Source organism: Hymenobacter cellulosilyticus, from assembly GCF_022919215.1.
GTDB classification, from domain to species: domain Bacteria; phylum Bacteroidota; class Bacteroidia; order Cytophagales; family Hymenobacteraceae; genus Hymenobacter; species Hymenobacter cellulosilyticus.
Genome location: NZ_CP095046.1, coordinates 4,503,565 through 4,558,743, shown reverse-complemented (window position 1 = coordinate 4,558,743; position 55,179 = coordinate 4,503,565). Strand labels below are relative to the sequence as shown.

Sequence of the window (55,179 nt, the reverse complement as noted above, 5' to 3'; positions counted from 1 at the left end):
CAGTGGGCGGGAGCCACCGGCCACCAGAATGTCGTTGACGGAGTAAGTCAAACCCAGCCGCTCGGTGGTAAACTGGGCCACGGCCGTGCGCAAGTCGGCCATGCCGTTGGCGGGCGGGTAGTTGGTATGACCGGCGGAGTAGGCGGCCGAAATTTCGGTTTGCAGGCCTTCCGGGATGGGGTAAATCTTGGGGTCAAAGTCGCCGATGGTGAGGTTGCAGATTTCCTCGCCCTTGCGGATCATGTCATTGACCTCGTTACCAATCTTGATAATCTCGGAGCCAATCAGGCTGCCGGCCATTTTAGAAACCATCATTACGTCGTTTTTTGCCAAATATAGGGGCGCGGCATTTTGTGCGGCGGATTTTATTGCCGCCTTTATGATTTCTAACGGATGATTTGGCTTATTCCCACAGAAAACCAACACCAAGAGGGTAGGGCCCAAAAGCCAAAAGGCCCGGACTGCTTGCGGAGCCCGGGCCTTGTGGCAAAGAAGCTAGTCCTAAATGGCTTAGGCAGCTATAGCGGCTTGTTTCTGCTGCTTTTTCTTGCCTTTGCGCAGGCGGTTGAGCCACATAATCACGCCCGTGATGGGGAAGGTGAAGCCCAGCAAACACACCACTACCGCTACGATCTTCGACGGGGTGCCGAAGATGGCGCCGGTATGGACCGGCTTGAAGGTGCGGCGCACGCGCTGGCCCAGGTTGCGGTCCTCAAAGTTGAGCTTGCCCAGGGGCTGGCCGGTGTACTGGTCGAGGTAGAGCTCGTCGGTGGCGCCCTCGTAGGCGGCGGTGGCCGAAGTCGTATTCACCCGCACGGCTTCCGTAGAGTCTTTGGGCAGGGAAATAGCGTACGACAGGGCCTGAGGCACCTGCTGCCGGGCTGCAGTGTAGGCCTGGTCGAAGCTGAGCTTGCCGCCGGTCAGATTCAGGGTCGACTTGGGTGCTTCGGGGCCTTTGGGGTCGGAGTTGGTTACGGCAAAGATGCCGTTGTTGAACCACTCAAACGACCAGGCCAGGCCGGTGAAGGCAAACACGAACAGAAACAGGGCGCTGTAGAAACCCAGCACAATGTGCAAGTCGTGGTTGAGGCGCTTGAAGCTGGCGTCCCACTTAATGGTCAGGCGCTGCTTCACGATTTTGCGCGAAGCCGGCCACCACAGCACGATGCCCGTGCCAATGATGAAGAGGAACATGAGCGTGCTCACGCCCACGATGAGCTTGCCGATGGGGCCGCCCACCATGCCGCGGTGCAGGGCCATCATGGTGAAGAAGAACGTGTCGCGGTAGTTGACTTTGTCGAGCACCGCGCCGGTGTAGGGGTTCACGTAGAGCACCGGGCCGCGGCCACCTTCGCCACCGCCTTTAGCCTTCTCGCCCTTGCCCTTTTCGCCTTTGCCGCCATGCTCACCGCTCGCGGCTGCGCCCTGCTCGGCGCGGGCTTTGCCGCCCTCCGCTTTGCCTTCGCGGCCGCCTTCGGGCTTACCGCCTGGGCCACCGGGACCACCAGCCAGGCTGATTTCCACGGTGCGGGTTGGGTCGGCATACACTTTCACTCCCCGATTTTCGCCTTGGGGTCGGTGGCTTTCACGCCTTCCAACAGCTGAGCCAGGGGCAGGGGCTGCTGATTGGCGGGCGGCGTCACGAAGAACCGCTCGGGGTGCCAGGCCTGGTCCAGCTCTTTCTCGAACACCAGCACGCCGCCCGTGAAGCAGACGATGGCAATGACGAGGCCCGAGGCCAGACTCAGGTAGAGGTGAATGTTGCGAAACAGGATTTTCATAAAAATGGTCGGTCAAGTCGGAGAGACAAAGATCGGGACAAAGGGTTTATTGGCAGTAAACCCGGAAGGTTGCCAGTTGCAGCTGGAACCTCCCGGGCTTACTTTACCTATTCACTTACTCTAGAAAGACACCTTACAACCGGTAGCTGGCCGTGGCCGAGAAGTTGCGGGGCGCAATGGGGTTCACGCTGTTGTCGTCGTGCATGTTGTAGCTCAGTTCGTTGAGCAGGTTGGCCAGCTTCACCCGCACCGAAACCCGGTCGTAGGAATAACCCAGCGAGGCATCGAACTGCGTGTAGTTGGGAATGCTGATCATCTTGTTGGCATCAGCCGTGGTCCAGGGCTTGCCGGTGTTGGGGTCTACCAGGCGGGGGTTGCGGCCGGCCAGCTTGTCGCCCACGTAGTAGGTGGTGAAACCGGCGCTCAGGCCACGCAGGAAGGTATTGTTGCCGAAGGCGCTGCTGAAGTTGTAGAACAGGCTCAGATTAGCCGTGTGGGCCGGGTTGTAGCGCAGGCGGCTGCCGTCTTCGTAGATGTTGCTGTTGGTGTAGGCCGTGTTGTTGTAGCTGTAGCCGGTAATCACCGACCAGCCGTTCATAGGCTTGCTCTGTACGTCTACTTCCACCCCTTGCTGGTTACTTCGCCGGCCAGTTCCTGGGGGCTGGGCGTGCGGGAAGTAGCAAAGCGCGGGTCATTGGGCAGTACGCTCTGCGACTGGTTGCTGTTCACAATGCGGTAGGCCGTTACGTTGGCCGACAAAGCGCCTTTGAACAGGTCGTTCTTGATGCCGATTTCGTACTGGTCGATAAGGGAGGGAGCCAGGCTCTTGCCTTCCAGATCGAAGCCCGTGTTGGGAGTAAACGAGTTGGAGTAGGAAGCAAACAGGGCCGTGGTTTTAACGGGCAGGAATACCACGCCCAGCCGGGGCGAGAAGGCGTTGTCGAAGCGGCGGTTGTCGGCCAGGGTGCCGGCTACCGGGGCCGGCTTCGTGTTGCGGTTGACGAACGTGTTGTAGTAGTACACGTCGCTGGGGGTTTCCTGGTAGCTCCAGCGCAGGCCGGCCAGCACCTTTACTTTCTCCGAAACGCTGAGCAGGTCCTGGGCATAGAAGCCGGCACGCCGCGTGTTGCCTTTCGTGTAGGTGTTGCGCACCAGGTCCTGGAAGCCGGCCAGACGCTCTTTGGGCTGAGCAATTACCTTGCTGCGGTCCAGAATGTTGATGATGTCGAAAGCGGTAATGGCCGCGTTAGAGGACAGCTTCGAATCGGGGTTGGTGTAGGCAATGGCCGTGGTTTGGTACTGGTCGGCATCGGCGCCCAGCAGCAGGGTGTGCTCTAGGAAGCCGGTGCGGAACTTACCGGTCAGGTCGAGCTGGGCCAGGAAGTAGTTTTCCTGGGTTTCGGACCGCTGCAGGCCGCGGGTCAGGTCGCCGTAGGTAGCAGGAGCAAAGCTGGCTACGGGGCGGGAGGCACTCTGCTGCTCGTTGGTGTAGCCCTGGAAGCCGGCCACCCCGCGAATCTGCCAGGCGTCGTTCAGGCGGCTGCTCAGCGTAGCCGTGGTGCTGGTCTGGCTCGTGGCGTTTTTGGCGCCGTCCACGTTCAGGAAGCGGGTGCGCGACTCCTGAATCTGGTAATCAATGGCACCGATACCGTAGTCGGGCGTGCGGTTGTCGCGCAGGTAGTCGCCTTCTACCACCAGGGTCGTTTTGGGCGTCAGCTCAAACAGCAGGGAGGGGTTTACATACACCCGGTCCGACTCCACATTGTCGCGGAAGCTGTTGGCCTTTTCAAACGTGCCATTCAGGCGGAAGGCTACTTTGTCGCTGTTGCCCACGGCGCCGTACACGTCCACAATGGGCTTCCAAAAACCGAAGGAGCCCACGCGCAGGCCCACCGAGCCGCCGCGCTCAAACTGGGGCTTCTTGGTCACCAGGTTCAGTACGCCGCCGGCGGCCACGTTGCCGTAGAGAATAGCGGCGCTGCCTTTCAGCACTTCCATGCGCTCCAGGGAGCTGGCTTCGGGCATCACGCCGTTGTTGAAGCGCACGCCGTTTTTAAAGGTATTGTTGGAGCCGTAGGCAAAGCCCCGGCTGCCCAGCTCTTCCTGGGTGCCGCCGGTGGTGCTGGTCACGTACAGGCCGCTCACGTTGGCCAGCGCGTCGCTCAGGCGCAGTACCTGCTGCTGCTCCAGCACCTGCCGGTCTACCGTCACGGCAGCCTGGGGCAAATCGAGCGGGGCAATGGGCATCTTGCTGATGCTGGCCGGGCGCTGGTTCAGCCCGCGCTGCTCCATGATTTTCACTTCGGCCAGCTCGTGCTTATTGATGAGCAGGGTGATGGTGGGCAGGGTGGTGGTTTTGCCGGCCACTACTTCCACCGAGGTTTCCTGGGTTACGTAGCCCAGGCCACTGATGTGCAGCAGGTGGGTGCCGGCGTCGGCCTTGAGCTTAAAGCTGCCATCCGTAGTGGTATTTACCCCGGTGCCAGCCTTTTTCAGGCTCACCGAAATGTTCTCCAAAGGGGCGCCATCCGTGCCTACCAGCTTGCCGACAATCAAGCCACCCACTGCCTGAGCCCAGCTTGTGGCGGGTAGAAGAAGGGTGAGTAGCAGAATCGAAAGGAGTAGGGAACGACGCATAGCGCTATTTAGAATGATTAAACTTAAGACAAAGATGGGGCTGTTTAGAATGCATCCAAATAAAATAGAGGTTTTTTAGAATAAGTCTAGTTTAACCGGTTGGGTAGGGTCTGCTTAACCGTAGGAACAGGCGTAAGGCTCTAATTCCGCAAAAGCGTTTAAGCAATGGCGGCCGGCTGTTTCTTTGCCGATACGGCCGTACACTTGCCTTTCCGCCGCTTCTTCACTCGTACTAGTATGCTCGACTACCTGCGCACGTATCTGCAAGCCAAGCTGCCCCTGACCGACGAGCAGTTTGCCGCCCTGGCCCGGCTGTTGCTGCCCCGGGAGCTGCCCCGGCAGCAGGTGTTGGTGCAGCAGGGCGAGGTAAGCCGCTACGGGGCCTTCGTGGTGCAGGGCTGTTTGCGCAGCTTCGTCGTCGATAAGAAGGGCAAGGAGCACGTGTTGCAGTTTGCTCCCGAAAACTGGTGGATATCCGACCAGCACGGGCTGATTCACCACGAGCCGGCCCTGTTTTCCATCGATGCCGTGGAAGACTCGCGGGTGCTGCTTTTCGGGCCTGACTTCTACGAGCAGCTGCCGCAGCTGGGTCCCGGCCTGCAGACCCTGTTCTACGACCTGCAGAAAAACAGCATGAAGGCCATGCAGAAGCGCCTGATTGCCACACTCAGCGCCACGGCCGAGGAGCGCTACCTGGACTTTATCCGAACCTACCCCTCCCTGACCCGGCGCCTGCCCCAACGCCTGATTGCGGCCTACCTGGGCATTACGCCCGAGTCGCTGAGCCGCATCCGCAAGGAACTAGCCCGCGCCTAACTATTCCTTAGTCTATCTTCTTGTTGTCATTGCGAGCAAGGCGAAGCAATCCGTCCTCTGAAATGTGCTGAGCATCCTTCCCTGATAAGCCCTAGGTGCGGCAACAAGAAAGGGCTTTCTGGTGAGGGCGCGTTGGTCACTTCGTAGAGGACGGATTGCCACGGCTGCGCCTCGCAATGACCAGTGGTAAACCCGTCCTGCGCCATTTCTTATCCTACATCAAGGCGCGGGGCTAAGCGGGGCGGTAATTTTGACGTGTAATCCTGGAAGCAGTATGCACCGCACCACTTTTCTGAAAACGCTGGCCCTGCTTCCCTTTGCCTCCGCTATGAACCTTCACGACATTCATAAAACCGCCACTTCCTTCGCCAAAACCGAGCGGATGCCCGTACTCTTCGTGGGCCACGGCTCCCCGATGAACGCCCTGGAAGACAACGCCTTTACCCGGCGCATGAAGCAGCTGGGCCGCGAAATCCGGCAGCGGCAAGTGCCCAACGCCATTCTGGTGGTATCGGCCCACTGGCTGACCCGCGGCACGTTTGCCGGCCTCAATGAGCAGCCCGAGACGATTCACGACTTTGGCGGCTTTCCGCAGGAGCTCTTCGCCATGCAGTATCCGGCCCCCGGCGCGCCGGCCTTTGCCCAGTCCATCATCGAGCACGTGCAGGACGTGCACGGCTCCCACGACTGGGGCCTTGACCACGGCACCTGGACCATTCTGCACCACCTGTTTCCCGAGGCTACCATTCCCGTGTTTCAGCTCAGCCTGGATGCCACCAAGTCTATGCAGCAGCACTTCGATTTGGCCCGGCAGCTGCGGTTTCTGCGCGACCGGGGCGTGCTCATTATCGGGAGCGGCAACATCGTGCACAACCTGCGCCAGAGCATGCCCAAGCTGATGATGGGCGACGCGACGCCCTACGACTGGGCCACCGAGTTTGACGAGTGGGTGAAAGCCAAAATTGACCAGCGCGACTTTGCCAGCCTGGTCAACTACCAGAAACTGGCCGGTGGCAGCGGGCAACTCTCGGTGCCTACTACCGACCACTACCTGCCGGTACTGTACAGCCTGGGCCTGGCTGACCCGGACGAAAACATCGCCCACACCTTCGAGGAAGTCAGCTACGGCGGCCTGAGCATGCGCACGTTTATGGCTGGTTAGCAGCGTTGAGAAAGCCTGCTGGTTAATCTGTTACGCCCCGTATCCCGGCTGGAATGCGGGGCGTTGTGGTGTTGGGGCTCGGAAATAGAGCCGCTGGTTCTGGGGCTGGGAAATTTTCGCACCACCGGCAATTTGCCCAGATTGCCGCCATGAAAGACCTGCTGCACCCCGACCTGACCTTTCGCCTGAACGGCCGCCTGTGGCTGGAAGGCCCCACCGACCGGATGATGGGCATCGGGCGGCTGGAGCTGCTGGAAAAGATTCACCGCCTGGGCTCGATTTCCAAGGCGGCTCAGGAAATGGAAATGTCCTACAAGCGGGCCTGGGACCTGGTAGGATCCATGAACCAGCAGGCCCGCCAGCCGCTGGTGAGTACCCAAACGGGCGGCAAGCGGGGCGGCGGGGCCGTGGTGACGGAAGCCGGGCTGCAGATGATTCAGGAGTTTGAAGCCCTGCAGGCGCGGTTTCAGGCGTTTTTGGCGGCCGAAACTGCCCGTTTGGTGGAGTAGCCCCGCCGCTGCCGGCTGGCCGCCGAAAACTATTCGGCGTCGCAGGCGTTATATTTGGGAAAATATAACGCCTGGTTTCAGCCTTTACTCCACTTTATGCGGCTTTTTACGCGGTGGCAACCCAACTGCCGGGCTGCCGGCCTCTGCCTGTTGGTAGCCTTCGGCGCGGGTAGCCCACACGCGTGGGGCCAAACGACAAAGCCGACGAACAACCCGGCCGACACCTTGCGGCCCGTGGCCCTGGGCGAGGTAGTAGTGGCAGCTTCGCGGGTGGAGGAAAGCTTTCTACAGTCGCCGGTGACGGTGGAGAAGCTGACGGCCCGGGCCCTGCGCCTGACGCCCGCCCCACGTTTTTCGACGCGCTGGAAGGAGTGAAGGGCGTGCAGGTACTGACGCCCAGCCTGGGTTTCAAGGTGCTCAACGCCCGGGGCTTCGCCAATACCACCAACGTACGCTTCGTGCAGCTCGTGGACGGCATCGACAACCAGGCGCCCCATATCGGCGGGCCCATTGGCAATGCGTTGGGGCCAAGCGACCTGGACATCAGCGGCGTGGAAATCGTGCCGGGCACGGTGGCGGCGCTCTACGGGCTTAACTCCATCAACGGACTGGCCAATTTCAGCACCCGCAACCCCTTCACATCCGAAGGTCTGAGCGTACAGCAGAAGACGGGCCTCAACCACGTCGGTGACCCGCTAATCGGGGCCAGGCTCTACTCCGAAACCAGTGTGCGCTACGCCAACGTGTTGCGGCCCCGGCTGGCCTTGAAACTGAATGGCACCTACAGCCGCGGCTACGACTGGATTGCCCATGACCACACCGAGCTGAACCCCAACGGCAACGCCACCGTCGGCCTGCTCGGTGCCGACAACCCCGCCCGGGACCCGGTGAACAGCTACGGCAACGAGTCGTCGAACCGGATAACGTTTCGGCGCGGGGGCAAAACCTACTCGGTGGCCCGCACCGGCTACGATGAACGGGACGTGGTTGATTACCGCTTGCAAACCATCAAGGCCGATGCGGCCCTGCACTACAAGCTGGGCCGGGCCGCAGAGCTGGCCTATACCTACCGCCTGGCCCTGCTCGACAACGTGTACCAGCGCTCCAACCGGTTTCGGCTTCAGGACTACCGCCTGCAGCAGCACGCCCTGCAGCTGACGGGCCCCGTGGTGCAGGCCCGCGCCTACGTGACGAGCGAAAACACGGGCCGTAGCTACAACCTGCGCTCCATGGCCGAAAACCTGGACCGCACCTATAAGTCCGACAATGCGTGGATCAACGACTACGGGCTGGGCTACGACCAGGCCCTGACTGCTAGTCAAACCGTGGCCCAGTCCCACGCCGCCGGCCGCGCCCTGGCCGACGCGGGCCGCTACCAGCCCGGCACCGCGGAGTTCAACCAGAAGCTGACGGAGCTGCGGGACATTAACAACTGGGACCAGGGGGCGGCTTTGCACGTGCAGGCCAGCCTGGTGCACGCCGAAGCCCAGCTGAACGTGGCCGAAGCCCTGCGCCGGGGTGGCCAAACCTGGCTGCCTGCTACCATAGACCTGCTGGCCGGAGCCGACCACCGCACCTACGTCATCGTGCCCGACGGCAACTACTTCATTAATCCGGCACCGGATAAGGACCCGCTGCGCGACAACCTGATCTACGGCAAAATCGGGGCTTTCTACAAGGCGGGGTGCGAATTTGGGAGCAGAAGGTGCGGCTCACGGCCACGCTGCGCGCCGACAAGAACGACTACTTTAGCTTGCGCCTGAACCCGCGCTTCACGGCCGTGTACTCGCCCACCCAGCGCCACAACTTCCGGGTGAGCTACCAGAGCGGCTACCGGTTTCCGAGCTTGTTTGAGGCCTTTTCCAACGTAAACAGCGGGCAGGTCAAGCGCATCGGCGGGCTGCGGGTGATGTCCGATGGGGTGTTTGAGAACAGCTACCTGCGCAGTAGCATCGACGCCTTTAACGCCGCCGTAACGGCCAGCGTCAACGCTAATACTTCCGCTACGCTCACGCCGGCGCAGAAGCAGAGCCTGGCCGTTGAGCAGAATAAAGGCCTGCTGCAGCGCAACCCTTACACGTATCTGCGGCCCGAGCAGATTCGGTCCTTGGAGCTGGGCTACAAGGCGGCCCTGCTGCCCGGCGGCCGCCTGGTGCTGGACGTGGACGCCTACTACAACGCCTACCGCGACTTTATTGCCCAAGTGGAAGCCTACGTCCCTAAAACCCCAAACTCGGACTCGGCGGCCATCTACCTTAACAACCGCGCTACCCAGAGCCGCTACCGCCTCTGGACTAACGCCCAAACCCGGGTCTACAACTACGGCGGCTCGGTGGGGCTGCGCTACGAGCTGCCCGGCGGCCTGCTGGCCGGCGCCAACGCCACCTACGCCCGCCTGGCCCGCACCGAGTCGGGCGACGGGCTGGAAGACGGCTTCAATACCCCGCGCTGGCTGCTGAACCTGAGTTTGGGGCACGAAAAGCTGTACCGCCGCCTGGGCGGGGGCCTGAGCTACCACTGGCAGCAGCACTACTATTCCCAGACCTTTTTGGTCAGTGGGGAAGTGCCGGCTTACCACAGCCTCGACGCCCAGCTTACCTATACCGTGCCCCAGCCGCAGCTGCGGCTGAAGCTGGGCGCAACCAACGTGCTGAACCACTACTACACCTCCTTCCTGGGCGGGCCCAGCGTGGGCGGACTGTATTATCTGGCTCTGACCTACACGGTGAAGTAGGCCGTTGTTTCGCCTGTCATCCTGAGTATTCTGCGCATAAAGCAGAGACGAAGCGGAACGAAGGACCTACCTCCATGTTCTGACAAGCGTCATTCAACGTGCAAAAGCCCTTTACCGCGGCGGCAGTAAAGGGCTTTTGTGCGTTGGTATTGGCTGCAATGGGGTAGGCGAGGAAGGTCCTTCGCAAAGCTCAGGATGACAGCTTAAACAGCGTCTGGCTAGGGCTGGGAGCTTCGCCTGTGCCGCTCACTGGAACAGGGTGTGCAACTGCGGCGGCATTTCGGTGTTATTGCGGGCCTAGAGCCCGCGCCAGTCAGGCGGAGTTCTGGCTTTCGTGCTACTTTTGTGGTTTCGGCCCCGGCCACCTTCTTCCTTTCACCAGACCTTAGTCGTCTATCCGTTTCCTGATTTATGCTGAAAAAGTGCGTTGCCCTGCTGTGTCTGACTATGCTGCCCGTGAGCCTAATGGCCTGGGGCGCCCAGGGCCACCGGGTCGTTGGTAAGATTGCTGAAAACCACCTCTCCAAAAAGGCCAAAGACCAGGTAGCCCAGTTGCTGGGCGCTGAGCGGCTGCCGCTGGTAACCATCTGGGCCGATGAAGTGCGCTACTCCCCGAGTACACTGCCACTGCCCCTGGCACTTTATTAACACGGCCCTGGGGCTGCCCTTCGCCCAGTACACCGGCGTGGTAACGGCCATGCAGGAACCCAACGCCTACCTGGCCCTGAACCAGAATATAGCCGTGCTCAAAGATGCCAAGGCTACCAAGGAGCAGAAGGTAGTAGCTCTCAAGTTTGTGGTGCACATTGTGGGCGACGTGCACCAGCCCATGCACGTGAGCCGGGCCGAGGACAAGGGCGGCAACGCCATAACCGTGAAGTACCAGGGCAAGGACACCAACCTGCACAGCCTCTGGGACAGCGGCCTGCTCGATTACGAAGGCATGACCTACTCCGAGCTGGCCACCTTGCTCGACAAGCCCACGCCCACCCAGGTGCAGCAGTGGCAGAAGGACGGCATCACGCAGTGGCTCTGGGAGTCGTACACCATCAGCCAGCAGCTCTACGCCGAAACCGAGAAAAGCGCCACTTTCGACTATAAGTACGTACCGGCCCACCTGCCCACGGTGGAAGACCGCCTGCTGCAGGCCGGGATTCGTCTGGCCGGGGTCCTCAACAGTGTGCTCGGGTAAGCCCTGCTACTGGTTCAGATACACCGCCGAAGCCGCTCCGTCATTGGGGCGGCTTCGTTGTTTTTAAAGGCGGCGGGCCGGGGCGGGCAACGGTAGGAAGCCGGCGCGCATCTACTAGGTCATCCCCGAAGTTGTAGTGCGTATGCCTGTTGCTACCCGATTCGTGAAACCTTACTTGGCTCTGCTACCTCTGCTGCTGGCAGCAGCCTGCAAAACGACTAAAACCCCGGTGGCGGCCGGCCAGAACACCTACCGCTACAGCGTAGACCTGCGGCGCCCGGACCACGACCGGCTGCGGGTGGAGGTGCAGGTGCCCCGCACCCGGCAGCGGCAGGCAGTATTCGTCATTCCTAAGATTGTGCCCGGCATTTACGGGGCTATGAACTTCGGACGCTACGTAACGAGCTTCACGGCCCTGGGCCCCGACAACCAGCCCTGCCCGTGACGCGCCAGGATACCAACAGCTGGGTTATTGCCGATGCCCGCCGCCTGCGCCGCCTCACTTACACCGTGGCCGACACCTGGGACCAGTTTCACCACGTGGATGGGGAGCCGGGCAACCTCTACCGCTCGGCCGGCAGCGCCTACCAGCCCGACAGCGCCTACGTGCTCAACTACAACACCTTTGTAGGCTACCTTGAAGGCCATGCCCGGCCCTACGAAGTGCGCTTTACCCGGCCCGCCGGCTACTACGGGGCCTCACACCGTGCCCCCCAGCCCCTGAACGACTCCGTGGACGTGGTGCGGGCGCCCAGCTACCGGGCCCTGGTCGATGCCCCGGTGCTGTATGCCCGCCCCGATACGGCCTGGCTGCAGCTGGGCCGCACCAAGGTGCTGGTGGCCCTGTACGCTACCACGGCGCGCCACTATGCGCCCACGCTGGCCCGGACGCTGAAGCCCTTGCTCGAAGCCCAGCAAGCCTACCTGGGCGGCCGCCTGCCCGTCGATTCCTACGCCTTTCTGGTGTACCATGCCAAGGGCCGGCTGGGCAGCTACATGGGCGACGGGCTGGAACATAGCCAGTCGACGCTGTGTCTGCTGGAGTCGCCGGGGCTGGCCGACCTCGACCAGTTCCTGCGCCGCCTGACCACCCACGAGTTTTTTCACGTGGTAACGCCGCTCAACATTCACTCCCGCGAAATCGAGAACTACGACTTCCGCAATCCGACCTTTTCGGCCCACCTCTGGCTCTACGAGGGCCTGACCGAGTACGCTACCATTCACATGGCCATCAAGCAGAAGCTGCAAACCCTACCTGAGTTTGTGCAGGTGCTGGAAGGCAAGGCCCGGGAGATGCGGCAGTTCGACAATACCTTGTCGATGACGGAGCTGAGCCGGCAGGCCATGACGCGCCAGGACCAGTACTACAACTTCTACCTGAAAGGGGCCCTGTTCAACCTCTGCCTCGACGTGCGCCTGCGGGAGCTGTCGGGGGCGCGATGGGCACGCAGGAGCTACTGCAGCAGCTGGCGCGGCGCTACGGCCCCAGCCGGCCCTTTATTGACGACCAGCTTTTCGACGTGATGACTGAGCTGACCCACCCCGCGATGCGCGGCTTTTTCCGCGACTACCTGGAGCAGGGCCAGCCGCTGCCCCTGGCCGAAACCCTGACTAAAGTGGGTCTGCAGTACGATGAGAAAACGGCGGTCATCACCCCGGTAGCCCAGCCTACGCCGGCCCAGCTGGCTTTGCGCCGCGCCTGGATTGGGCAGTAGGGGCGGCGCGGGTGGCAGCCAGACTGCTTAGGCGGGCAACGGGTGCCCGAAGTAGCTGTGCAGCACCTCGTGAATCTTGTCCTTGGTCAGGGGCTTGGTCAGGAAGCCGGCAATGGGCAGGTCCTGCATGCGCACCACGTCCAGGGGTTGAGCGAGGTGGTAAGCATGATGATAACCGACTCGCGCTGTTCATCGGGCAGCTGCACGTAGGCTTCCAGAAACTCGAAGCCGTCCATGACGGGCATTTTCATGTCCAGCAGAATCAGGCTGGGGAAGGCCGGGCCGCCGGGGCGGCGCAGGCCTGGAGCTGGTCGAGGGCGTCCTGGCCGTTGAGGGCCACGAGCAGGGTTTCGGTTACGTCGAGGCGGCTGAAGAGCAGCTTGTTGAGGTAGTTGGTAGTGTCGTCGTCGTCCACGAGCAGGACGCAGGGGAGTTTGTGCATGGGGTAGGGTAAGGGGCAAGGAAAGGGGAGGGCGGGGCTAGGCGGGCGAGGAATACAGCCGGAAGTACACGAAGAAGCTGGTGCCCTGGCCCGGCTGGCTGCTCACCTCGATGCGGCCCCCGGCATTTTCCACCATCTTCTTGACCATGTAGAGCCCGATGCCGGAGCCCTCCACATGGTCGTGGATGCGCTGGAACATGGCAAACAGCTTGGACTGCTGAGCCTCCTCGATGCCCAGGCCGTTGTCGCGCACTTCCATAATCATGTATTGGGCAGTAGAGCGGCAGTGGAGCTCCACCCGGGGCAGCCGGTTGGGGCTGTGGTACTTCAGGGCGTTGCTGAGCAGGTTATACACCACCGAGCGCAGGTTCTTCTCCGGAAACAGGATGGGCGGGCAGTTGGCCACGTCCACCACGAGCTCGGCGCCGGTAGCGCGCACCAGGGGCTCCAAATCCAGGCGCACGTCATTCACCACGGAGGCCAGATCGACGGGCTCGGTGGCGGGGTGTGCTCTTTCTGGAGCTTGGAAACCTCCGTCAGGTGGCTGATGGTGCGCTTGAAGCGGTTGACCGAGTCCAGCATCCGGCTCAGGATGGGACTCACGTTGCCGGTGCTGCTCACCTGGGGGGGCAGCTCCTCGTTGAGGGCGTAGAGCAGGCCCTCGATGTTGGAGATGGGCGCCTTCAGGTCGTGGGAGGCGGTATAGATGAAGTTGTCCAGGTCTACGTTGCTGCGGGTGAGCTGGCGGTTGGTGTCGAGCAGCTCCTCGTTGGAGGACTGCAGCTCCTCGTTGATGGCGGCCAGCTCCTCATTCAGCTCCTGCACCCGCTCCCGGGCCAGCACCTGCTCGGTGATGTCGGTTATCAGGGTGTAGAAGCCCGCTACCTGCCCGTCCTGCACGTCGGGCACGTAGCTGGTGTGAATGTGCTTGACGAAGTTTTCCCGGTAGGGCATGCGGACGTCGAAGTTGACCTGCTCCCCGGCCAGGGCCCGTTCCATGTAGGGAAGAACCTGGGCATAGGCCGCCAGCCCCACGATGCTTTCCACGCGCTGCCCCAGCAGGGCGGCCGGCTCCTGGTTAAACCAGGCCTTGTAGGCCAGGTTGGCAAACTGGTAGCGGTGCTCCCGGTCGACGTAGCTAATGAGCACCGGCAGGGCATCGGTGAGCAGGCGCAGGCGGTGGCTACTGGCCTCGCTGAGCTTCCGGGCCACTACCTGCTCGGTGACCTCGAAGGCGAAAACCAGCATCCCGTCGATGCGGCCGTGCTCGTCGTAGCGGGCCTGCTGGATGTAGTTGAAGTAGCGGTCTTCGAGCTGCCCGTCCTCGGGGCGGGCTATGGGAATCAGCAGCGACTCTTCCTGGTGGGTAATGCCGGTTTCAAATACGGTGCGGAAGGTTTGGTACACCTGGTGACCGGCTATTTCGGGCAGGCCCTGGAGCAGGGGCAAGCCCAGCAGATGCCGACCGGGAAACAGCGCCTGGTAGGCCGGGTTGACCAGCTCAAAAACTAAATCGGGCCCGTCCAGGATGCAGATGGCGGCCGGGGCCTGCATAAAGAACCGCTCCAGGCGAATGCGCAGCCGCTGCTCTTCGAGCTGGGCCCGCCGCAGTTCCCGGGTGCGGGCGGTCACGCGGGCTTCCAGCTCGGCGTTGAGCACCTTCAGCTCCTGCTGGGCCAGTACCAGGGCCTCGTTGTTGGCCAGCACTTCCTCGTTGGAGGCGTAGAGCTCCTCGTTGGTAGAAGCCAGCTCCTCGTTCAGCACGTTGGTTTGCTGCTCCTGCACCTCTACCCGGCGGCGGCTGAGCACCTGCTCGCTCACGTCGTAGGCAAAGATGAAGACGCCCGTGATGGTGCCGGCCCCGTCGCGGGCGGCCTGGTAGATGAAGTTGAAGTACACCGGCTCGGTGCGGCCGGTATTATGGCGGTCAATGTAGGCGGGCTGCTCGTTGCCGTAGTAGGTTTCGCCGGTGCGGTACACGCCTTCGAGCAGCTCGAAGAAGCCCTGTCCTTCCAGCTCGGGCCAGGCCTGGCGCAGGGGCAGGCCCTGGAGCTGCCGGGAGCCTACCAACTGCTGGTAGAAGGGGTTGACGAGGGTAAACACCAGCTCGGGGCCTTCCAGGCTGGCAATGCAGGCGGGGGCCTGCATCAGCAGGGAATGCAGCTGGTAGCGCTGGGCCTCGGCCTCGGCGCGGGCGGCCTGCTCACGGGCCTGGCTTTCGCGCAGGGCTTCCTCCACCGGGCTGCGGGGCTGGTCGGCCGTGTCGGTAAAGCTTACCAGCAGGCCCGGCCCGGCTCGGCGGGCCACCAGATGGTAGAAGTTGTCGTAGCCGTCGGCCTGGTAATTAATGCTGTACTCGCGGGGCTGCCCGCTCACGTAGGCATCCACGTGAAAGTCGAAGGTGCCGTGCTCCCGGCTGTGGGGCCACTGCTCGTTGTGGGTGAGGGTGGGGTGCTCGGGCATGCGCATCATGCGCTGGGCAGCGGCGTTGAGCTGCTCGAAGCGAAAGTCAACGATGGTAGTACCGTCGGCCGGGTCGTAGATAGGCGTATAGAAAATCAGGCCGGTCACGGACATATCCACCACGATGCGCAACATCTCGTCGGGGGGAGCCAAGCGGGTACAGCCGGTGGAAGGGTAGAGGAAGCAGACATTAACGAACGTATAGAAGCAGCGCCGGCCAGCGCCGGCCCGGCAAAGTAACGGCTAAAGGATACGGATTTTCACTGACGGGGATTTGCCGTTGGGGGTTGCGCCTGGGTAAAACAAGCGAGAGGAAGCGAGGCCGGGGTGAGAAGGAAGCTGGGGGAAGCGCCAAAAAAGCCCTTGCCGCCCGAAGGCAGCAAGGGCGTAACGGCCACAGAAATAATACTTTTCGGGGTGGCCTCGGGGAAGATGGCGGGGAGATGGCTAGAAGGTCTCAGGTAGCCGGCCGCGTCGGAAAAAATGAAATAGGATCTTACCGTGGAAGCCAGTCTCAGAGCTCGGCTTCCTTCAGCGTACGGTTGCCGGGCCGGTCGGCAGCGGTAACCGTGATTTTGTCGCCCTCCAGGGAAGTATTACTGGCCTTGGCCGTAAAGCGGAAGGTAAAGCCGTCGGGGTCGGGCAGGGCGGGGCCTTCCTCCACCAGGGTACCATCGGGGTTCTGGATGCGGACCCGTACCTCGGTCACGGCGAAGTTGTCGGTGGCCTGCACCGTAATAACGTCGCCGGGTTTGCCGTGGTAGGCAGAGAAATCGACGTTACGGATGCTGGGGGCGCTGAGGTAGTCGGCCACGGCTACTACGTAGCTGCTGGTGGTGTTCACATCGACGCCGGTTTCGTAGGCGGCCTTTAGGGCAGGGTCCTGCTGCACGGCCCGGCCGTAGAAGGCAGCCTGCTGGAAGCGCTGACGCTGGGCGGTGGCTTCTTCGGTGGGTGCTTTAGAAGAGGGCGGGGGCGTCGCCCACGCTTACGGTGCCGTTGGCATTGCGGCGGAATACGAGGCCCGATACCTTACCGGACAGGCCCTGGGTAAGGGCGTTAGTGGCTTTAGCCATAAATAAGAGAGAATAAAAAGGGTAGAGGGAATGAAACCGGCACTTTTGACGGAAAAAAGCCCGGGGACTATAGCAATAGGGTAGCGTAGGAATACAGATAGGGCAGATAAGACTAGTAAGGTAGCAAGAACGGTGGAGCTTGCAAGCGGGCCGAGCGGCTGAATATCAGGCTGCTTACGGGGCGCGGGGCAGATCTACGTATTTGCTCAGCGCAAAATCAGTACTCAGACCAGTGCACTGCGGAAAATCGATTCCGACCTTTGTGCAAATCGTTTCTACAACTGAGTTGGTATGGCGCAGAAAGCTACTCCTGATCCCCGGTTTGGACCCAGTGCCCAGACGCCCCAACAGCGGGCCCACGTGCTGCGCCAGATGCAGGCTGCCAACCCGACGCTGTATGCGCGGGCCTCGGCCTACGTGCAACGCCTCTACGGACGCTACGTGGCCGGGGAGCTGAGCTGGCCTGACGTGTGCGCCCTGCGCGACGCGCCCATGCACCTGCCCAGCTACCAACGCTAAAGAAGGAGCCGCCGGGCCTCGAAGCTGAGCCTGAAGAGCCCCCGACCACGAAAACAGTGCCCGCCCCGCAAGGGAGGCCGGCCCCGGCCAGGCCGGCTAGGTTAGCGGACTACAGAAAGGGGGAGCGGAGCAGCATGGCGCCGGTGGGGAGTAGGCTTCCTGCCGGGTTGGAAGTGGGAGTGGCGGCTGAAGATACGGGCCCGAAGCTCGGTCAGGGGCTGGTCTTGGCAGTCGGCTATGGTGAGTGTAGCCAGGGCCGGGCACTGCCGGCCGGTGCGGAAGTCGGCCCGGAACAGCCGCCAGTGCCCGGGCAGCAGCAGCAGGCCAAAGAGGAAGATGGTCACGCTGGGTAGGGTCCAGTTGCCGTTGCCGAGCATAAAGGCCTGGAGGCGGATTTCTCCCAGCGGCTCCATTGCGTAGTCGAGCACCACGTGCTTGAGGTCGTGGCTTTCGAAGCCCGGCACCAGCGTGAGGCGGCGGGCCAGCAGGCCCTGGGCCAGCTCCCGGCCCACGGTACCGGGCGGCAGCTGGCCCAGGGCCTGCACCTGCTGGTGGTAGCGGGTCATGTCGCGGCCCTGCTCCAGGCACCACACGGACAGGAAAAAGGCGCAGCAAATAAGCCGCTCGGGAACGGAATACTTCATGGGCGGGGCCGGAAAGGGGCGCTAAGTACCGTAATTCGGCCCACAACCGGCCGGGCTTAACCTGCACCGTAGCAACCCTCGCCCCGAAAAACCAGTACGGCAGAACTTCATTCGTCCGGCCGGCCGCCGGCGGCCTTCGGGCCCGGCCCACCACTACGGTGCCAATGCGGCGGCCGGGTGTATATTGACGGGGCCCTACACGAGAGTATGACGCAGGAACAACTACGCTTAGCTGAACAACACACACACACCATTGCCTGGAAGAAGTTTGGCCCCTACCTCACCGAGCGCCAATGGGGCACGGTGCGCGAAGACTACAGTGCCGACGGCAATGCCTGGGAGTATATCACCCACGAAATGGCCCGCAGCAAGGCCTACCGCTGGGGCGAGGAAGGAATAGGGGGCCTCAGCGACGACCAGCAGCTGCTGTGCTTTTCGGTGGCCCTCTGGAACGGGCAGGACCGGATTCTCAAAGAGCGCCTCTACGGGCTGACCAACGGGCAGGGCAACCACGGCGAGGACGTGAAGGAGCTGTACTACTACCTGGACAGCACCCCCACGCACTCCTACATGAAGATGCTGTATAAGTACCCGCAGCAGAAGTTTCCCTATGTGAAGCTGGTGAGGGAGAATGCCAAGCGCACCCGGCAGGACGCCGAGTACGAGCTGCTCGATACCGGCATCTTCAAGAAGAACCGCTACTTCGACGTGTTTATCGAGTACGCCAAGGCCGGGCCCGACGACGTGCTGGTGCAGGTGACGGTGCACAACCGCGGCCCGAAAAGGGCGCCCCTGACGGTGCTGCCCCAGCTCTGGTTCCGCAATACCTGGAGCTGGGGCTACGACGACGCCCGCCCCGTGCTGCGCCAGATTGGTCCCGGCGTGGTGCAGGCCGAGCACCCGGCTTTGGGGGCGTATCACCTCTACTGCGAGCAGGCGCCCGAGCTGCTATTCTGCGAGAATGAAACCAACGGCCCCCGCCTCTACGACTTGCCCGCCGAGGGCCGGCACTTCAAGGACGGCATCAACGACTACGTGGTCGACGGCGAGCAGAAGGCCATCAACGCCGAGCAGCAGGGCACCAAGGTAGCGGCCCGCTATGAGCTGACGGTGGAAGCGGGGCAGGCGGCTACGGTGCGGCTGCGCCTGAGCCAGCACGCCCAGGAAGCGCCGTTCGGGGACTTTGAGCAGGTGTTTGCCGCCCGGCAGCGCGAGGCCGACGAGTTCTACGACTGTATCCAGGAAACCCTGCCCCGGACCCCGACGCCCGCAACGTGCAGCGGCAGGCCTTTGCCGGCATGCTCTGGAGCAAGCAGTTCTACTACTACGACGTGACGCAGTGGCTCGACGGCGACCCGGCCGTGCTGACCCCGCCCGTGGAGCGCACCAAGGGCCGCAACCGGCACTGGCGCCACCTGCACAACGCCGACATCATCAGCATGCCCGACAAGTGGGAATACCCCTGGTACGCGGCCTGGGATTTGGCTTTCCACTGCATTCCGCTGGCTATGGTGGATGCGGGCTTTGCCAAAGACCAGCTGCGCCTGCTCACCAAGGACTGGTACATGCACCCCAACGGGCAGCTGCCGGCCTACGAGTGGAACCTCTCCGACGTGAACCCGCCGGTACACGCCTGGGCCTCCTGGCGGGTGTACAAGATGGACAAGAAGCTGCGGGGCGGGCAGGGCGACCGGGACTTTCTGGAAGCCGTGTTTCACAAGCTAGCCCTGAACTTTACCTGGTGGGTAAACCGCAAGGACAAGAGTGAGCGGAACATCTTCGAGGGCGGCTTTCTGGGGCTGGACAACATCGGCGTGTTTGACCGCAGTGCGCCCCTGCCCACCGGGGGCTTTATCGAGCAGAGCGACGGCACGAGCTGGATGGCCATGTTTGCCTTGAACATGATGCGCATGGCGCTGGAGCTGGCCGAAGTCAACCCCGTGTACCAGGAAATGGCCGGCAAGTTCTTCGAGCACTTCCTCTACATCGCCGACGCCATGACCCGGGGCGGCGACGGGCTCTTCAACCTCTGGGACGAGGAAGACGGCTTCTACTACGACGTGCTCCACACCCCGGACGAGGAGCGGACCAAGCTCAAGGTGCGCTCCATCGTGGGGTTGATTCCGCTCTTTGCCGTGGAGGTGCTCGATGAGGAGCTGCTCAACAAAATGCCCGAATTTACGGCCCGGGCCACCTGGCTGCTCCAAAACCGGCCCCACCTGGCCAAGCTGGTCAGCCGCTGGGAAGAGCCCGGCAAGGGGGCCCGCCACCTGCTGGGCCTGCTGCGCCGCTCCCGCCTCAAGAAGCTGCTCAGCCGCATGCTCGACGAGACGGAGTTCTTGTCCGAGTACGGCATCCGGGCCATGTCGCGCCACCACCTCGAAACGCCCTACGTGTTCAGCACCGAGGAAGCTGACTTCTCGGTGCAGTACGTGCCGGGCGAAGCCGAGTCGGGCATGTTCGGGGGCAACTCCAACTGGCGGGGCCCCATCTGGTTTCCGATTAACTACCTGATTATCGAGTCTCTGCAGCGGTTTCACTTCTACTACGGCGACAATTTTCAGGTGGAGTATCCCACCGGCTCGGGCACGCTGCTCAACCTGCAGCAGGTGGCCGCCGCCCTGGCCGACCGCCTCACCAAGCTGCTGCTACGCGACGAAGCTGGCCGCCGCCCCGCCTTTGGCGACGACGAGATGCTGCAGACCGACCCCCACTTCAAGGACTACCTGCTCTTCCACGAGTACTTCCACGGCGACAATGGCCGGGGCATGGGCGCCAACCACCAAACCGGCTGGACCGGCCTGATTGTGCGCCTGCTACAGCTGCGGGGGTGAGGCTGTTAAATGAAAGAGTGCCCGGCAGAGCTGCTGAGCACTTTTTCATTTATACCTATTGGCCTAGATGACTACCTGGAATTAAGAATTTTGCCGCATCCGAGGCCTCAGGTGTAAAATTGTTTTTTTCCTATCAAAGCTTGCCTATATTGCCGGCACTTACTGCTCCCGGCCTAACTACACCTATTGCCCTTTTCACAGGTATCCAGCGACTCGCTAGTCGTGCTGGCCTGTATGAAAAGGGCTTTTTTGTGCCCAAAATTTCCTCGAAGGCTAGTCGCAGCCTAGCTGTAGAATAAGCTTTACGCTGGTTATGGGCCTATGTGCCAGACCAAGGCACTATTTACATCGTCCCATTTTTATTCACCTTTTACTAAACCCATTATGAAGAAGAATTCCCGCTTACTGCTTTTATTTCTGCTGCTGGGTATGAATCAAGGCATGGCCCAGCAAAAGAAGGATGCTTACTCGTTTCCCGTGACGCCCGGCACCGAAGCCTGGAAAGAGTTTAAGACCCAACAGGCCATGTTGGACGCCACCCAAATTCCGGCGGAGACTCTGCGCACCATGAGCACAAAAGGGCTAGTCACCACCTGCCTCAATTACCCGATGCTGCCTTCTATGCATGCGTATGGCAGCCTGCAAGAGGGGTTTCAGGCCGTAGCCAGTAATTTCAACGGCTTGCAGGAGCTCCTTCGCCGGCCCGATGCGGGCCGGGAAATATTCAAGATCTATCGGCTGATGGACCCCAAGGCTATTACTAAAATTGAAAGTAAAAAGCAGGGAGCATTCACCTTTGATTTTACCTATGTGGAAATGCTCTTAGCTCAGCCTACCATCATTGAAAAGTTGACACCGGCGGAACGGAAAGAGGTTGTAAGAGAGAGTTTTGCCAAGTTTAAGGCCAAGGATGAGCACCTGGCTATATTTGGCGGATATGGTGAGATTACCTCGGCGCTGGTTATCGGACGGGTGCTGAAAAGGGAAAATGCTTCGGCCGCCTACAAATCAAGCCAGCCCACCGGGGCCGATGCTATGCAGGTGTTTCTGGCGACCGGTAAAGTGCTGGATACCCAGGTTATCAACCGCATTGTAGCCGACGCGCAGGCTTTTGCCAAGTAGAGACTCCTGTCTGGGGTACTTTTTCCCGTGCACGCCGCTCAAAAGTGTATGTCATTACTTTCAAATGAATTAAATATCAACGGCTTATGAAAAATTCTTTCTTTGCCCAAACCTCTTTTTATCTGGGGGTTATGTTACTTCTGTCATCCAAGGCACAAGCTCAGTCAACGACCACAATATACACGCCCAAAGGAACAGCGGTATCGGCCTATATTCTTGAAGAATGGTCGCCTCAGCAAATAGAACAGGGAAATGCCTACGTTGCCACAAACTATCCCAACGCTCAGCCGCTAACCAGCTCTTCTAACCGCTACAACTGTCATGCCTACGCCTGGTATCTCTCTGAGGCTCCCGGCAGTCCCTGGTACTGGCTCGATACTCCCAGCGATGATACGTATTGGCTGGACGGCAGCTACATTCAGATCTGTAATGAATGGGAAGCATCGAAGATATCTTACGCCAGCGATGATCATTCGGCTGTTCGCTCCACAGCAGTAGCGGGCAAGTACGAATCTAAATGGGGCAGACTGCCCCTGATGCGCCATGACCCAACGTATACTCCCTACAACTCCTCAGTCCGTAACTACTATGTTCGCGCTACAATCAACAACTCAAGCTCGTGCGACAGAGTAGGAACTAATACGCCCTTTTCAGTGGCTGCTTTCACAGGGGGACCTATTCGTGGAGCGCAAGTGCGAATATTAGCTTAAATACCACTTCCGGATCATCGGTGTTGGCTACGAGCATCGGCACAGGAACAGGTTGGATTGAGGTCACCATCACGTCGCCTTGCTCAGGTACCTCCGTAACGACGCGGAAAAGTGTAAACGTAGGGTTAGCCACTCCGCAGATTACCGCCACTCTAATGTCGGCTCCGAACGAACCCACTGACTATGAGTTTCGGACAGCCGCTGTTCCCGGCGCGCAATACAACTGGTATGTCAATAACGTTTTGTACGAAACCGTACCCGATAATGTCTGGCGGTATTACTTCCCGTGCCGGAGGACGAGCACAATATCCTGCTCCATTACTACCTGCGCCGGTACTACGGCACGAAGCAATTCGATAAGCAAAACGGGAGGCTGCGAACGTACTCTGGCCTATACTTACGGGCCAAACCCGGCCGCTACGGAGCTCACCGTCAATGGGCCAGAAGGGGCGATGGGAACCTTGGAGACTAAAGCGGAGACTTTCGAGGCGCAGCTCTACAATAGCTTTGGGAAGCTGGTCAAAACCGGTCGTAGTGAGCATGGAAAAGTTCGGCTTGATATTCAGAGCCTACCCAATGGCCTTTACACGCTACGAACAGGAACCGGCGACGAGGCTGTATCGGAGCACATTCAGATTTTACACTAACCATTAGCTAACCGCAGGCACTAAAAAAGCCCGGCACCTTGCCGGGCTTTTTTAGTGCCTGCGGTTAGTGTCTTCAAGTAGTAAGACAATGAATTGTACTCAACTCACTGAGCTTACTATGAAGTATAAGCAGCGCACTTGGGGCACTGGTCACAAAACCGTTTCTATAAACGGGGCTTTCAAATCGGTTTTACCTAGGTCTTATAGGCCCAAGCCAAAACAAAGTCTTTCGTAACCGGCTTTAGCAACTCATCTACCTACCAACCACACCCTCCGATGAGCTACCCCAACGCCGTTGCCCTGACCGCCGCCAACGACAACACCCAGTTCAACGCCTACACCGCGTTTCCCGCCACCGCCGGGCCGCACCCGGGCATCATCCTGCTCCAGGAAGCCTTCGGCGTCAACGGCCACATCCGCAACGTGGCCGACCGTCTGGCCCAGGCCGGCTACGTCGTTATTGCCCCGAGCTGTTTCACCGCAGCGCCCCGGCCGGTCTGGAAATTCCATACACCGACTTTCCCAGCGCCGCGCCCCACTTCCAAGCCATTACCCCGAAGGCCTGACGGCCGACGTACAGGCCGCCTATGCTTGGCTGCAGGCCCAGGACAACGTGACCGAGAAAATCGGCAGCATTGGGTTCTGCCTGGGCGGGCGGGTGTCATTTCTGGCCAATGCCGTGGTGCCGCTCTCAGCGGGCGTGTCATACTACGGCGGGGGCACTCACCACTTGGCCGGCCGGGCCGGTGAGCTGCACGCGCCCCACCTGTTTTTCTGGGGCGGGCAGGACACGCACATTCCCAAAGAGCAGATTGACACCATAACCGCGGCCCTGGACGCGGCCGGCAAGCCCTACATCAATACCGTTATTTCCTACGCCGAGCACGGCTTTCACTGCGACGAGCGGCCCAGCTACAACGCCGATGCCGCCCAGGAGGCCTGGGCCATGACCCTAGCTTTCTTCGGGGAAAAGCTGCGTTAAGCCCCGACTGGGTTAGAAGTAAAAAAGCTCCTGGCAGTAGTGCCAGGAGCTTTTTTTGAGGTCGGTGGCTGCCGCGCCTAGTTGCTGCGGTTGCCGAGTAGCTCAAGCTGAGCCGCCGTTTCGGCCGGCCCCTGATACACCAGGCGGCCATCCTTCAGGGCCCCGGCGTATACTTCCACCTCGGAAGAGTCGCGGGGCAAAAACACCCGCACCGATTCCCGGGCTCCGGGCCGAATAAAGGTGGTGCCCTCAATTACTTGGGCTGGCCAGGAAATTTCGTAGAATCCAGCATTTGCCAACTGCACGGTAAGCATAGGAAAGAAGGTATGTTTTCAGGCCCACAATCATATTTTCCATTTGATAGTTCATATCAGCGGAAAATATATTCGGGTTGGTAGATAATTGTGCCTTCTATACGGCCGTAGGGCCCTTTTTGCTGTGTTAAATAATTAAAAAGTACCAGGCACAAGCCTAAGTGCAAGACTGGTAAGGCCCTGGATAACAGTACGGCTGAGCTTTATGTAAGTCAAGTCGGACTGATAAGAGCCACCTGTGCTGCCACTGGCCGCTTGTTTTCCGCGCCTCCGGGAAAACTGGACAAGAACTCCCTCAAGTATGGGGCAGGGCTACCGGGTTGAAGCCGGTGTCAACATGGCCTGCTCCCGGGCTTTCATGCGCCGCCCCGCTGCCTGAGCCATTACGCTGGCCAGCATGATTTGCAGGGCGTGGTAAAGCATCAGCGGCAGCAGCAGGGTGCCTAGGGCTATAGAATTGGCAAAAAGCACCTTGGCCAGCACCGTGCCGTGGACCAGGGACTTTTTGGAGCCGCAGAAAACGGCCGTAATCCGGTCCTCATCGGAGAAGTGCAGCAGGCGGCTGATACCGGTAATCAGGCCGAAGATTAGCAGGAACAGGGTCACCATGCCAGCGGCCAGGGCCAGAATGTCGGTGGCGCGGTAGTCGCGGAACAGGTTTTCGGCAAAGGACTCGCAAAAGGACGTGTAGACCAGGATCAGAATAATCACTTGGTCGAAGACGCGCAGCTGCTGCTTGTGAGCCTCGGCCCAGGCCCCGAAGCGGGAGTTGAGCAGCATGCCCAGGGCTACGGGTACCACCACCTGCCCGCCCAGGCTGGCCACCATGCCGCCCAGCCCCACCTGAGCCGCGCCGGTGTGCAGCACCAGATTCACCCACAACGGCGTGAGCAGAATGCCCAGCAGACTGGAAATGCTGGCGTTGAAAATAGCGGCCGGCAGGTTACCCTGGGCAATGGAAACCATGACCACCGAGGTAGAAACGGTGGAAGGCAGCGTGGTCAGAAAGAAGATGCTGGCCCACAGCGCCTCGGCCTTGGGCCCCTGAAACAGCGGCCGCACGGCCAAAGCCAGCAACGGAAACAGCACGAACGTAGCACTCTGCGTGACCAAGTGCAGGCGCCAGTTGCGCATGCCGGCCCTGAGCTTGTCGGGGCTCAGCCGCAGCCCGTAAAAAAAGAAAATGACGGCCACGCCCCGGTCGTCAGCGCCGACCAGGGCACGGGGCTGCTTTTGCTGCCAATGCCCGGGGCCAGATACGCGGCGCCCACGGCCAGGAGCAGGGCGCCCAGAAACCAGTCGATACCAAGGCGGGAAAGCAGGCTGGGCGCTGGGGCAGCAACAGAAGTGGGGGAGGAGTACCAGATGACATAGGCGCTTGTACGCAGCGGTAGGCGGTTGGGGTCGGCTGGGGCGGGGCCGAAAACAACTTTGCCCCGAACCGGCGCTAGCGTGGGGCAGCGGGTTCGGGCAAAATGGCACGGGCAGCGGAGTCGCCGGAAAACCGCTAGGGTTACATCAACTTCTGTTCAATCAGGGCAATAACTTCCTTGTTGCCGCCTTCCTTGGCGTGGGCCAGAGCATCTTTACCGTCGTCGTCCTTGGCTTTGGCATCGGCGCCGCTGGCCAGCAGGAATTCTACAATGTCCTTTTTGCCTTTACCGGCGGCGGCCATCAGGGCAGTGCCTTTGAAGGCATCGGCCTTGTTTACCTGCGCCTTGTACTTCACCAGGGCTTTTACCATGTCCAGGTCGCCGTGGCCGGCAGCAGTAATCAGAAACGTAGTCGGGAAGCCGGGCACCACCTCAATGGAGGCATTGGCATCGGCTCCGGCTTTGAGCAGGGCTTCCGCATCCACGGGTTTATTCTTGACCACGGCCGTGTACAGCTCTTTGCTGGCGGTTTGCGCAACGGCGGCCGAAGCCAGGCTTACCAACAGGATAAGCAGGAAAAAACTCTTTTTCATAGAGTTAGGAGAAGTCAGAATACAATAGGGTTGGCAAAAATACAAAAAAGCTCCGGATGTGAGTATCCGGAGCTATATATAATTTTGCCAGGAATATGCCAAGTCAGCTAGATACTGGCTACCGGGGCCTGACTCGGGGTAAGTGCAAATGCCTCGGCCAGTAGCTCATAGGAGCGGCGGCGGTCGGCAAAGTCGTAGGTGATGGTCACGGCCACCACTTCCTCGACGCCGTACTGCTGGGCCAAGTCCGTCAGCTGAACTTTCAGCTGGGCGGGCGTACCGCTCACGATGCGCTGCCAGTGGTAGGCCATCCGCTGCCGGTCGGCGGAGGAATATTGGTAATCTTTAATTTCTTCGTAAGGCCCCATTGGCTGCAGATTACCGCGCTCCAAACGAAGCATTTGCAGGGCCAGCGACTCGTGCAGCTGCTGGGCTTTTTCCTCAGTCTCAGCGCAGAGTACAAAAACAGCCACGTTGGCCAGCGGCTTTTGCAGGTGCACCGAGGGCTTAAACCGGTCCTGGTACATTTTCACCATCTGGGGCCCACCGTTGGGGTTGATGAAGTGGGCAAAAGAGAAGGCCATGCCCAGGTAGGCCGCAAACAGGCCGCTCTGCCCGCTAGAGCTCAAAATCCAGGGCTCGGGCACGGTTTCAGCCCGCGGCGAGGCTTTCACCTTGGCCTGGATGGAGTCGGGCTCGTCGGCGTCGGTAAGGTAGCGGCTCAAATCCATGAGTTGCTCAATGAAGTCGTTCTCGGCAAAGTTGTTCGCCGGGTTCAGCACCGAGGCCGTGAGGCGGTCGGAGCCCGGGGCCCGGCCCACGCCCAGGTCGATGCGGCCCGGGAACAGGGTTTCGAGCATGCGGAAGTTCTCGGCTACCTTCAGGGCGCTGTAGTGGGGCAGCATCACCCCGCCCGACCCGAGTCGGATATGCTGCGTGAGGCCGCCCAGGTGGGCCAGCAGCACCTCAGGCGTGGAGCCGGCCAGCGTGGCCGTGTTGTGGTGTTCCGAAACCCAGTAGCGGGTGTAGCCCAGGCGGTCGGCCAGCTGAGCCAGCTCCACGGTTTCGAGGATGGCCTGCCGGGCCGTGCCGCCCTGCCGCACCGGCGACTGGTCCAGGACACTCAGGCGAAGTGGTTGATGGTTCATAGTCGGAAGGTAAAAAGCCGTTGGCCGCCACAGCAGGGCCATTCGGCAGTTCAACAGCCTATAAAACCGGGTCGGGGCCGAGTAGTTTCAGCGGAAGCATGGCCTGGTACAGCAGGGCCGCCATCCGGTCGTGCCCGGCGGGGCTGACGTGGATGCCATTTTCGAAGAACAGCGGCTGGCCCTGCTCGTCGGTTTCGCCCAGGGGTTCAGGTACTGCACGGCCGCCGAAGCAGGCAGGCGGGACGCTATGTACTCGTGCAGCGCGGCCGAAAGCTGGTTTTCATACACCGACGCCGGCCGGGAAACGGGCCCGATAATGACGAGCGGAATAGCGTGACGGGTACAAAACTCCAGAATAGAATTCACCAGCCGCTCGTACTGCCGAAAGGCAAAGCGTCGGTTGCCCAGCACATAGCCCGCCCGGTAGTTGAGCTCCCGCAGCCGCCGGCGCCTCGGGGTTTCCGGGCGGGGCACGATGGGCGCCGGAGTACGGGGGCGCACGGTCAGCAGGTCGTACTTCTCGGGCTGCACCAGCTGCAGAAACGGCAGATTGAGGGCGTGGCGCAGGCGGCCGGCGTCGTCGAGGTAACGGTAGTAGAGCTTGAGCAGGCGCAGCACCGGCTCGGCCCGTAGGTGAAACAGCAGCGCGCCGATAGGCTGCCGGGCGTGGGAAGCGGCAATCTTGGCCAGGCAGTTCTGAAACCGCTCATAACGAATAACGTCCACCTCCACGGCCGCTACCCTGCCCGTTTGCTGCAGTTCACGCTTCAGGGTCTGGTGGTAGAGCCCGGCCTGGGAAATATTGTGCTGCACCGGAAAGCAGCCACCCACAACCGTGAGCTTCATGACAGGGTCGGAATAAGCAGTTGGGTGGCCGCTTGGTACTCGTGGGGGCTGATAATGCGGCGGCTGGGGTCCAGGGCAAAGGACGCGTGAGCCAGCTGGTGCGCCTCAAAGCGCTGGACCACGTCTTGGGCCGGTTCCAGTTCCGGGGTCTTGTTTTCCGCTTCAGGGCTGCTCAGGTCGGCGGCGCAGGCTTCGGTCTGGGCCAGGCACAGGGTAATCTGGCCGGTGAGGCTGGCAAAGGCGGCAGCCCGGTGCAGCACCGCCCCAAAGGCGGCAGGCTCATTGAGCTGCAGAAACGGGGAGTTGAGCAGCTCCTTGCCCGCGCGTCGGCAGGCCTGGTCCAGGATGGCAATCCACTCCCAGTAGCGGGCCGAATCGTGGTGGAAAAAGGGGAAATTGCCCTGGCTGAGGTTGAAGTCGCAGTGGCCGAAGGCAATGCGCCGAACCCCGGGCGCTGCCAGAATCGAAGTCAGGTGGTCAAAGCCCGCCCCGTTTCCACCACCGGAATCAGCTCGGGCAGCCGCTCGGCGGGTAGGGCGTTGTGCACCGTCTGCACTTGCGCCGCGTTTTCTACCTTGGGCACAAATACGTAGCCTAGCCGGGGCAGGAGCTGCAAAGCCTGCACGTCTTCGGCGTAAGCAGCCGTACCGGGCGCATTGATGCGCAGCCCCAGGCCGGCAAAATCCAGGTGGGGTGCCAGCTCCCGCAGTAGGGTTACCACGTTGCGGCGCTGCTCCCGCTTCAGCAACAGGCAGCGTTCCGGGTCGGGGTGCTGAATTCCGTCTTCCAGATCAAAGCATAAGATGCCGCCGCTCCGCCGTACGCGCTGGTAAAATCCCAAAAAGCCGGCGGCCTGAAATCGGGCGAAATGATAAGGCTGTAAGTAGGACATAACGAGCTAGGATACTATTCACTAGCTCGCAATATATAGGCTGAGCCGCTTTTAGCCTAGTCTATTTCGCGCCGACCAGTACCGGGGCAGCGGGCTTGCAGGCATTGGAGGTACGCAGGGGCAATTCCGGAATAAACATGGTGGCCAGCCAGCCGCAGAGTACCAGGCACAGGGTGCAGAAATACACCCGGGAAATGCCGTGGGCAAAGGCCGCGCGCACTTCGGGCGTGGGCGGGGCCGCCGGAGTCACCACCGTGGGGCTCTCGGCCTGAACTGCCAGGGTAGAAGCCGCGGCCGGCGCGGTAGGAGCGGGCAGGGTTTGGGCCAGGCTCAGCGTCAGCACGGTGCCGAGCAGGGCGGCGGCAATGGCCCCGCCAATCTGCCGGAAAAACTGGCAGGCCGAGGTAGCCTGACCAGTAAAGCCGGGGTCAATGGCGTTCTGAATAGCCAGGGTGTAGAGCGGCATGCTCGGGCCCAGGCCCAGGCCGCAAATCAGCACGTAGAGCAGCACCTGCTGGTAGGAGGCCGTGGCCGGCATAGTAGCCAGCAGGGCCTGTCCGGTAATCAGAATCAGGCCGCCGCCCAGCATCCAGCGTTTGTAATGGCCGAAGCGGGCCACCATCTGTCCCGCCAGCATCGAGCCGCTCACCACGCCCATCGACAGCGGAATCAAGCTTACCCCAGCCTGCGTGGCCGACACGCCCACCACGTTGACCATAAACAGGGGCTCGAAGATGACGATGCTCAGAAACGCGCCGCCCAGCAGAAACAGGGCAATGTTCGCGGAGCGAAACACCGGGTTGCGAAACAGCGTGAAGTCCAGAATCGGGTTGGCCGAGTTCAAGGACCGCAGCACAAACAAGAGCATGGCCAGCGCCGCCCCACCCAGCAGGCCCAGCGTGAGCGGCGAGGTCCAGCCGTGCACGGCCTTGTTGAGCTGCAAGCCCAGCACCAGCGGCACCAAGCTGCTGATCAGCAGCAGGGCCGAGAGGTAGTCCAGGGGCTTTTTCTCACCCCGGGCTTAAGCCGGGGCATGCGGGAAAGAATAAACCAGAGCGCCAGCAAACCCAGGGGCAGGTTGACGTAAAACACCAGTCGCCAACCCGCAATGCCCGGCAGCAGGCCCGAGCCGTGGTCGGTGAGCAGGCCGCCCAGAAACGGCCCCAGCACCGAGGCTGTTCCGAACGTGGCCCCCACGAAGCCCTGGTACTTGCCCCGCTCGGCCGGCGAAAACAGGTCGGCAATGATGATAAAGGCCATGGCCAGCAGCCCGGCCCCACCCAGCCCCTGCAACGCCCGGAAGATGATGAGCTGACTCATTCCGTCGCCCAGCAGGGGCAGGGTGCCAAACTCCCCGGCCAGGCCGCACAGCGCCGAGCCAGTCAGGAAAATCAGGATGGCGGTGACCTCGATATTGCGGCGCGAGTACATGTCGGCCAGCTTGCCATACACCGGCACCAACGCCGTGCTGGCAACTAAGTAGGCCGTGGCCACCCAGGCGAACCGGTCGAAGCCGTGTAGGTCGGCCACGATGCGCGGCAAGGCCGTCGAAACGATGGTTTGGTCGAGAGAACTCAGAAACAGGGCGAGCAGCACCCCGGCCAGCGTCAGCATCTTGCTGCGCTGGGTCAGATTTTCGGTCATGGCCCGAAGGTACGGTAGAAACGGCCGCAGGGTCCGAACTTCCCCGGGCCGCGTAAGCCTGCACCTGAGAAATGGGGCCTTGAAACCCTGAAAAATACCTCCTTTACGCAAGCTCCCGGGAAAAGTGCGCCCGTATCTTTGCCGCCGCTTATGGACTTTCTCGACACGACGCTGGCGCTGCTCTGCGCTTTTGCTTTTCTGGCTGGTTTTATTGACTCTATCGTGGGCGGCGGCGGCCTGATTCAGCTGCCGGCCATGCTGCTGCTGCTGCCGGGCGTGCCGGTGCCCACCATTCTGGGTACGGGCAAGGTGTCGTCCATTGCCGGTACGGCCGCGGCCCTGCGCCGCTACATGGGGCAGGTGCCCATTCGCTGGAAAGCCGTGGGCGCCGCCGCCGTTACGGCCGGGGTTTTCTCCTTTCTGGGGCCCGCCTGGTCACGCTGCTGCCTTCCGAGCTGCTCCGGCCCCTGGTGCTGGGCTTGCTGGTCGTTATTGCCATCTACACCTTCTGGCGTAAGGATTTTGGCTCCATTCACGCCCCCGCCTGCCCGAGCAAAAGGAACCGCTCTACGGCGTAGCCATCGGCCTGATTATCGGCTTCTACGACGGGTTTTTCGGGCCCGGCACCGGCAGCTTTCTGCTCTTTGCCTTCGTGGGGCTGTTCGGCTACGACTTCCTGAGCGCCTCGGCCTCATCCAAGCTGGTCAACGTGGCCACCAACCTGACCAGCCTGGCCTATTTTGCCTACACCGGCCAGATTATCTGGCACATTGCCCTGCCCATGGCCGCCTGCAACATGCTGGGCTCCACGCTCGGGGCCCGCATGGCCCTCAAGCAGGGCGTGGGCTTCGTGCGGGTGCTCTTCCTGGTGGTTGTCTGCGGCATGATTCTCAAGCTGGGCTGGGAAACCTTCAAGGCGGCGTAGCGGCGGTCCTTGGTCATCCTCAGTTGCCGGGTGCAACACGACAATCGGCTAACTCAACACACTTCTTGACGAATTGAAACCACCGTTTGGCTGAACCTGGGTCATACACTTCACTTGCATGCCTCTTCTGACATTTCCCACCTCATGGGGTCGCCGAATGGGCGTCGAGTACTTGAGCCGCTCCGTCGCGCTCTTCGCAGGGATGGCTCTGGGCCTCTCCTGCGAGCCGGGTCAGCCCGCTCAGCGCGCTGCTCATACGGTGGTGCCGGCTACACCATCGGTCACCGTCCAGGTGCTCCAGCCGAAACCCACGTACGCGTTGACTGATACCGTCGCGTTGCGTATCACCAACAACCGCCCTACCCCCTGTGGTACACGGGACAGGCCTCGGTGCTCCTCCAACGAGGTCGTGGGGTACTTCTGGACCATAACATTGACCACATGATGCTTAACCAGGCGGTTATTCCTCCCTGTGAATTCGTGCCAGCCCAGGCCCACGTCACGAAGCATTACGCCGTGAGCCAACTGTTTCGCTACACCTCAGACTCAGATAAGAAACTCTATCTTGGGCGAGGCATTGTTTTTACTCTGAAACCCTGCACACCTAAGCAACAAGAGGTTCTATCGGACACGATTTTGGTTTTGGAGAATTGACCGGCCACTTCGGGTTGTGCCTTTGATTACCCATCCTCTGCTTTTTGATCCTTTTTTGGGAACACTTCACGTCAGTTTGCGACCTAACACACCCGCTCCATGATCTTCTCTTGGTTGGTCCGCCTTGCGCTCCCTTCCCAGCCGCTGGGCTTGCGCCTTCTCTCGCTTACATTGAGCGTTGGGTGGCTGGGGGCGTGCCTTGGGAGCATCTTCTTTCTGTGGTACATAGTAAGCCTTCCCCATGGTCCAGGTGCACCCACCATCATGTATCTGCTGCTTGGCGCCGTACTCCTATTGGGCGCTGCAGGACATGCCGCGCTGATGCGCTCCTATCGCTGGACGGGGCGGTCCTCTTACTCAGTGCGTGCGGGGTGGGGCCTTTCTGCTATGTTGGGCCTTTGGGGCCACCATCGCGCTGGGACTCATTTACGGTGACTGATAAGACTCTCATTTTACTTTTTGGACCGTTTCGCTGAACGCACTTCTCGTCCCTTATTCGAACCCTAGAGGTCGTAAGTCGTGCCGTTGTAAGCCATTCAAAAGCGTGAGGGCCGCCGCAAGCAACTCGTCCACGCACGCCTCAATTTCGGGGAAGGGCCGACCGCTGACCAAGCGCAGCTCCGCGACATGCTTCCCCCTCCCTACCACATGCACCCACGCAACGGCAATAAAATGCCACCGGCTGGTGTCAATGGTCATACCCTCGAAATGGGGCTGGATGAGAATGGCCACGTTAAACTCGTCGCGTTTCCAATCGATGCGCCGTTCTTCGAAGCCGGAATTGTTGGCACGGGGCTGAAGCGTGGAGCCGTCACGGTCGCGAGTCAGCCGAGCGTGTTGCCCGGTAGCGAAGCTCGCCAATCGCTCGTCTAGCTGGATAAATACACTCATACCAAAAAGATAAAAGCTAACTTGTTAGCAAGGTAAAACCCTCGTTTCAGTAATTGGACCGCTTACGTGAATAAGGAAAGTAGCTTTAGCAGACCTTTTCATACATCTTCCCTTCTGAATGGAACATACCGATGACCCGGTCCGAATACAAGCTCTGCTGAATGAGCACACGGGTTGGTCAGCAATGCTGTGGATGTTCAGCCCCTCGTTGCGCCGGCTGGTGCTGCGCGTGTACCATTTTCAGGAAGTGCGTGAGCTATATGTGGTGTGTGTCGGCTGCAAAACTATCGTGGGAGCCTTTGAGTGGCAAGGGGCCCAGTTACGTTTCACCCAGAAGGAAAACGAGCAAGAAGCTCGTTATTGGCTTCGAGATGAGGCCGGGTTCGAGTTGAGCTTCGACGGCGGAGCTGTGGTCTCAGTGGGCATACCAAGTGACGAGTGGCTGAGCAATTTTTAGGCTCGTTTAGCTTTCGAACCGTTTGGCTGAACACCATTTTGATATCCTCCCTTCTAGTGCCACCTTCGTCTATGACTGCAATTCTTTCGCTGCACCATTGGCCTTATGCTTGGTATGGGTACTGGCAAGAATACGGGCCTGCCTATGCCGCGTATCCTAGCGCCCAACAGTTTGTGGATCCGAGCCGAGTGGCGCGCTACGATCTGCCTAGGCTGTTGGCGTACCTGCGCAGCGGTCACCTGCTTAGTGTTACGAGTCGGGTCCATTTTCCTTCTCCATTTACTGGCCAGCGCACCATGGGTTCGCTGTGTATAGTCACTGATGGGCAGCGCTGCTGGCTCGATGATGTAGCGGACTATGTGGAAGGGCATAACCTCGCTATACCCGATGCGTGGTACGCCCACATCGAAGCCAACAGCTTTCAGATGCCTGACCTAACAAAAGAGCAACTAACCCAGCTACCAGACTCACTACATGGCCTCTAAAAGTCCTTCGTTTCGCTAGACAATTGCATGATGAGCTATCAGGCATTTGGTGACAGGATGTGAGCCGTGAACCCGATAACTTCCTTTTCGGGGAAATCGCGCCCACCTGGTACTTGGCTACGACTGATGACAAGCCCAATTTTCCACCTTTCACGCCCCCTAAACACTTGTATGGACTTGATTAAAGCGTAGTGCCAGCTGGAAAAACCAACTGATTCCCAGGCTCCGCTTGCCCTGAGGGTTCTCCTATCAGCACCCAACCCAAATTGTTGATCCATAAGGAATCGACTACGACGAAAGAACCAACTGGCTTTTGCATAGAAATAAAAGTAACCACCGTTTGTGTGAACTAACGTGAGCAATGCGCGCATGGGTTTGTCGCTACGCCCCGCCGGGTGGGTTGTCACGGTGATGTCCACGGCGATGTTGCCCCGCACGGCCCGCGAGTAGGGGCAGTTCTCGTGTGCCTGCGCCACGAGTTCCTCCGCCTGGGCTTGGCTCAAGTCGGGCAGGTTGACGGCCAGGCGGGCGGCCAGTTGAGCCTTGCGGTCGGCGGTGCCGCCCATCGCCACGTGGGCATCCACCGTGATTTCGCCCACCCGCAGCTTTTGCTGGCGGGCCATGCCCATGAGCAGGTTGCCGAAGCAGGCGGCGTAGCCAGCGGCAAACAGCTGCTCGGGGTTACTGGCGCCCGCCCGCTCGCGGCCGCCCAAGTGGCGCGGCAGGGTGAGTTCCAGCGCGAGCGCGCCGTTGTCGGAGACAATGCGGCCGTCGCGCCCGCCGATGGAGGTGGCTTGGCCGGCGTCGTACGGGGTGATGATGGCGGGTATTTCGGTCATGATGGGGAGGTTGAAGAAATAAAAAGGGCGTCGCTGGCCGTCGGCGCCGCGGCCGGTGGGAGCGGGTTGAATGGAAGGTTGGGGCACTAGCCTTGCCGGAAGTCGCGCGGGGACTGGCCGGTTTTGCTTTTGAAGAGCTTGGTGAAGTGCGAAGGATAGGCAAAGCCCAGCTCGTAGGCAATTTCGCTCACGCGCTTGTCGGTACCCAGAGCAGGGTCTTGGCCCGCTCCACCAGCTCCAGGTGGATGTATTCCTGGGTGGTCTTGCCCGTGGTTTTGTGCAGCACGTCCGTCAGGTAGGCCGCCGACACGCGCAGCTTGCCCGCCAGGTACGCGACGCTGGGCAGGCCGTGCTCGGCCAGCGTGTCGCCCGTGAAGTAGCTTTTGAGCAGCAGCTCAAACTGCTGCAGCAAGTCCGAGTTCAGCGGGGCGCGGGTGATGAACTGCCGGGCGTAGAAGCGGTTGCAGTATTGCAGCAGCAGCTCCAGCTGGCTGACCAGTACCCCTTGCGTATGGGCATCAATGGGCAGCGCGCACTCGTGCCGCAGTTGGTCGACGCACTGGCGGAGGAGGCGGTGCTCGTCGTCCGAGACGTGCAGGGCTTCGTGGCTGTCGTAGTAGAAAAACTGGTACTGCTCGATTTTCCGGCCCAGTTCGGTGCCCCGCAGCAAGTCGGTGTGAAAGTACACGCCCCAGCCTTCCTTGATGTGCCCTCGGCGCTGGTCGTCAGCACTTGGTTGGGGGCCGTGAACAAGAGCGTGCCCTCCTGGAAGTCGTACCGGCCCCGGCCGTAGCCCAACACCCCGTCGAATTGCTTGCTGACGATGCCGTACAAGCCCAGCCGCACGGAATAGGCCTCCGCCGGTTGGGGCAAGTCGGCCATGTCAAGCACCGTTAGCAGCGGGTGCTTGGGCTTGTCGCCGAGGCGGGCGTGCAGCGCATGGATGGAGTCGATGGAGGTGATAGTGGACATAAAACGAGTAAAATGTTGCCTACTGGCGGGCAGCCAGTAGGCAAGGTGTACGTGATTTACCCCTGCGCTTTTTCAGCCACCGGCTGCCACTCCTTCCAAGTGGTAAGCCGCTGTTGGTAGGTGGGCTCAATCATCCGCAGCGGCATGGCACCGAGCAACAAGCGCAAGGGGGGCGTTTCGGCCGCTAGCAGCTGGAGTATCGCCTCGCCCGTGGCCTCCGGCTTGCCCATGTAGGCGGCACTACCGGCCATGCGCTGCTGCATGGCGGCGCGCTGAGATTCGTACGCGGGGTTCGGCGCGCTGTGTACGGCCGAGGAGGTCCCCAGTCGGTGGCGTAGCCCCCGGCTCTACCAAGGTGACGTGAATGTTGAGGGGCTTTACTTCCTGGCTCAGGCTTTCGCACAAGCCTTCCACGGCCCACTTCGAGGCGTGGTAGATGCCCAGGTTCGGAAAGGCCATGACACCGCCGATGCTCGACACCTGAATGATGTGCCCCTGCTGCTGGGCGCGCATGATGGGCAGCACCGCCTGGATAACCCACAGCGAACCGAAGACGTTGGTTTCCAGTTGCTGCCGGGCTTCGTCCTCCGTGATTTCTTCGACGTAGCCAAAGTGGCCGTAACCGGCGTTGGAAATCAACACGTCGAGGCGGCCGAAGTGTGCCTGAGCCTGGGTGACCGCCGCCACACAGGCGTCGCGGTCGGTTACGTCCAGTGCCAGGGGCAACACGGCCGCGCCGTAGCGGCTCGTCAGCTCGGATAGGGAGTTGATGTCGCGGGCCGTGGCCACGACCTGGTGGCCCTGCGCCAGGGCAGCTTCGGCCCAAATGCGCCCAAATCCTTTGGACGTGCCGGTGATGAAAAGTACTTTGCTCATGGGGAGGATGCTTGCGCAAAAAAGTAGGGTGGTTGACCGAACAAAGGTCCGACCGACCCCAAGCTCCCCACTTATACCTATTCGGCCATTACGTATATCGTTGCCGGGTCTATCGGTCGTAGCAATGCACGGGCTGCCACGCTTGAACCCACAGTAGTTGTCTGAACGCTCGTTTCCCTGAACCGCTCCTTGTGGGTGCCGACAAGCACAGTAAACACCCTCCAATATTCAGTTTGAGTTCAAAAAACTCGTTCACGGAATCAAAGTTCAATAAGCGCAATCGGGGATGGGCTTCGTGAACTCCGGCGTAGCGCGTTTCTGCGGCCGGCACGTGGAGTGAAGAGCGGGCAGAACAGGCTCCGGCTCCCTAGCTATTCGGCTTGCTTGTCAGGGTCGATGTTGGCGGGTGGCTTGCAATTCTGGCAGTCGTTCTGGTTAGACCCTTTGGCTAACCTAAAACCCTGTTTGCCTAATCGAAAACACTCCTTGCCCCATTGAAAACACCATTGCCCAAAAGCAAAACACCCGTTGCTCAACCCAAAACACGAGTAGCCCACAGCCCGCCGCCGGCTACAGCAGCTGCCGCAGGTCGCTGAACGTGTCGAGCCGTGCCTCGAAGTCAGGTGCCTCGCCGAAACCGTAGGCGGCAAAGAGGAAGGGCAGCCCATTGGCCCGGCAGGCGCTATGGTCGCCCTCGGTGTCGCCCACGTAGGCCGGCTTCTGCAAACCAAACTGCGCCACGATTTCGCGGATATTGTCGGCCTTGGGTAGGTTCTTAGTGCCAAAGCACTGGTGGCCCTCGAAGTATTCCCCGGTCTGGGTGTGCTCCAGAAACGCTTCGATATAGCCCGTCTGGCAGTTGCTGACAATAAAGAGCCGGTACTTCTGCCGCAGATACTCCAGCGTCGCCCGCAGCTCGGGTAGGGCACGCCGCCCCGTTCCTGGGCGCTGCGCAGCTCCTCGACGGCACAAATCCGGCGGAATTTCTCGCGCTGCTCCTCGCTCAGGTCCGGAAACAGCCGCTCGTACACCACCGGATAGGGCTGACCCGTCACGGCCCGCACCTGCTCCAGGGTAATGTCGTGCTGCACGTAGGTTACCTGCTGCCGGGCCCGGCGAAAACCCTCGGTTACGGTGTCCGTGGCGTCCCAGAGGGTGCCGTCCAAATCAAAAATCAGGCTGTCCAGATCAAGCTGCATCTACTCAGGAGTTGGTGAAGACCAGAGCCCCGTGTGCGAAGCTCCCAGCCCCTACAAACCCCGTTCGGCTCGTTTTGTTGACGTTGCGCCGCAAATAAGGCCCAAAACAAAGCGGGGCCACCCCGGAAGGCAGCCCCGCTTTGAGCAGGAAATGGAGTTGGCAAAGGGCTAGTTACTCGTCGCGGCTGGGCAGGCCGGGAGCGGCGTTTCCCTGGCTGCCGGTGGCATTGGGTACGCCCATTTTTTCCTCGCGCTTGCGCTGATACTTGGCAAACTGGTCGGGGCCAAGGCATCTTTCAGCATCGCTAGGCGGGACTGGCCGATGTCGTCCACCACCGCGTTGAGCTTGCGCACATCAGTGCGGTATTGCAGGCGGGCTGTTTCCACGTTGCGCACACTGGTCAGGTTGATCTGGCGGACCTTTTCGGTCTGGGCCGGCGTCAGGTTCAGGGCCTGGCGCATGTTGTCGGTCAGGGCGTTGGCCTTGGCTTCTACTTTCTCGGCCGAGGGCGTAGGCGCGGGCTTCGGCGCGGCGGCCGGTGCCGTCGTCTTCGCCTTGGTCTTCACGGTGGTACCCGCCACATCGGTCTTGGTTTTGGTCTTAACCGGGGCGGTCTGGGCCTGGGCTACGGTGGCTGAAAGCAGGAGGGAGGCCAGCAAATAGGTCTTCATCGTCATCAGAAAAATCGGGGCACGGGGCCCGGCGGAATGTGTGGGAGTACAACCTTGCCCACGTAAAGATGGTGCCAAAAATAGGAGTACGGCGCCAATAACGTCCTGACCGAATATTTTCTTGCCCGGCTGATGCATAGCTGAGTGTAACCTTTGGGGCCGGGTTTGCTTACAAGAGAGCATGAAGCGACAAACCCGAAACAACTGGCTGGCCGCCGCAGGCGCCGGCGCTCTGATGGCCGCGGCCACGCTGTTCGTCAACCGCCGCGGCTCCTACGACCTCAACGGCCGCGTGGTGCTCATCACCGGCGGCTCCCGCGGCCTGGGCTTGGTGCTGGCCCGGCAAGCTGTGGTGGAAGGGGCCCGGGTAGCCATCTGCGCCCGCGACGCCGACGAGCTGGAGCGCGCCCGCCAGGACCTGCGCGCCTGCGGAGCCGCCGACGAGGACGTGCTGACCCTGGCCCACGACATTACCAGCGAAACCGAGGTGCGGTCCATGGTGGCCGAAGTCGAAACCCGCTTTGGTCCCATTGACGTGCTTATCAACAACGCCGGCATCATCCTGGGCGGCCCGCTCGAAAACATGGACGTGCGCGACTACGAAGAGTGCATGGCTTTGCACTTCTGGGCTCCGCTGCACGCTATGTACGCCGTGCTGCCCAGCATGCGCCGCCGGGGCGCGGGCCGCATCGTGAATATCTCGTCCTTGGGCGGTAAAGTGGCCTTGCCTCACCTGATGCCCTACAGCGCCAGCAAGTTTGCCCTGGTGGGTTTGTCGGAAGGCTTCCGCTCCGAGCTGCGCCAGTACGACATCAGCGTAACCACCGTGTGCCCCGGCCTGATGCGCACCGGCAGCCCCGGCCATGCCATGGTGAAAGGCCAGCAGCAGAAAGAATACGCCTGGTTCAGCGTGGCCGATTCCCTGCCCGGCATCACGATGAGCGCCGACCAGGCCGCTCGTCAGATCTGGAATGCCTGCCGCCGCGGCGACGGGGAAGTTATTCTGTCCTTGCCCGCCAAGCTCCTGGCCGCCTTCCACGGCTTGCTGCCCGGCACCACCACCGACATTCTGAGCTGGCTAAACCGCGCCCTGCCCGCCACCGGCGAAAGTCCGGTCGCCAACGTGCGCCGCACCGGCTACGAGAGTGAGTCGGCCGTCAGCCGCTCTCCGCTCACCACGCTCACTCGCAAGGCCGCTCGGGAAAACAACGAGTAGTTGGTGATTGTCAGGCTTAGGCCCTAAGAGCCCAGGCAGTTTGGTCACGCGTGGCCAAGCTGCCTGGGTTTTTTCTGACCATCCGCTGCCCTCGGCACCCAGCCAATTCCAAACAAGGTCCAGCCGGAAGGGTTACTTATAATCCGGCAGCGGGGTAAGCACGGATATTAAGCCTGCGAATCGCCTGCTTCCTGCCGGCTTCCGCGCGAAGTTGGGCACAGAAAAAGCCCTAGCCAGCGGATCTGACAAGGCACCAGCCTGAAGCCCTAAACCAACAGAAACAATGCCTAGCAACGGTATCAACAGCACGCATAAGCAACCGGTAGCTTATTCGATTTTAGAGCTTGCCATCGTCTCGCAAGGGAATACGGTACAACAGACCCTGCATAACTCGCTGGCCCTGGCCAAGGAAGCAGAGCTGCACAACTACAGGCGCTACTGGCTGGCCGAGCATCATAACTCCGACAACATCGGCAGCAGCGCCCCTTCCATTCTCATCGGCTACATTGCCGAAAACACGAATACCATCCGCGTGGGCTCCGGGGCATTATGCTCCCCAATCATTCCCCGCTGGTGGTGGCCGAGCAGTTTGGTACGCTGGCGCAGCTGTATCCGGGCCGCATCGACCTGGGCCTGGGCCGGGCACCGGGTACCGACCAGGCAACGGCTCAGGCCATTCGGTCGGATTTTATGCAGGCGGCCCACTCGTTTCCGCGGGAGGTAGACAAAATCCAGAACTACTTCTCCGTGCAAAACAAACGGGCAACGGTCAGGGTGCCCATTGCCGAGGGCACCGCAGTGCCCGTCTACATCCTGGGCTCCAGCACCGACAGCGCACATTTAGCGGCCAAGCTGGGCTTGCCTTACGCGTTTGCCAGCCACTTTGCCTCCACCCACCTGCACAGCGCGTTAAAGATTTATCACGAAGAGTTTACCCCTTCGGACGTGCTGCAGCAGCCCTATACCTTGGTGGCCATCAACGCCTACGTGGCCGATACCGATGAAGAAGCGCAAAAGCTGTTTACGACGCTGATCCGAATGTTTGTCGGAGTCCTGACCGGGGCCAAGGATGCCTTGCAGCCGCCCACGGAAATGACCGAGGAGCTGGAAGAAATGCTGCATCATCCGGCCGTGCATCAGATGCTCAAGTATTCCTTTGTCGGCAGTAAGCAAACCGTCAAAAAGCAGCTGCAGGCGTTTTTGGCCGAAACCCGGGCCAATGAGCTCATCACGGCATCCACGATGTACGCGCAGGAAGACCGGCTAAAATCCACCCGGCTGTTTGGGGAAATCATGACGGAGATTAACGAGGGTAGGTAACAGCTAGTTAGGGTCACGGTATTGCGCTGCAATACTTTAGAAGGGTGGTTTGCAGTAGCGCGTTCCGCCCTGCGGGGGTAGGCTAGAAGTGGGCTGGTAGTTAAGCCGCATCGGGCCGACAGCTATACCAGTTGCTATGTCTTGTTTTGCTTATTTAGCAGAGCCATACCGCGCCACCTGGTTTTTTCGCTACTCCTGTTGTCTTGACTTACCCCGTTCAACTAGCCCTGGGGCCTTTAGTACTGCCGGTACACCTGCTGTTCGAGGTGTTGGCTTACTCCCTGGGCTACCGGCTCTACCAGCGCCTGCGCGCCCGCACCACCGACCTGATTTCGGAGGACCACCGCCTTTGGATTTTCGTAGGCTGCGCGGCCGGAGCGCTGTTGGGCTCCCGGGCTCTGGGGCTGCTCGAGCATCCGGAGCTGCTGCTGCACCCACCCGGCGGCTGGCTGTACTACTTCACCAACAAAACCATTGTGGGCGGCCTGCTCGGCGGTCTGATCGGGGTGGAGCTAACCAAAAAGCACCTTGGCGTAACTACTTCCAGCGGTGATTTGATGGTATTTCCCATCATCGTGGGCATGGGCCTGGGCCGGGTGGGCTGCCACCTGGCCGGCCTCACCGATGGCACCTTCGGCATGCCAACGGCCCTGCCCTGGGGCATCGACTTCGGCGACGGAATCCCGCGCCACCCTACCAACCTTTACGAAATCGGCTGGCTGCTCGTACTCGCTGCCGCGCTCTGGCTACTGGAGCGCCGCCGGCCGCTGCCCAACGGCTGGCGGTTCCGGCTTTTTATGATAGGTTACCTGCTGTTCCGCTTGCTGGTCGAGTTCATCAAGCCCACGCCCGCCCCGAGCGGCTGGGGCCTTACGGCTATTCAGTGGGCCTGCGTGGCGGGGCTGGGGTATTATGGGTGGCTGTGGGCGCCGAGAATCCAGCAACCAAGTTCACGAGTTAACTAAACAAGCTTATGCGAGAACACAACAAAAGATGGTTGCTAAGCAGAATGAAGACTTCAGGCAGCAAAAGGGAATATGTACAAAATGGGAGCTTTGCTGATGAACGGCACAAAAAAGTAAGGTTGCTGCTGGAGGAACTGCCGTATTATGAAAGCATAAAGTCTACTCCAAAAGTCTACAACGGTAAAATAAAATTTGATCTTCTGGTTCGTTTTTTACGCGGTAAGATTGGCTGTGACTGGGACGAAGTGTATTCAGAGATAATTAGTCGTATTCCGACTGCTTTACTGGAATATAAGGAATTTATATTCTGGTTTGTAGCTGATAAAGTGGAAATTGTCAACGAACAACTGTGGAATACAAAGACGCAAAAGTTTATCTGGACCGGAGAACCCTATGTGTTAAGACATATTTCAGAAATCAAGCTGAATCCTGAATTCAAGGAATTCTATGTGCATCTTATTACACATCAATTGATGCATATCCCACAAAGGTCATTTAAAAAAATAGCAGTAAAGTCATAACTACAGCGAGCTTTTACCTTACATTCCCTATGCCCGAACGTCCTTATACCTATTACGACTTTACCCTTAGCCTGTGTCCGCACTGCCTACGCCGCATCGAGGCCAAAATCGTCTTCGAAGACGGGCAGGTATTCATGCTCAAGCGCTGCCCCACCCACGGCCGGCAAAAGGTGCGCATCGCCACCGATGTAAAGTATTATAAGAGCATCCGCAACTACGTGAAGCCCAGCGAAACGCCGCGCCGCTTTAACACCGCCACCCACTACGGCTGCCCCTACGACTGCGGCCTCTGCACCGACCACGAGCAACACAGCTGCCTGACGGTCATTGAAATAACCGACCGCTGCAACCTGACCTGCCCCACCTGCTACGCCGAAAGCAGCCCCCACCACGGCCGGCACCGCACCCTGGAGGAAGTCGAGGCCATGATAGACGTACTGGTGCTCAACGAAGGGGAGCCCGACGTGGTCCAGATATCCGGCGGGGAGCCCACGCTGCACCCGCAGTTCTGGGAAATTCTGGATATGTGCAAGCGCAAGCCCATCAAGCACCTGATGGTGAACACCAACGGCGTGCGCCTGGCCAAGGACGAAGAATTTGTGGCCCGGCTGGCTACCTACGCCGGGGCTTTCGAGGTGTATCTGCAGTTCGACTCCTTTCGCGAAAACGTGCTGCTCACCATGCGGGGCCGCGACCTGCGCGAAGTCCGCCTCAAGGCCCTGGAGCACCTGAACAAGTACAACCTGAGCACCACGCTCGTCGTGACCCTGCAAAAGGGCCTCAACGACGACGAAATGGGCAGCATCATTGACTTTGCCCTGAAGCAACGCTGCGTGCGCGGCGTCACGTTTCAGCCCACCCAGGCCGCTGGCCGCCTTGACAACTTCAACCCCGAAACCGACTCGTTTTCCCTGACCGAGGTGCGTCAGGGCATCATTGCCCAAAGCCCGGTATTTACGGCCGCCGACTTGCTGCCCGTGCCCTGCAACCCCGACGCCCTGGCCATGGCCTACGCCCTCAAGCTGGAAGGCGAGGTCTACCCGCTGACCCGCTACATCGACCCCGCCGAGCTGCTCACCAACAGCAGCAACACCATCGTGTACGAGCGGGACCCCCGCCTGCGCCAGCACATGCTCCGCCTTTTCAGCACGGCCAACACTGTCGATACCGTGGTGCCCGACCTCAACCAGCTGCTTTGCTGCCTGCCCCAGGTGTCGGCGCCCAATCTGAGCTACGAAAACCTGTTCCGGGTCATTATCCTGCAGTTTATGGACGCCTGGAACTTCGACGTGCGGGCCGTGAAAAAGTCCTGCGTCCACATCGTGAGCAAGGATTTGAAGATTATTCCCTTCGAGACAATGAACATCTTCTACCGCGACCCGGAAAAGCTGGCCCGGTTAGAGGAACTGCGGGCCGAGCGGATAGATATTATTTGATGACTTATGCCTGCTACCCCGTCGAATACAAGGCGGCACCTCTACGCCTGGCCGCTAGGCATTAACCTGGTGATTCTATTGCTGCTGGCAAGACCTGTGTGGCCACATGTGTCTGGTCTCGGCCTGGCCTGTGTACTGCTAGCGGTATTTAACGCGGTAGTCGGGTTTGTATTTCTGTTCGTGGAGCGGCGGCGCGCTACAGGCTTTGCCGGGGGCTTTATCTTGTCGTTTCTGCTCTTACTGCTCATTGGCACTGGTATGTGTGCGAAAGAGGCGAAACACCAGGAAACGATAGAAGTAGAAGAAAATACGGTGCCCCCCAACGACTCTTCAAACCTACCCGTGCGTATGGAAAGGCCTGCTTTCGACAGTATAGTTTACAATAAGCCGCTAAGCGTAGTAGCTGCGGCCGAACTGCGCAAAATTTCCGTGCTATAGCCATGCAGACGCCGCCCACTCCCAAGAAAAGCCGTATTGGCCTGATTCTGCTCGTCAACCTGGGCATCTTGTTGGTGCTCCACGTAGTTCGGCAGTTGCTCGACAGCAGCGAGAGTATCTTCCTGTTCTTGCTTGGGCTGTCGTTTGTCAACGGCCTGCTGTTTCGGGCGGCGCTGCTCAACGGCAATAAGAAAAATAGCCTGGGCTTTTTGATGGCGGCCCTGCTGATCTTCCTCATCGGCTTTGGCGACTGCGCCACCCACCTCAAGCTGGGCAACATGCACTAACGCTATGGCCGAGAATTCTAAGCCCAACCAGCACGTTTTGCGCAACAACCTGCTGGGCATAGTGGCCGGCGCCGTGGTGCTGGGCGCTTTTGCCAAAGCTACTGACGGAGGTATTATGCTGGTGTTTAGTTATTTCTACCTGCTCCAGGTCGTAATTAATCTGGGAATAGGTCTGGTACAATTTTTCTTTCCCTCGCCGGGCCGGAGTGCCGCGCCTTATTTTCTGAGCGCCCTACTGGTGCTGCTTATCGGTTTTGGGGCCTGCACCACCATGATGGCTACGCTCGGGTAGGACTCGTCAACGGGAGCCAGAGATGTTGCCTTTAGCAGGACTGATCAACAAAAAAGGCCTTACCAATCACGGTAAGGCCTTTTTTGTTGTTACTGAACGGTAGTAAACGCCGGAATTAGTGGGAGTACACCGTGGTGTAGGTCGTCACCGGGCTGGTGCCTTCCGAATAATTGAGCCGTAGGGTAGAGGCGGTCAGTTCGGCAATGGAGTAGCGGCGCACGTTCTTGTCCTGCCGCACGGTCAGGGAGTCACCCTTGGCGTTGAGCTGCCAGGCGCCGGTGGTCAGGGCAGGCGCGTCCGTGGTGGCTTTCAGGGCGCCTTCACTGACGTTGTAGGCACCGCCGGCCTTGTATTCGATGGTGTTATCCAGCAGCCAGGGCTTCAGGCGGCCCACCAGGCTTACGGTGGGCACCTCGGCCGAACCGGCAGTAACGGTGCGGGAGGTGAGGTCCGTCAGGCGCCAGCCGCCGGCCGAGAGCAGGTCGGTGGCCGATTCGGATTTCACAGCTGCTGCTTCCTGACCGGGGCACTTACTTCTTCCAATTCTTTTTCACAGGCTGCCAACGATAAGGTAGCAGCGGCCAGGCTCAGGAAAATGGGCAGTTTCTTCATGAAAACGACAATAAGGTGAATGAAACATCACGCAATAACGCGTTGTAGCCGTGGGGCATAGGCAATGATTTTCTTCTTCCAACTACACAAACTCTTCGTCACACTTGCCTCGAAGATGCTGACCTAACCCAAAGGTAAAACGCTTCGTTCAGACTTTCGCGGAAAAAGACAATTATTCAAACATTTTGCTGCGATAGTTCAACTCGACAAATCAAACATAAAATTTTGTGCTACAGTAGGTATGGACACTTAAAAAGCCCTTCTATTGGTTAATAGAAGGGCTTTTTAAGTAGGTGAATAGTATTATTCTGCCTCGATTGGCGCGGGTTGGCAACGCGGACAAATGTAGGTAGCCCGGCCGCCAACGTAGCTTTTTTCTATCTCGGTCTTGGGGTGACGCGGACAGAAGCGGTGCTGCTCAGTTCCGGGCGTTGCGGAGTCGTCCCACTCCCGGGCATGAATCAGGAAGGAAGCCGGGAAGTGCCGGTAAGTTGCCTCGTGCCCAATGGCCGTGCTCAACACCAGCTGAATGGCACTGTGTAAGGCCGTAAACTCCTTGGTAGTAAGCGTATTTCCCCGACGCTCGGGGTGAATCCTTGCCTGAAACAGCACCTCGTCCACAATCCAGTTGCCTAATCCCGCCGTGATGCCCTGATCAAGCAGCAGGGGCTTGATCATCATCTTTTTCGTGCCTATCCTCTGCTGCAAATGCGTTGCTGTTACTTCCAGGGCATCAGGACCCAGCCTCTTGTCCTTCTGGTAATGGTCCACGCTTTCGGCGTGGCGGATGCGGCCAAACTTGCGTGGGTCGATAAAGGCTACCCTCATCCCGTCGGCCAGGTGCAGGGCCACGCGGGTAAAGCGCGGGGCGTCGTGGTCGTGCCGGTAGGCATTCACGTCGCCGGTCATACCAAAGTGCAGGGCCAGGGCCGACCCGTCGCTAAGCTCCAGAAAGCAGTTTTTGCCGATGCGGCGCGTGCCCGTTACGTGCTGGCCCACCAGGCGCTGGCGCAGGGTTTCCTCATCAGTGCCCAGCACGTGGGCGTCGCGCACTTCGAAAGCCGTAATGGGTTGGTGCAATACGACTTCGTCGAGGAAGCGGCGGTAGGTTTCAACTTCGGGTAGCTCGGGCACGGGCAGAAAGTAAGGGCGAAGAAAACGGAAAGCCTCCGCTGGCCCGCAGGCAAACGGAGGCTTTGGATAACACCCGCGGGCTGCCCGGAGTTGCACTACGGCCCAGCTATTTCGGGCGCGGCTACAGTTCCAGCTGTCCTGCTACCACTACCACGCCCTGCCCGCCGATGGTCACCGACTCGATATTCTCCCGCGGCCCGGCTACGGTAACCAGCACCGTACCAGCCCGGCCCATCCAGTGACCCTGCTCGGCCACAAACTCCGGGTTTGCGAGGTAGCCGTAGTGCCACAGAAATGCGGCCATGCCGCCGGTGGCCGAGCCCGTCACCGGGTCTTCGGCAATATCGGGTGGGGTGCCGAAGTGGCGGGCAAAGGTGTGGCCCGCATCAGTGGCCCCGCCCAGGCAAAACAGGTGGGGGCTGAAAAAGTCGCTGCTTTGGCGGTAGCGGGCAAAAGCCGCCGCGTCGGAAATATGGGCGCGGCGCAGCGCGTCCTGGTCGCGCAGCAGCAGCATAAGCTGGGGCGTGCCCGTGCTGACGGTTTGTACCTCTGAGCCGGGATACAAATCATCCGGGGTCAGGTCAAACAGCGGCAGGACCACGGCCGGGTCGTGCAGCTGCCCGAATACGGGCTTGCGCTGGGTCATCAGGACCTGGGCGGGCTCCTGCTGGGCAGCGGAAGTCAGCACGGCAATATCGATGGGCCCGTGTAGCAGCTCCAGCTGCAGGGTGGTGCGTGGCTGGGTGAGCGGCAGGCGGCCGGTATGCACCAGGGCCGTAACGGTGGCAATGGTAGGATGGCCGGCCAGCGGAATTTCCTCGGCCGGGGTGAAGTAGCGCACCCCAAACTCTGCTACTGTTGAGCGACGCACAAAGGCCGTTTCCGACTGGTTAAACTCCCGGGCCAGGCGCTGCATGGTTTCGGCCGAAAGGTCGTCGGCATCGAGTACTACGGCACAGGGGTTGCCGCCCAGGGCGGAGGTGGTGAAGGCATCAACCAGCAAAAAAGGATAGGTAGGCATTGGTAGCGGACAAAGCAGTGGAGCCGGCAAAGCTAGCACGAGGCAGAATATGGGCTAGCGGCCGGTGGCAAATCGGGTGAAAAAGAAAAAGGCCAGCTCCGGGAGAAGCTGGCTTTTGTACTCGTTCAGAGCAGAAATTATGACGGGTCGGAAAGCAGGCCGACCTGCTGGCCCTGGTTGTTGAACACCCCCCGTTGGCACTGATGTAGAGGCGGCGGTCCTGGCCATCAACCAGAATAAAGGGGAAGTCGGAGCTGGTGGAGCGAGTCACGCGGCCGACGACCTGGCCGGTCGATTTATTCTGCATCCGCACCACGTTCAGCTTGCTGGTCAGGTAATAGCGCTGCTGAGGATTGTCGCGGAACACGATTTGTCCGACCACGTTCATTGGCACGGCCGAGTTGGCAACGGTCCGAACCGGGGTGGGCGTACTGGCAATGGCTACTGGCGCGGCGGAGGGTGCCGTAGCGCGGCGGCTGGCAGCAATCTGGGTGTTGGCCTGCTGCCAGCCTTTGCTAATGGCGGAAAGACGGGTGGAGCGGCCGGGGTGGGTGGGCGAAGCTTCCTCATCGGAAACTACGGCCATACCCGCTTGGGCTTCGGCCAGGCTGGCGCCCATCTTGCGGAGCACAAAGCCCGAAAACTCGTCGGCCTCCAGCTCATCAGCGGGCTGGGAGCCGCCGGGGCGCAGGGTATGACCGTTGAGGTGGTGCCCCATTTCGTGAGCCAGAATGCTGATACCGGCCCAGTCGGTGCGGCCTGCCCGGTTCACAGAAGCCACAAACTGCGGGTTATAAAGCAAGAACCGTTTGCCGTTGTAAACCACGGCGGCCGCGTTTTGCACCTGGGAGGTAGCCTGCAGCTCAAAGCGCGGCTTGAGGCCCACCACGTCGGTGATTTCGCGCAGCACGTCACGGGTGGAGTTTTGGGCTACGGCGGAGTTTAGTATCAAAAACCACCCGGCAAGCATCAAACCTGCGAAGCGGCGAAAAATGCGGTAGTGGGTCATGGAAAAATCCTTTTGGCTGATACGACTACTAATTCAAGAACCCTGCCGAAAAAAGGGTCCTGCTGGGTAAGTAAGCGGCTATTAGGAAAACGAAAACCCGGCCATTTTCGTGCTGTACTACGCAAAAAACTACCGTGAGCCCAGGCTTCGGCTTCAGAAAAGACAATGCTGCCCAGCCCTGCTCAGGTAGAAAGAGCTGCGGGTGGCGCTAAGGGTTGCTTGCCGATGCCGGACAAAAAAACCGTCATGCTGGCCTTAGTCAGCATGACGGTTTGACGGGTTTGAGCACTGAACTGAGCCTTAGACCTTTTCCAGCTGCTTGGCGGCCGCCGGCGCGGGCCGCTCCCCAATTTGCTGACGCCACATGGCGTAGTACAGGCCTTTAAGGGCCAGTAGCTCGTCGTGGCGGCCCTGCTCGGCAATATGGCCGCGTTCCAGCACGAAGATTTTATCAGCGTGCAGGATGGTGCTCAACCGGTGGGCAATCAGAATGGTGATGTGCTGCCGGGAGCCCGACAACTCCCGCACCGTAGTGCTGATTTCTTCCTCCGTCAGAGAGTCGAGCGAGGAGGTGGCCTCGTCGAAAACCAGCAGGGTGGGGTGGCGCAGTAAGGCCCGGGCGATGCTAAGGCGCTGCTTTTCGCCCCCGATACTTTCACGCCGCCTTCCCCAATAACGGTGTCCAGACCCAGCGGGGCGCGGGCCAACAGCCCGTCGGCGGCGGCCTGGTGCAGGGCGTGCAGGCATTCCTCGTCGGTGGCATTAGGCGCCACGAAGAGCAGGTTTTCGCGGATAGTGCCGGCAAACAGCTGAGTGTCCTGGGTGACAAAGCCGATTTGCTCCCGGAGCTGGTCGAGGTCCAGCTCGGTGCCGGGAATGTCGTTGTAGCGAATCTGGCCCGCAAGGGGCGGGTAAAGGCCTACTAGGAGCTTAACCAGCGTGGTTTTGCCCGAGCCGGAAGGACCCACGAAGGCAATGGTTTCGCCCAGGCGGGTGTCGAAGGAAATACCGTCCAGGGCTGAATTGGAGGCCGATAGGTGCTTGAAGCGGACGTCGTCGAAAGACAGGGTCTGAATCTGGTTGATAACCTGGGGGTGGGTAGGCTTCACTTCCTTGGGCGTGTCGAGAATCAGCTGGAAATTGGCCAAAGAAGCCTCCGTTTCGCGGTACACGTTGATAATGCTGCCCATTTCCTGCAGCGGCCCGAAGATGGCAAACGAGTAAATAAAGAAGGAGAAGAACTCGCCGGGCGAAATCAGCTTCTGCACCACCAGAAACACCAGCATGAGCAGAATCACGTTGCGCATCAGGTTCACGAAGGTGCCTTGCACAAACGACAAAGAGCGCAGGTAGCGCACCTTTTTGAGCTCCAGCTTGAGGATTTTGTCGGTAGTGGCGCTCAGGCGCTGGGTTTCCTGCTGGGCCAGCCCCAGGCTTTTAATCAGCTCAATGTTGCGCAGACTTTCGGTAGTGGAACCGGCCAGGGCCGTGGTTTCGGCCACAATGGTTTTCTGGATAACCTTGATGCGCTTGCTCAAAAACAAGCTCAGGGAGCCCAGAAAAGGAATAGTCAGGAAATAGACCACCGCAATGGGCCAGTACACGCTGATGGCGTACCAGGATACGAACAGGATGGCGACCAGGGAAATGAACAGCACGTTGACAAAGCTTTGAATGAGCTTTTCCACGTCGGTGCGCACCTTTTGGAGCTTGCCCAGGGTTTCGCCCGAGCGCTGGTCCTCAAACACCTGGTAGGGCAACTCCAGGGAGTGGCGCAGTCCGTCGGAATAGAGCTCGGCCCCCAAGCGCTGGGTAATGACGTTGGTATAGTAATCCTGGAAGTTTTTGGCGATGCGCGACACCATGGCTACGCCCAAAGCTTTGAGAATCAGGAGTCCGGCGCCCCCCAGTAGGAATTGCCAGAAGTGGGGCGGCGCAGTGCTCTGCAGGGAGGGCGTGACGTACCGGTCGATAATCTGCCGCAGGATGTAGGGGTCGAGCAGGGAGAATATCTGGTTGATGGCCGCAAGCAGCAGGGCCAGCCCCAGCAAGCCCCAGTAGTTGCGCAGGTAGCTATAAAGAAGTTTCATGTGTGGCGAGAGAGGGAAAAGCTCGGGTAGAAAGCCGCAAGCCCGGCAAGAAGTTTTGACGACTTCGCTCCGGCCTCGGTCAACAGCCAGCCTGAAGCGGAGGCTGTAAGATACTATCCGCCCGTTGGTAAGGCCCGGCCAAGCCTGAGGCCCGGTTAGTTGGCTGTGGGCAAGGACCTCGTACACAAGGATGCACATCGGTAGCGCAGGATACAGCAAAACCCGGTTGGCCAGCAGTACGCAGCCGGCCAACCGGGTTTTATTCAGCTCAAAAGGGCATCTGCTTACCCCTTGGGCGGGGCCACGGGCGGCACGGGCAGGTGGATTTTGCCCATCACCTGTCCCCGGCCTTCGATGGATTCCATCTGAATCAGCAGCTCGATGGGTGAACCAGAGCCAGCTACTTTCACCGGCAGTTCCTTGGGCTTGAAGGTGAACGGGCTGCCCTGGACCCGGAGCGTGAGCTGGCCTGCCCGCACGGGCTCCCAGCCCGAAGCCAGCACCAGTTCGAAGCGGCCGTTTTCGTCGGTTACGGTTCCGTATTGAGTATCGTTGATGAACAGGAAAGCCCCAGCCACGCCCGGTCCCTGGGGCCCGTCGAGCACCTGCCCGCGAATCACCACCGGCTGCTGTTGCTGCCCGGCAGTAGTAGGAGCAGGCGCGGCGGCCGTAGTAGGCGGCTGCTGGGGTGGCTGGGTGGCGCATGAGGAAACGGACTGCCAGCCCAGCAAAGCCAGACCCGCCAGCGCCCAGCGCCGCCACCAACTCACCGGAGGAGGGGCCAACTGAGTAGCGTAGGCATTGGCGCACACCGGCCGCCCGCCCTGCCGCGCCAGAAACGCCAGAATCTCGGCCTCGCTCAGGCGGGTGAAGTCGACTACTTCGGTGGCACAGACGGCGCAGTGCCGGCCCGCCTCGGTGGGCGACATACTGGCCCAGGGTTGAGCACAGGGCTGGGGAATGGAAATCTGGGAAGTAGCCATACGGCAAGATATTGCTTTTGGAATAATGCAGGGAAAGAAGCGTGCTATGCCAAAAGACGCCGCTTTCGTGTGTCCTTGGGAGGACGCAGGACATTCCGCAAATCAAGCGGCGTCAATCCGTCCTCTAAAATGTGCTGGGTATTCCGAAGGTAAAAGTCCCTTACTCCAGTTGGAAGAAAGGGCTTTCTGGGTAAGGGGCGGGTGGTGCTTTGCAGAGGACGGATTGCTTCGGCTTACGCCTCGCAATGACACTCACTTTGATCAAGCAGCTTAACTTGTGGCTTCGCCGGCGGTGCTGGCTACCAGGCGGGTGCTGCCGGGTACCATGGGCGGCTCGGGCGGCAGGGGCAGGGCGTGCTGGGCCAGCAGGTGGGCAATGACGGGGGCCTTTGGGCCAATGTGAAACTGCCGGGCCCGGATTTTGAGCTCGGCTTCTTCCCGGCTCACGCCCCGCTCGTGCTGCTGCTCGTGCTCTTCCCAGGTTTCGACCATGAAGTATTCCACCAAGCGGGTAGGGTCAGCCAAGTCGGCGTAGGTGCCGACGCGGATGGCACCCTCGCGGCGGCGGATGTCGGCCAGCTGATCCATAATAAACACGAAAGCCTGGCGGTGCTCGGGGCTACGTGGTAGGTAGTAGTAACAATGACCGGCCCCTGGGTCGGTACGGGCTCTTCGGCCAGCACGGGCTCCAGGCGGGGCCGGGCCGGGGTGAAGTCCGGGGCTTCGCCGCTGCGCAGGGCAAAGCGCAGCACCAGCAAGGTGCTGAGCAGCAGCCAGGCGGCTGCCCCGGCCAAGGCCCAGGAAATATCAACCCGCTCGGCTACGCCGCCCCACACGATGCTGCCCAAGGCCATGCCGCCCTGAATGGTGAGCAGGTACAGGCTGATGGTGCGGGCCTGCACCCAGCGCGGCACCACGGTTTGCACGCCCACGCTAAAGGAGTTGAGCACCAGCATCCAGGCCAGGCCCACCAGGGTCAGCAAGCCGTAAAGCAGCCAGTGGTTGTTGGCAAATGCCAGGCCCAGCAAGCCCGCCGCAAAGGCTACGGTAGCGGCCGTTACGCGCCAGTTGATGCTCAGGTATTTGTTGAGCCGGGGCAGAATAACAGCGCCCAGCACGGCGCCCAAACCCATGCAGGAAAGCAGCAAGGAGTAGAAGGAGGTAGGTTCGTGCAGGCGACGGGCCACCACGGCGGGCATCAGGGCAAACAGGGCGCTGGCCCCGAAGGTGAAGCTTACGCCGCGCACCAGAATATTTTGCACCGGCGGGGCGTAGCGGGCGTAGCGGATGCCGCCCCGAATGGCAGCCAGAATACGCTCCCCGGCCAGAGGTGAGGTAGCCTGGGGCTCCCGCTTCCAGCTCCAGACCATGTACATGGTAGCCAGAAACGAAATGCCGTTGATCAGAAAAGCCGCGCCGGCCGAGAAGTAGCCGATTACCAAGCCGCCCAAGGCTGGCCCAAAGGCCCGGGCCAGGTTGAAGCTCACGCTGTTGAGGGCAATGGCCTGGGGCAGCTCGGCGCGGGGTACCAGTTCGGGCGTCACGGTTTGCCACACGGGGTTATTGATGGCTCCGCCCAGACCCAGCAAGAAGGTGAGCAGCAGCAGCAACCAGGGCGTAGTAAAGCCCAGCAGCGTAACGGTGGCCAGCACCAGGGCCGTGCCCGCCATCCAGGTCTGGGTGAGCAGCAGCATCTTGCGGCGGTCTACCAGGTCGGCCAGGGCGCCAGCTGGTAGACTGAGCAGGAATACCGGCAGGGCCGAAGCCGTTTGCAGCAAGGAAACCAGAATGGGCGAGGGCGTAAGCTCGGTCATCAACCCCACGGCCCCACGTTTTGCATCCAGGTGCCGATGTTCGACACGAAGGAGGCAATCCAGAGCATGCGGAAAAACGGAATCCGCAGGGGGTAAAGGGCGAGGTGCTGGCAGGCGCAGCGGGGGCAGCAGAAACGGAAGCAGGCATATCCCTCTCAATACTCAGGACCGCAGCCCGGAGTTGCCCTAGTCTTTCAGAAGTAAGTCAACGCCGCCTTTACTTTTTCCTCTGTCATCCTGAACGCAGTGCAGGGCCTGCCTCAAATTTCTACCGAAGCTCCCGATACTGAAAAAAGCCCTTTACCAAGTTGATGGTAAAGGGCTTTCTACGTTGAGTTATGCTTGTCACTCAGGTGAGGAAGGTCCTTCGCAAGCTCAGGATGACAGAGGCAGCGAGGACTAGCAGCTTTAGAAGTGCTACTAGTTTCTCAGCGGCTAGTGGTGGCGCAGGGCGGCTTGGGCGTCGGGCACGACGCCGAGCTGGCGCACCTCGCCTTTCTCCCAGGCGTCGGCACCGGGCGCTACGGGCGGGGCCACGATGTCGGCCCGCTGCTGCCGCTTCTGCTTCGAGGAAATACCCAGGCGCTTATCCCGCTGGGCCACCATGTTGGTATCAATCTGGCCGTCCTTGGTAAAGCCCATCATGAGTAGGGGCGTGCCCAGGGGCAGGGTTTTGTCGCGGTCGGTGTGCCAGGTGTGGAAGGTCTTGCCGTAGGTTGAAACCAGCTGTTCCATCAGCTCGTGCTCGGCCACGTCCGGAATGCCCGGTGCTACCAGCGTGCCCGATTTTACCTCGTGGGCGTGGCTGTGCCAGAGGGGCTTTTCTTCGGCGGGCAGCTGCTCAAACAGCTTTCTGGACACGATGTACTCGATGCCCATAATCTTGGCGTCGGGCCCGTTGCCGTCGTAAATTACGCACTGGGTCACGTCCTCGTTGAGCTTGGCGCAGAAGTGATGGGCTTCCATCTGCTGGCCCAGGGCCCCGTTGTAGAAGTGGAATCCGTCGAGGTACATGTTGAGCTTCTGCAGGGGCTCCTTGCCCTGGAGCACGTCGGCCCCGGCTTCCAGCACCCGCGTCTTGGCCGACTTATCCGCGCCCGGGGCCTCTACCGGGGAGCGGGTATTGTTGTCGCCGCAGGCGGTAATCAGCACGGCGGCCGTCAGTAAGGTGGGTAGGCGAAGCGGGGAGAAGCGCAGCATACGGAAAGAGGTTAGGTGGAGAAGGGGCAGGGTAAAAAAACGAACAAGCCCCCGGAAAGTTATTCCCGGAGGCTTG

At 60.4% G+C, this 55,179-nt stretch carries 58 protein-coding genes and 8 pseudogenes (1 of these 66 only partly in view); 28 read left to right on the top strand and 38 right to left on the bottom strand.

Annotated features, from left to right (window positions below):
- From MUN79_RS22465 to MUN79_RS22445, 5 genes are all read right to left on the bottom strand, one after another.
- Positions 1-315 carry the 5' end (the start) of a pyridoxal phosphate-dependent aminotransferase gene (locus MUN79_RS22465; protein WP_244674771.1) on the bottom strand. The gene continues 942 nt to the left of window position 1, outside the view, so the window shows 315 of its 1,257 coding nt (coding positions 1-315); it begins with the start codon at positions 313-315; its stop codon lies beyond the left edge, outside the window.
- 195 nt (positions 316-510) lie between these two features.
- Positions 511-1,554: a PepSY-associated TM helix domain-containing protein gene (locus MUN79_RS22460; RefSeq protein WP_244674770.1), complete on the bottom strand. Its 1,044-nt coding sequence runs from the start codon at positions 1,552-1,554 to the stop codon at positions 511-513.
- Positions 1,551-1,781, bottom strand: a complete 231-nt coding sequence (locus MUN79_RS22455) for a PepSY domain-containing protein (RefSeq protein WP_244674769.1) — start codon at positions 1,779-1,781, stop codon at positions 1,551-1,553. The genes MUN79_RS22460 and MUN79_RS22455 overlap by 4 nt, the downstream gene beginning before the upstream one ends.
- Before the next feature lie 133 nt (positions 1,782-1,914).
- Positions 1,915-2,406, bottom strand: coding sequence for a TonB-dependent receptor (locus tag MUN79_RS22450; protein WP_244674768.1), 492 nt, complete (start codon positions 2,404-2,406; stop codon positions 1,915-1,917).
- A complete protein-coding gene (locus MUN79_RS22445) occupies positions 2,397-4,418 on the bottom strand; it encodes a TonB-dependent receptor domain-containing protein (protein WP_244674767.1) in 2,022 nt (673 codons plus the stop codon). The genes MUN79_RS22450 and MUN79_RS22445 overlap by 10 nt, the downstream gene beginning before the upstream one ends.
- A 237-nt stretch (positions 4,419-4,655) precedes the next feature.
- On the opposite strand from MUN79_RS22445, the gene MUN79_RS22440 reads away from it, so the two are divergent.
- The 11 genes and pseudogenes from MUN79_RS22440 to MUN79_RS22390 all read left to right on the top strand — a co-directional run bounded on the left by MUN79_RS22440 (position 4,656) and on the right by MUN79_RS22390 (position 12,546).
- On the top strand, positions 4,656-5,234 hold the full coding sequence (locus MUN79_RS22440) for a Crp/Fnr family transcriptional regulator (protein WP_244674766.1): 579 nt from the start codon (positions 4,656-4,658) through the stop codon (positions 5,232-5,234).
- 274 nt (positions 5,235-5,508) lie between these two features.
- Positions 5,509-6,396 (top strand): 4,5-DOPA-extradiol-dioxygenase, encoded by an 888-nt coding sequence (gene ygiD, locus MUN79_RS22435; protein ID WP_244674765.1) that lies wholly within the window; start codon positions 5,509-5,511, stop codon positions 6,394-6,396.
- Positions 6,397-6,545: 149 nt separating this feature from the next.
- Entirely contained in the window at positions 6,546-6,905 is a 360-nt protein-coding gene (locus MUN79_RS22430; protein ID WP_244674764.1) for a winged helix-turn-helix domain-containing protein, read from the top strand.
- A gap of 96 nt (positions 6,906-7,001) precedes the next feature.
- Entirely contained in the window at positions 7,002-7,280 is a 279-nt protein-coding gene (locus MUN79_RS22425) for a hypothetical protein (protein WP_244674763.1), read from the top strand.
- The gene (locus MUN79_RS22420) at positions 7,277-8,668 is read left to right on the top strand and encodes a TonB-dependent receptor (RefSeq protein WP_244674762.1); all 1,392 of its coding nucleotides are present in this window, start codon (positions 7,277-7,279) and stop codon (positions 8,666-8,668) included. The genes MUN79_RS22425 and MUN79_RS22420 overlap by 4 nt, the downstream gene beginning before the upstream one ends.
- Positions 8,590-9,639: a TonB-dependent receptor plug domain-containing protein gene (locus tag MUN79_RS22415; protein ID WP_244674761.1), complete on the top strand. Its 1,050-nt coding sequence runs from the start codon at positions 8,590-8,592 to the stop codon at positions 9,637-9,639. The genes MUN79_RS22420 and MUN79_RS22415 overlap by 79 nt, the downstream gene beginning before the upstream one ends.
- 411 nt (positions 9,640-10,050) lie before the next feature.
- Entirely contained in the window at positions 10,051-10,287 is a 237-nt protein-coding gene (locus MUN79_RS22410) for a S1/P1 nuclease (RefSeq protein ID WP_244674760.1), read from the top strand.
- Positions 10,235-10,831, top strand: a complete 597-nt coding sequence (locus MUN79_RS22405; protein WP_244674759.1) for a S1/P1 nuclease — start codon at positions 10,235-10,237, stop codon at positions 10,829-10,831. The genes MUN79_RS22410 and MUN79_RS22405 overlap by 53 nt, the downstream gene beginning before the upstream one ends.
- A 142-nt stretch (positions 10,832-10,973) precedes the next feature.
- Positions 10,974-11,563 (top strand): annotated as a pseudogene (locus MUN79_RS32040) (M61 family metallopeptidase); the annotation flags it as partial.
- A 264-nt stretch (positions 11,564-11,827) separates the two neighbouring features.
- Positions 11,828-12,355: a M61 family metallopeptidase gene (locus tag MUN79_RS32035; protein ID WP_375378270.1), complete on the top strand. Its 528-nt coding sequence runs from the start codon at positions 11,828-11,830 to the stop codon at positions 12,353-12,355.
- Complete coding sequence (locus tag MUN79_RS22390) at positions 12,355-12,546, top strand: hypothetical protein (protein ID WP_244674756.1); 192 nt, start codon at positions 12,355-12,357, stop codon at positions 12,544-12,546. Before MUN79_RS32035 ends, MUN79_RS22390 begins: the two co-directional genes overlap by 1 nt.
- A 98-nt stretch (positions 12,547-12,644) precedes the next feature.
- On the opposite strand, the gene MUN79_RS22385 is transcribed toward MUN79_RS22390, so the two are convergent.
- The 5 genes from MUN79_RS22385 to MUN79_RS22365 form a co-directional block, all read right to left on the bottom strand.
- Entirely contained in the window at positions 12,645-12,797 is a 153-nt protein-coding gene (locus MUN79_RS22385; protein ID WP_244674755.1) for a hypothetical protein, read from the bottom strand.
- Positions 12,798-12,808: 11 nt separating this feature from the next.
- The gene (locus tag MUN79_RS22380) at positions 12,809-12,988 is read right to left on the bottom strand and encodes a response regulator (RefSeq protein WP_244674754.1); all 180 of its coding nucleotides are present in this window, start codon (positions 12,986-12,988) and stop codon (positions 12,809-12,811) included.
- 37 nt (positions 12,989-13,025) lie between these two features.
- Complete coding sequence (locus MUN79_RS22375; protein ID WP_244674753.1) at positions 13,026-13,463, bottom strand: sensor histidine kinase; 438 nt, start codon at positions 13,461-13,463, stop codon at positions 13,026-13,028.
- On the bottom strand, positions 13,457-15,604 hold the full coding sequence (locus MUN79_RS22370; protein WP_244674752.1) for a PAS domain-containing protein: 2,148 nt from the start codon (positions 15,602-15,604) through the stop codon (positions 13,457-13,459). The genes MUN79_RS22375 and MUN79_RS22370 overlap by 7 nt, the downstream gene beginning before the upstream one ends.
- Positions 15,605-15,965: 361 nt before the next feature.
- On the bottom strand, positions 15,966-16,343 hold the full coding sequence (locus MUN79_RS22365; protein WP_244674751.1) for a hypothetical protein: 378 nt from the start codon (positions 16,341-16,343) through the stop codon (positions 15,966-15,968).
- A gap of 475 nt (positions 16,344-16,818) precedes the next feature.
- On the opposite strand from MUN79_RS22365, the gene MUN79_RS22360 reads away from it, so the two are divergent.
- A complete protein-coding gene (locus tag MUN79_RS22360; RefSeq protein WP_244674750.1) occupies positions 16,819-17,046 on the top strand; it encodes a hypothetical protein in 228 nt (75 codons plus the stop codon).
- Between the two features lie 101 nt (positions 17,047-17,147).
- Here the strand turns inward: MUN79_RS22360 and MUN79_RS22355 are convergent, their stop codons facing one another.
- On the bottom strand, positions 17,148-17,690 hold the full coding sequence (locus MUN79_RS22355) for a hypothetical protein (RefSeq protein ID WP_244674749.1): 543 nt from the start codon (positions 17,688-17,690) through the stop codon (positions 17,148-17,150).
- Between the two features lie 207 nt (positions 17,691-17,897).
- On the opposite strand from MUN79_RS22355, the pseudogene MUN79_RS32030 reads away from it, so the two are divergent.
- From MUN79_RS32030 to MUN79_RS22335, 6 genes and pseudogenes are all read left to right on the top strand, one after another.
- A pseudogene (locus MUN79_RS32030) lies at positions 17,898-20,524 on the top strand (MGH1-like glycoside hydrolase domain-containing protein).
- A gap of 384 nt (positions 20,525-20,908) precedes the next feature.
- Positions 20,909-21,646: a hypothetical protein gene (locus tag MUN79_RS22345; protein WP_244674748.1), complete on the top strand. Its 738-nt coding sequence runs from the start codon at positions 20,909-20,911 to the stop codon at positions 21,644-21,646.
- An 86-nt stretch (positions 21,647-21,732) separates the two neighbouring features.
- Positions 21,733-22,356 (top strand): hypothetical protein, encoded by a 624-nt coding sequence (locus tag MUN79_RS22340; protein WP_244674747.1) that lies wholly within the window; start codon positions 21,733-21,735, stop codon positions 22,354-22,356.
- 155 nt (positions 22,357-22,511) lie between these two features.
- On the top strand, positions 22,512-23,003 hold the full coding sequence (locus MUN79_RS32025) for a T9SS type A sorting domain-containing protein (protein WP_375378191.1): 492 nt from the start codon (positions 22,512-22,514) through the stop codon (positions 23,001-23,003).
- 276 nt (positions 23,004-23,279) lie between these two features.
- Positions 23,280-23,423: pseudogene (locus tag MUN79_RS32020) on the top strand (hypothetical protein); the annotation flags it as partial.
- Between the two features lie 40 nt (positions 23,424-23,463).
- Positions 23,464-23,985 (top strand): dienelactone hydrolase family protein, encoded by a 522-nt coding sequence (locus MUN79_RS22335; RefSeq protein ID WP_262922922.1) that lies wholly within the window; start codon positions 23,464-23,466, stop codon positions 23,983-23,985.
- Positions 23,986-24,062: 77 nt separating this feature from the next.
- Here the strand turns inward: MUN79_RS22335 and MUN79_RS22330 are convergent, their stop codons facing one another.
- The 9 genes from MUN79_RS22330 to MUN79_RS22290 all read right to left on the bottom strand — a co-directional run bounded on the left by MUN79_RS22330 (position 24,063) and on the right by MUN79_RS22290 (position 30,795).
- Positions 24,063-24,299, bottom strand: a complete 237-nt coding sequence (locus tag MUN79_RS22330; protein ID WP_244674746.1) for a hypothetical protein — start codon at positions 24,297-24,299, stop codon at positions 24,063-24,065.
- A 312-nt stretch (positions 24,300-24,611) separates the two neighbouring features.
- Positions 24,612-25,493, bottom strand: a complete 882-nt coding sequence (locus MUN79_RS22325) for a bile acid:sodium symporter family protein (RefSeq protein ID WP_311136564.1) — start codon at positions 25,491-25,493, stop codon at positions 24,612-24,614.
- A 319-nt stretch (positions 25,494-25,812) separates the two neighbouring features.
- On the bottom strand, positions 25,813-26,265 hold the full coding sequence (locus MUN79_RS22320) for an ankyrin repeat domain-containing protein (RefSeq protein ID WP_244674745.1): 453 nt from the start codon (positions 26,263-26,265) through the stop codon (positions 25,813-25,815).
- A 107-nt stretch (positions 26,266-26,372) separates the two neighbouring features.
- Positions 26,373-27,413 (bottom strand): LLM class flavin-dependent oxidoreductase, encoded by a 1,041-nt coding sequence (locus tag MUN79_RS22315; protein WP_244674744.1) that lies wholly within the window; start codon positions 27,411-27,413, stop codon positions 26,373-26,375.
- An 87-nt stretch (positions 27,414-27,500) separates the two neighbouring features.
- Complete coding sequence (locus MUN79_RS22310; protein WP_244674743.1) at positions 27,501-28,259, bottom strand: hypothetical protein; 759 nt, start codon at positions 28,257-28,259, stop codon at positions 27,501-27,503.
- A complete protein-coding gene (locus MUN79_RS22305; RefSeq protein WP_244674742.1) occupies positions 28,256-28,519 on the bottom strand; it encodes a hypothetical protein in 264 nt (87 codons plus the stop codon). The genes MUN79_RS22310 and MUN79_RS22305 overlap by 4 nt, the downstream gene beginning before the upstream one ends.
- 209 nt (positions 28,520-28,728) lie before the next feature.
- Positions 28,729-29,151: an aldolase/citrate lyase/malate synthase family protein gene (locus MUN79_RS22300; protein ID WP_244674741.1), complete on the bottom strand. Its 423-nt coding sequence runs from the start codon at positions 29,149-29,151 to the stop codon at positions 28,729-28,731.
- 61 nt (positions 29,152-29,212) lie between these two features.
- Positions 29,213-30,112: an MFS transporter gene (locus tag MUN79_RS22295; RefSeq protein WP_244678379.1), complete on the bottom strand. Its 900-nt coding sequence runs from the start codon at positions 30,110-30,112 to the stop codon at positions 29,213-29,215.
- Between the two features lie 11 nt (positions 30,113-30,123).
- Entirely contained in the window at positions 30,124-30,795 is a 672-nt protein-coding gene (locus MUN79_RS22290; RefSeq protein ID WP_244674740.1) for an MFS transporter, read from the bottom strand.
- A gap of 150 nt (positions 30,796-30,945) precedes the next feature.
- Here MUN79_RS22290 and MUN79_RS30310 point away from each other — a divergent pair.
- Positions 30,946-31,161 (top strand): annotated as a pseudogene (locus MUN79_RS30310) (TSUP family transporter); the annotation flags it as partial.
- Here the strand turns inward: MUN79_RS30310 and MUN79_RS30305 are convergent.
- The gene (locus MUN79_RS30305; RefSeq protein WP_262923092.1) at positions 31,143-31,331 is read right to left on the bottom strand and encodes a hypothetical protein; all 189 of its coding nucleotides are present in this window, start codon (positions 31,329-31,331) and stop codon (positions 31,143-31,145) included. The pseudogene MUN79_RS30310 and the gene MUN79_RS30305 sit on opposite strands and share 19 nt — an antisense overlap.
- 8 nt (positions 31,332-31,339) lie before the next feature.
- On the opposite strand from MUN79_RS30305, the gene MUN79_RS30300 reads away from it, so the two are divergent.
- Positions 31,340-31,720: a TSUP family transporter gene (locus MUN79_RS30300; RefSeq protein WP_311136796.1), complete on the top strand. Its 381-nt coding sequence runs from the start codon at positions 31,340-31,342 to the stop codon at positions 31,718-31,720.
- Between the two features lie 1,146 nt (positions 31,721-32,866).
- On the opposite strand, the gene MUN79_RS22280 is transcribed toward MUN79_RS30300, so the two are convergent.
- Complete coding sequence (locus MUN79_RS22280; protein WP_244674739.1) at positions 32,867-33,265, bottom strand: hypothetical protein; 399 nt, start codon at positions 33,263-33,265, stop codon at positions 32,867-32,869.
- 118 nt (positions 33,266-33,383) lie between these two features.
- On the opposite strand from MUN79_RS22280, the gene MUN79_RS22275 reads away from it, so the two are divergent.
- The gene (locus MUN79_RS22275) at positions 33,384-33,722 is read left to right on the top strand and encodes a hypothetical protein (RefSeq protein ID WP_244674738.1); all 339 of its coding nucleotides are present in this window, start codon (positions 33,384-33,386) and stop codon (positions 33,720-33,722) included.
- A gap of 523 nt (positions 33,723-34,245) precedes the next feature.
- Here the strand turns inward: MUN79_RS22275 and MUN79_RS22270 are convergent.
- The 8 genes and pseudogenes from MUN79_RS22270 to MUN79_RS22240 form a co-directional block, all read right to left on the bottom strand.
- A complete protein-coding gene (locus MUN79_RS22270) occupies positions 34,246-35,046 on the bottom strand; it encodes an organic hydroperoxide resistance protein (protein WP_244674737.1) in 801 nt (266 codons plus the stop codon).
- A gap of 86 nt (positions 35,047-35,132) precedes the next feature.
- Positions 35,133-35,237 carry a helix-turn-helix domain-containing protein gene (locus MUN79_RS22265; protein ID WP_244674736.1) on the bottom strand — a complete coding sequence of 35 codons (105 nt, stop codon included), beginning with the start codon at positions 35,235-35,237 and terminating at the stop codon, positions 35,133-35,135.
- The gene (locus MUN79_RS22260; protein WP_244674735.1) at positions 35,234-35,734 is read right to left on the bottom strand and encodes a helix-turn-helix domain-containing protein; all 501 of its coding nucleotides are present in this window, start codon (positions 35,732-35,734) and stop codon (positions 35,234-35,236) included. Before MUN79_RS22260 ends, MUN79_RS22265 begins: the two co-directional genes overlap by 4 nt.
- 340 nt (positions 35,735-36,074) lie before the next feature.
- A complete protein-coding gene (locus MUN79_RS22255; protein ID WP_244674734.1) occupies positions 36,075-36,269 on the bottom strand; it encodes an SDR family oxidoreductase in 195 nt (64 codons plus the stop codon).
- A complete protein-coding gene (locus MUN79_RS22250) occupies positions 36,259-36,894 on the bottom strand; it encodes an SDR family NAD(P)-dependent oxidoreductase (protein ID WP_244674733.1) in 636 nt (211 codons plus the stop codon). Before MUN79_RS22250 ends, MUN79_RS22255 begins: the two co-directional genes overlap by 11 nt.
- Before the next feature lie 570 nt (positions 36,895-37,464).
- Positions 37,465-37,866 (bottom strand): HAD family hydrolase, encoded by a 402-nt coding sequence (locus MUN79_RS22245; protein WP_244674732.1) that lies wholly within the window; start codon positions 37,864-37,866, stop codon positions 37,465-37,467.
- A gap of 59 nt (positions 37,867-37,925) precedes the next feature.
- Positions 37,926-38,093 (bottom strand): annotated as a pseudogene (locus tag MUN79_RS32015) (HAD hydrolase-like protein); the annotation flags it as partial.
- Between the two features lie 168 nt (positions 38,094-38,261).
- Positions 38,262-38,765, bottom strand: coding sequence for a hypothetical protein (locus MUN79_RS22240; RefSeq protein ID WP_244674731.1), 504 nt, complete (start codon positions 38,763-38,765; stop codon positions 38,262-38,264).
- Between the two features lie 181 nt (positions 38,766-38,946).
- Between MUN79_RS22240 and MUN79_RS22235 the strand changes: the two genes are divergently transcribed.
- The 7 genes and pseudogenes from MUN79_RS22235 to MUN79_RS22200 all read left to right on the top strand — a co-directional run bounded on the left by MUN79_RS22235 (position 38,947) and on the right by MUN79_RS22200 (position 45,240).
- Positions 38,947-39,981, top strand: coding sequence for an SDR family NAD(P)-dependent oxidoreductase (locus MUN79_RS22235; protein WP_244674730.1), 1,035 nt, complete (start codon positions 38,947-38,949; stop codon positions 39,979-39,981).
- Positions 39,982-40,264: 283 nt separating this feature from the next.
- Positions 40,265-41,301 (top strand): annotated as a pseudogene (locus MUN79_RS22225) (LLM class flavin-dependent oxidoreductase).
- A gap of 203 nt (positions 41,302-41,504) precedes the next feature.
- Positions 41,505-42,266: a prolipoprotein diacylglyceryl transferase gene (locus MUN79_RS22220; RefSeq protein ID WP_244674728.1), complete on the top strand. Its 762-nt coding sequence runs from the start codon at positions 41,505-41,507 to the stop codon at positions 42,264-42,266.
- Positions 42,267-42,274: 8 nt separating this feature from the next.
- The gene (locus MUN79_RS22215) at positions 42,275-42,787 is read left to right on the top strand and encodes a hypothetical protein (RefSeq protein WP_244674727.1); all 513 of its coding nucleotides are present in this window, start codon (positions 42,275-42,277) and stop codon (positions 42,785-42,787) included.
- Between the two features lie 29 nt (positions 42,788-42,816).
- A complete protein-coding gene (locus MUN79_RS22210; RefSeq protein ID WP_244674726.1) occupies positions 42,817-44,223 on the top strand; it encodes a radical SAM protein in 1,407 nt (468 codons plus the stop codon).
- A 440-nt stretch (positions 44,224-44,663) separates the two neighbouring features.
- Positions 44,664-44,948, top strand: a complete 285-nt coding sequence (locus MUN79_RS22205; protein ID WP_244674725.1) for a hypothetical protein — start codon at positions 44,664-44,666, stop codon at positions 44,946-44,948.
- 4 nt (positions 44,949-44,952) lie between these two features.
- Positions 44,953-45,240 (top strand): hypothetical protein, encoded by a 288-nt coding sequence (locus tag MUN79_RS22200; RefSeq protein WP_244674724.1) that lies wholly within the window; start codon positions 44,953-44,955, stop codon positions 45,238-45,240.
- A gap of 115 nt (positions 45,241-45,355) precedes the next feature.
- Here MUN79_RS22200 and MUN79_RS22195 read toward each other — a convergent pair whose 3' ends face one another.
- From MUN79_RS22195 to MUN79_RS22160, 8 genes and pseudogenes are all read right to left on the bottom strand, one after another.
- A complete protein-coding gene (locus tag MUN79_RS22195) occupies positions 45,356-45,745 on the bottom strand; it encodes a hypothetical protein (RefSeq protein WP_244674723.1) in 390 nt (129 codons plus the stop codon).
- A gap of 410 nt (positions 45,746-46,155) precedes the next feature.
- On the bottom strand, positions 46,156-46,986 hold the full coding sequence (mutM, locus tag MUN79_RS22190) for a DNA-formamidopyrimidine glycosylase (protein ID WP_244674722.1): 831 nt from the start codon (positions 46,984-46,986) through the stop codon (positions 46,156-46,158).
- A 121-nt stretch (positions 46,987-47,107) separates the two neighbouring features.
- Positions 47,108-48,007: a PhzF family protein gene (locus MUN79_RS22185; RefSeq protein WP_244674721.1), complete on the bottom strand. Its 900-nt coding sequence runs from the start codon at positions 48,005-48,007 to the stop codon at positions 47,108-47,110.
- Positions 47,979-48,959: a M48 family metalloprotease gene (locus MUN79_RS22180; RefSeq protein WP_244674720.1), complete on the bottom strand. Its 981-nt coding sequence runs from the start codon at positions 48,957-48,959 to the stop codon at positions 47,979-47,981. The genes MUN79_RS22185 and MUN79_RS22180 overlap by 29 nt, the downstream gene beginning before the upstream one ends.
- 357 nt (positions 48,960-49,316) lie before the next feature.
- A pseudogene (locus tag MUN79_RS22175) lies at positions 49,317-51,106 on the bottom strand (ABC transporter ATP-binding protein).
- A gap of 284 nt (positions 51,107-51,390) precedes the next feature.
- Entirely contained in the window at positions 51,391-52,089 is a 699-nt protein-coding gene (locus MUN79_RS22170; protein WP_244674719.1) for a carboxypeptidase-like regulatory domain-containing protein, read from the bottom strand.
- A gap of 270 nt (positions 52,090-52,359) precedes the next feature.
- Positions 52,360-53,971 (bottom strand): annotated as a pseudogene (locus MUN79_RS22165) (MFS transporter).
- A gap of 367 nt (positions 53,972-54,338) precedes the next feature.
- A complete protein-coding gene (locus MUN79_RS22160) occupies positions 54,339-55,103 on the bottom strand; it encodes an OBAP family protein (protein WP_244674718.1) in 765 nt (254 codons plus the stop codon).
- Positions 55,104-55,179: the final 76 nt, after the last annotated feature.

Bases quoted from the DNA above. Each gene is read 5' to 3' on its own strand.
- MUN79_RS22455 (WP_244674769.1), bottom strand. From the start codon at position 1,781: ATGAAAATCCTGTTTCGCAACATTCACCTCTACCTGAGTCTGGCCTCG.
- MUN79_RS22445 (WP_244674767.1), bottom strand. From the start codon at position 4,418: ATGCGTCGTTCCCTACTCCTTTCGATTCTGCTACTCACCCTTCTTCTA.
- MUN79_RS22440 (WP_244674766.1), top strand. From the start codon at position 4,656: ATGCTCGACTACCTGCGCACGTATCTGCAAGCCAAGCTGCCCCTGACC.
- ygiD (WP_244674765.1), top strand. From the start codon at position 5,509: ATGCACCGCACCACTTTTCTGAAAACGCTGGCCCTGCTTCCCTTTGCC.
- MUN79_RS22430 (WP_244674764.1), top strand. From the start codon at position 6,546: ATGAAAGACCTGCTGCACCCCGACCTGACCTTTCGCCTGAACGGCCGC.
- MUN79_RS22425 (WP_244674763.1), top strand. From the start codon at position 7,002: ATGCGGCTTTTTACGCGGTGGCAACCCAACTGCCGGGCTGCCGGCCTC.
- MUN79_RS22410 (WP_244674760.1), top strand. From the start codon at position 10,051: ATGCTGAAAAAGTGCGTTGCCCTGCTGTGTCTGACTATGCTGCCCGTG.
- MUN79_RS22405 (WP_244674759.1), top strand. From the start codon at position 10,235: ATGAAGTGCGCTACTCCCCGAGTACACTGCCACTGCCCCTGGCACTTT.
- MUN79_RS32035 (WP_375378270.1), top strand. From the start codon at position 11,828: ATGGGCGACGGGCTGGAACATAGCCAGTCGACGCTGTGTCTGCTGGAG.
- MUN79_RS22390 (WP_244674756.1), top strand. From the start codon at position 12,355: ATGACTGAGCTGACCCACCCCGCGATGCGCGGCTTTTTCCGCGACTAC.
- MUN79_RS22385 (WP_244674755.1), bottom strand. From the start codon at position 12,797: ATGAAAATGCCCGTCATGGACGGCTTCGAGTTTCTGGAAGCCTACGTG.
- MUN79_RS22380 (WP_244674754.1), bottom strand. From the start codon at position 12,988: ATGCACAAACTCCCCTGCGTCCTGCTCGTGGACGACGACGACACTACC.
- MUN79_RS22360 (WP_244674750.1), top strand. From the start codon at position 16,819: ATGGCGCAGAAAGCTACTCCTGATCCCCGGTTTGGACCCAGTGCCCAG.
- MUN79_RS22355 (WP_244674749.1), bottom strand. From the start codon at position 17,690: ATGAAGTATTCCGTTCCCGAGCGGCTTATTTGCTGCGCCTTTTTCCTG.
- MUN79_RS22345 (WP_244674748.1), top strand. From the start codon at position 20,909: ATGAAGAAGAATTCCCGCTTACTGCTTTTATTTCTGCTGCTGGGTATG.
- MUN79_RS22340 (WP_244674747.1), top strand. From the start codon at position 21,733: ATGAAAAATTCTTTCTTTGCCCAAACCTCTTTTTATCTGGGGGTTATG.
- MUN79_RS32025 (WP_375378191.1), top strand. From the start codon at position 22,512: ATGTCGGCTCCGAACGAACCCACTGACTATGAGTTTCGGACAGCCGCT.
- MUN79_RS22330 (WP_244674746.1), bottom strand. From the start codon at position 24,299: ATGCTTACCGTGCAGTTGGCAAATGCTGGATTCTACGAAATTTCCTGG.
- MUN79_RS22320 (WP_244674745.1), bottom strand. From the start codon at position 26,265: ATGAAAAAGAGTTTTTTCCTGCTTATCCTGTTGGTAAGCCTGGCTTCG.
- MUN79_RS22315 (WP_244674744.1), bottom strand. From the start codon at position 27,413: ATGAACCATCAACCACTTCGCCTGAGTGTCCTGGACCAGTCGCCGGTG.
- MUN79_RS22310 (WP_244674743.1), bottom strand. From the start codon at position 28,259: ATGAAGCTCACGGTTGTGGGTGGCTGCTTTCCGGTGCAGCACAATATT.
- MUN79_RS22300 (WP_244674741.1), bottom strand. From the start codon at position 29,151: ATGTCCTACTTACAGCCTTATCATTTCGCCCGATTTCAGGCCGCCGGC.
- MUN79_RS22290 (WP_244674740.1), bottom strand. From the start codon at position 30,795: ATGACCGAAAATCTGACCCAGCGCAGCAAGATGCTGACGCTGGCCGGG.
- MUN79_RS22280 (WP_244674739.1), bottom strand. From the start codon at position 33,265: ATGAGTGTATTTATCCAGCTAGACGAGCGATTGGCGAGCTTCGCTACC.
- MUN79_RS22275 (WP_244674738.1), top strand. From the start codon at position 33,384: ATGGAACATACCGATGACCCGGTCCGAATACAAGCTCTGCTGAATGAG.
- MUN79_RS22270 (WP_244674737.1), bottom strand. From the start codon at position 35,046: ATGACCGAAATACCCGCCATCATCACCCCGTACGACGCCGGCCAAGCC.
- MUN79_RS22255 (WP_244674734.1), bottom strand. From the start codon at position 36,269: ATGGCCGGTAGTGCCGCCTACATGGGCAAGCCGGAGGCCACGGGCGAG.
- MUN79_RS22250 (WP_244674733.1), bottom strand. From the start codon at position 36,894: ATGAGCAAAGTACTTTTCATCACCGGCACGTCCAAAGGATTTGGGCGC.
- MUN79_RS22240 (WP_244674731.1), bottom strand. From the start codon at position 38,765: ATGAAGACCTATTTGCTGGCCTCCCTCCTGCTTTCAGCCACCGTAGCC.
- MUN79_RS22235 (WP_244674730.1), top strand. From the start codon at position 38,947: ATGAAGCGACAAACCCGAAACAACTGGCTGGCCGCCGCAGGCGCCGGC.
- MUN79_RS22215 (WP_244674727.1), top strand. From the start codon at position 42,275: ATGCGAGAACACAACAAAAGATGGTTGCTAAGCAGAATGAAGACTTCA.
- MUN79_RS22210 (WP_244674726.1), top strand. From the start codon at position 42,817: ATGCCCGAACGTCCTTATACCTATTACGACTTTACCCTTAGCCTGTGT.
- MUN79_RS22205 (WP_244674725.1), top strand. From the start codon at position 44,664: ATGCAGACGCCGCCCACTCCCAAGAAAAGCCGTATTGGCCTGATTCTG.
- MUN79_RS22200 (WP_244674724.1), top strand. From the start codon at position 44,953: ATGGCCGAGAATTCTAAGCCCAACCAGCACGTTTTGCGCAACAACCTG.
- MUN79_RS22185 (WP_244674721.1), bottom strand. From the start codon at position 48,007: ATGCCTACCTATCCTTTTTTGCTGGTTGATGCCTTCACCACCTCCGCC.
- MUN79_RS22170 (WP_244674719.1), bottom strand. From the start codon at position 52,089: ATGGCTACTTCCCAGATTTCCATTCCCCAGCCCTGTGCTCAACCCTGG.
- MUN79_RS22160 (WP_244674718.1), bottom strand. From the start codon at position 55,103: ATGCTGCGCTTCTCCCCGCTTCGCCTACCCACCTTACTGACGGCCGCC.